This is a genomic window from Empedobacter sp. UBA7620 (assembly GCF_002484185.1).
In the GTDB taxonomy this organism is placed as follows: domain Bacteria; phylum Bacteroidota; class Bacteroidia; order Flavobacteriales; family Weeksellaceae; genus Empedobacter; species Empedobacter falsenii_C.
On record NZ_DLJI01000002.1, the window covers coordinates 93,983 to 147,835 of the forward strand.

General features: G+C 31.4%; 49 protein-coding genes and 2 pseudogenes. 23 read left to right on the forward strand and 28 right to left on the reverse strand.

Annotated features, from left to right (window positions below; all coding sequences use genetic code 11):
* Nucleotides 1-32: 32 nt before the first annotated feature.
* On the reverse strand, nt 33-923 hold the full coding sequence (locus B2217_RS00465) for a 3-hydroxybutyryl-CoA dehydrogenase (RefSeq protein ID WP_280045212.1): 891 nt from the start codon (nt 921-923) through the stop codon (nt 33-35).
* 227 nt (nt 924-1,150) lie between these two features.
* Nucleotides 1,151-2,155, reverse strand: coding sequence for a Gfo/Idh/MocA family protein (locus B2217_RS00470; protein ID WP_280045210.1), 1,005 nt, complete (start codon nt 2,153-2,155; stop codon nt 1,151-1,153).
* 71 nt (nt 2,156-2,226) lie between these two features.
* On the opposite strand from B2217_RS00470, the gene B2217_RS00475 reads away from it, so the two are divergent.
* On the forward strand, nt 2,227-2,874 hold the full coding sequence (locus tag B2217_RS00475) for a protein-L-isoaspartate(D-aspartate) O-methyltransferase (RefSeq protein ID WP_280045208.1): 648 nt from the start codon (nt 2,227-2,229) through the stop codon (nt 2,872-2,874).
* Between the two features lie 55 nt (nt 2,875-2,929).
* Here the strand turns inward: B2217_RS00475 and B2217_RS00480 are convergent, their stop codons facing one another.
* The 3 genes from B2217_RS00480 to B2217_RS00490 all read right to left on the reverse strand — a co-directional run bounded on the left by B2217_RS00480 (nt 2,930) and on the right by B2217_RS00490 (nt 5,370).
* Nucleotides 2,930-3,358 carry a PepSY-like domain-containing protein gene (locus tag B2217_RS00480; RefSeq protein WP_180905227.1) on the reverse strand — a complete coding sequence of 143 codons (429 nt, stop codon included), beginning with the start codon at nt 3,356-3,358 and terminating at the stop codon, nt 2,930-2,932.
* A 64-nt stretch (nt 3,359-3,422) separates the two neighbouring features.
* Nucleotides 3,423-4,697 carry a sensor histidine kinase gene (locus tag B2217_RS00485; RefSeq protein WP_280045207.1) on the reverse strand — a complete coding sequence of 425 codons (1,275 nt, stop codon included), beginning with the start codon at nt 4,695-4,697 and terminating at the stop codon, nt 3,423-3,425.
* A 1-nt stretch (nt 4,698) separates the two neighbouring features.
* Nucleotides 4,699-5,370, reverse strand: coding sequence for a response regulator transcription factor (locus B2217_RS00490; RefSeq protein ID WP_180905229.1), 672 nt, complete (start codon nt 5,368-5,370; stop codon nt 4,699-4,701).
* 93 nt (nt 5,371-5,463) lie between these two features.
* On the opposite strand from B2217_RS00490, the pseudogene B2217_RS00495 reads away from it, so the two are divergent.
* A pseudogene (locus B2217_RS00495) lies at nt 5,464-6,480 on the forward strand (threonine aldolase family protein).
* Between the two features lie 37 nt (nt 6,481-6,517).
* Here B2217_RS00495 and B2217_RS00500 read toward each other — a convergent pair.
* The 4 genes from B2217_RS00500 to B2217_RS00515 form a co-directional block, all read right to left on the reverse strand.
* Entirely contained in the window at nt 6,518-7,027 is a 510-nt protein-coding gene (locus B2217_RS00500; protein WP_180905231.1) for a hypothetical protein, read from the reverse strand.
* An 89-nt stretch (nt 7,028-7,116) separates the two neighbouring features.
* Complete coding sequence (locus B2217_RS00505; protein ID WP_180905232.1) at nt 7,117-8,292, reverse strand: trans-sulfuration enzyme family protein; 1,176 nt, start codon at nt 8,290-8,292, stop codon at nt 7,117-7,119.
* A 168-nt stretch (nt 8,293-8,460) separates the two neighbouring features.
* A complete protein-coding gene (locus B2217_RS00510; protein ID WP_291121947.1) occupies nt 8,461-9,348 on the reverse strand; it encodes a hypothetical protein in 888 nt (295 codons plus the stop codon).
* A gap of 11 nt (nt 9,349-9,359) precedes the next feature.
* Nucleotides 9,360-10,262 (reverse strand): hypothetical protein, encoded by a 903-nt coding sequence (locus B2217_RS00515; protein ID WP_180905234.1) that lies wholly within the window; start codon nt 10,260-10,262, stop codon nt 9,360-9,362.
* 141 nt (nt 10,263-10,403) lie between these two features.
* Here B2217_RS00515 and B2217_RS00520 point away from each other — a divergent pair, with 141 nt between their 5' ends.
* Complete coding sequence (locus tag B2217_RS00520) at nt 10,404-11,546, forward strand: DEAD/DEAH box helicase (protein WP_180905235.1); 1,143 nt, start codon at nt 10,404-10,406, stop codon at nt 11,544-11,546.
* Nucleotides 11,547-11,617: 71 nt separating this feature from the next.
* On the opposite strand, the gene aspA is transcribed toward B2217_RS00520, so the two are convergent.
* Nucleotides 11,618-13,015, reverse strand: a complete 1,398-nt coding sequence (gene aspA / locus B2217_RS00525) for an aspartate ammonia-lyase (RefSeq protein WP_280045201.1) — start codon at nt 13,013-13,015, stop codon at nt 11,618-11,620.
* 108 nt (nt 13,016-13,123) lie between these two features.
* On the opposite strand from aspA, the gene B2217_RS00530 reads away from it, so the two are divergent.
* The gene (locus B2217_RS00530; RefSeq protein ID WP_280045199.1) at nt 13,124-14,332 is read left to right on the forward strand and encodes an acyltransferase family protein; all 1,209 of its coding nucleotides are present in this window, start codon (nt 13,124-13,126) and stop codon (nt 14,330-14,332) included.
* A gap of 145 nt (nt 14,333-14,477) precedes the next feature.
* Here the strand turns inward: B2217_RS00530 and B2217_RS00535 are convergent, their stop codons facing one another.
* Complete coding sequence (locus tag B2217_RS00535; protein ID WP_038332559.1) at nt 14,478-15,137, reverse strand: helix-turn-helix domain-containing protein; 660 nt, start codon at nt 15,135-15,137, stop codon at nt 14,478-14,480.
* Between the two features lie 93 nt (nt 15,138-15,230).
* On the opposite strand from B2217_RS00535, the gene B2217_RS00540 reads away from it, so the two are divergent.
* The 7 genes from B2217_RS00540 (at nt 15,231) to B2217_RS00570 (ending at nt 25,811) form a co-directional block, all read left to right on the forward strand.
* Entirely contained in the window at nt 15,231-15,623 is a 393-nt protein-coding gene (locus tag B2217_RS00540) for a hypothetical protein (protein ID WP_038332747.1), read from the forward strand.
* Nucleotides 15,624-15,635: 12 nt separating this feature from the next.
* Nucleotides 15,636-16,340, forward strand: coding sequence for a PspA/IM30 family protein (locus B2217_RS00545; protein ID WP_180905237.1), 705 nt, complete (start codon nt 15,636-15,638; stop codon nt 16,338-16,340).
* Nucleotides 16,341-16,409: 69 nt separating this feature from the next.
* Entirely contained in the window at nt 16,410-16,604 is a 195-nt protein-coding gene (locus B2217_RS00550; RefSeq protein ID WP_038332555.1) for a DUF4177 domain-containing protein, read from the forward strand.
* 18 nt (nt 16,605-16,622) lie between these two features.
* Nucleotides 16,623-17,315 (forward strand): OB-fold-containig protein, encoded by a 693-nt coding sequence (locus B2217_RS00555; protein ID WP_114997780.1) that lies wholly within the window; start codon nt 16,623-16,625, stop codon nt 17,313-17,315.
* Between the two features lie 99 nt (nt 17,316-17,414).
* Nucleotides 17,415-19,499 (forward strand): flotillin family protein, encoded by a 2,085-nt coding sequence (locus tag B2217_RS00560; protein WP_280045194.1) that lies wholly within the window; start codon nt 17,415-17,417, stop codon nt 19,497-19,499.
* 281 nt (nt 19,500-19,780) lie between these two features.
* A complete protein-coding gene (locus B2217_RS00565) occupies nt 19,781-24,616 on the forward strand; it encodes a DNA repair ATPase (protein ID WP_291121951.1) in 4,836 nt (1,611 codons plus the stop codon).
* Between the two features lie 61 nt (nt 24,617-24,677).
* The gene (locus B2217_RS00570) at nt 24,678-25,811 is read left to right on the forward strand and encodes a hypothetical protein (protein ID WP_180905240.1); all 1,134 of its coding nucleotides are present in this window, start codon (nt 24,678-24,680) and stop codon (nt 25,809-25,811) included.
* 29 nt (nt 25,812-25,840) lie between these two features.
* Here B2217_RS00570 and prfH read toward each other — a convergent pair whose 3' ends face one another.
* From prfH to B2217_RS00595, 5 genes are all read right to left on the reverse strand, one after another.
* The gene (gene prfH / locus B2217_RS00575; RefSeq protein WP_180905241.1) at nt 25,841-26,476 is read right to left on the reverse strand and encodes a peptide chain release factor H; all 636 of its coding nucleotides are present in this window, start codon (nt 26,474-26,476) and stop codon (nt 25,841-25,843) included.
* Nucleotides 26,477-26,481: 5 nt separating this feature from the next.
* Nucleotides 26,482-27,873, reverse strand: coding sequence for an RtcB family protein (locus tag B2217_RS00580; protein ID WP_180905242.1), 1,392 nt, complete (start codon nt 27,871-27,873; stop codon nt 26,482-26,484).
* Between the two features lie 2 nt (nt 27,874-27,875).
* Nucleotides 27,876-28,637: a hypothetical protein gene (locus tag B2217_RS00585; RefSeq protein ID WP_180905243.1), complete on the reverse strand. Its 762-nt coding sequence runs from the start codon at nt 28,635-28,637 to the stop codon at nt 27,876-27,878.
* Between the two features lie 357 nt (nt 28,638-28,994).
* Nucleotides 28,995-31,475, reverse strand: coding sequence for a beta-mannosidase (locus tag B2217_RS00590; protein WP_291121953.1), 2,481 nt, complete (start codon nt 31,473-31,475; stop codon nt 28,995-28,997).
* A 246-nt stretch (nt 31,476-31,721) separates the two neighbouring features.
* On the reverse strand, nt 31,722-32,042 hold the full coding sequence (locus B2217_RS00595; protein ID WP_180905245.1) for a DUF4870 domain-containing protein: 321 nt from the start codon (nt 32,040-32,042) through the stop codon (nt 31,722-31,724).
* A gap of 237 nt (nt 32,043-32,279) precedes the next feature.
* Between B2217_RS00595 and B2217_RS00600 the strand changes: the two genes are divergently transcribed.
* The 5 genes from B2217_RS00600 (at nt 32,280) to B2217_RS00620 (ending at nt 37,413) form a co-directional block, all read left to right on the forward strand.
* Entirely contained in the window at nt 32,280-34,136 is a 1,857-nt protein-coding gene (locus B2217_RS00600) for a helix-turn-helix transcriptional regulator (RefSeq protein WP_221414069.1), read from the forward strand.
* A gap of 32 nt (nt 34,137-34,168) precedes the next feature.
* A complete protein-coding gene (locus tag B2217_RS00605; RefSeq protein ID WP_180905246.1) occupies nt 34,169-34,597 on the forward strand; it encodes a hypothetical protein in 429 nt (142 codons plus the stop codon).
* A 170-nt stretch (nt 34,598-34,767) separates the two neighbouring features.
* Nucleotides 34,768-36,564 carry a translation elongation factor 4 gene (lepA, locus tag B2217_RS00610; RefSeq protein ID WP_038332533.1) on the forward strand — a complete coding sequence of 599 codons (1,797 nt, stop codon included), beginning with the start codon at nt 34,768-34,770 and terminating at the stop codon, nt 36,562-36,564.
* A gap of 94 nt (nt 36,565-36,658) precedes the next feature.
* A complete protein-coding gene (locus tag B2217_RS00615) occupies nt 36,659-36,982 on the forward strand; it encodes a monooxygenase (protein WP_221408221.1) in 324 nt (107 codons plus the stop codon).
* Nucleotides 36,983-37,068: 86 nt separating this feature from the next.
* The gene (locus B2217_RS00620; RefSeq protein ID WP_180905247.1) at nt 37,069-37,413 is read left to right on the forward strand and encodes a DUF4260 domain-containing protein; all 345 of its coding nucleotides are present in this window, start codon (nt 37,069-37,071) and stop codon (nt 37,411-37,413) included.
* On the opposite strand, the gene B2217_RS00625 is transcribed toward B2217_RS00620, so the two are convergent.
* Nucleotides 37,408-38,400, reverse strand: coding sequence for a 2-hydroxyacid dehydrogenase (locus B2217_RS00625; RefSeq protein ID WP_180905248.1), 993 nt, complete (start codon nt 38,398-38,400; stop codon nt 37,408-37,410). The two genes, B2217_RS00620 and B2217_RS00625, sit on opposite strands and share 6 nt — an antisense overlap.
* Before the next feature lie 173 nt (nt 38,401-38,573).
* Between B2217_RS00625 and B2217_RS00630 the strand changes: the two genes are divergently transcribed.
* From B2217_RS00630 to B2217_RS00650, 5 genes are all read left to right on the forward strand, one after another.
* Entirely contained in the window at nt 38,574-40,112 is a 1,539-nt protein-coding gene (locus B2217_RS00630) for a serine hydrolase (RefSeq protein WP_180905249.1), read from the forward strand.
* Between the two features lie 63 nt (nt 40,113-40,175).
* Nucleotides 40,176-41,060 carry a DMT family transporter gene (locus tag B2217_RS00635; RefSeq protein ID WP_291121956.1) on the forward strand — a complete coding sequence of 295 codons (885 nt, stop codon included), beginning with the start codon at nt 40,176-40,178 and terminating at the stop codon, nt 41,058-41,060.
* A gap of 29 nt (nt 41,061-41,089) precedes the next feature.
* Nucleotides 41,090-41,722, forward strand: coding sequence for a CatA-like O-acetyltransferase (locus B2217_RS00640; RefSeq protein ID WP_291121958.1), 633 nt, complete (start codon nt 41,090-41,092; stop codon nt 41,720-41,722).
* 18 nt (nt 41,723-41,740) lie between these two features.
* Nucleotides 41,741-42,007 carry a GNAT family N-acetyltransferase gene (locus B2217_RS00645; protein WP_291121960.1) on the forward strand — a complete coding sequence of 89 codons (267 nt, stop codon included), beginning with the start codon at nt 41,741-41,743 and terminating at the stop codon, nt 42,005-42,007.
* A complete protein-coding gene (locus B2217_RS00650) occupies nt 42,004-42,162 on the forward strand; it encodes a hypothetical protein (RefSeq protein ID WP_291121962.1) in 159 nt (52 codons plus the stop codon). Before B2217_RS00645 ends, B2217_RS00650 begins: the two co-directional genes overlap by 4 nt.
* Before the next feature lie 37 nt (nt 42,163-42,199).
* Here B2217_RS00650 and B2217_RS00655 read toward each other — a convergent pair whose 3' ends face one another.
* From B2217_RS00655 to B2217_RS00665, 3 genes are all read right to left on the reverse strand, one after another.
* Nucleotides 42,200-42,757, reverse strand: a complete 558-nt coding sequence (locus B2217_RS00655; RefSeq protein WP_291121964.1) for a hypothetical protein — start codon at nt 42,755-42,757, stop codon at nt 42,200-42,202.
* A gap of 23 nt (nt 42,758-42,780) precedes the next feature.
* Nucleotides 42,781-43,428 (reverse strand): hypothetical protein, encoded by a 648-nt coding sequence (locus tag B2217_RS00660; RefSeq protein ID WP_291121966.1) that lies wholly within the window; start codon nt 43,426-43,428, stop codon nt 42,781-42,783.
* Nucleotides 43,429-43,522: 94 nt separating this feature from the next.
* Nucleotides 43,523-44,023, reverse strand: a complete 501-nt coding sequence (locus B2217_RS00665) for a regulatory protein RecX (protein ID WP_038332506.1) — start codon at nt 44,021-44,023, stop codon at nt 43,523-43,525.
* A gap of 145 nt (nt 44,024-44,168) precedes the next feature.
* Here B2217_RS00665 and B2217_RS00670 point away from each other — a divergent pair, with 145 nt between their 5' ends.
* Nucleotides 44,169-45,242, forward strand: a complete 1,074-nt coding sequence (locus tag B2217_RS00670) for an acyltransferase family protein (RefSeq protein WP_180905254.1) — start codon at nt 44,169-44,171, stop codon at nt 45,240-45,242.
* Between the two features lie 54 nt (nt 45,243-45,296).
* Here the strand turns inward: B2217_RS00670 and rpe are convergent, their stop codons facing one another.
* The 3 genes from rpe to B2217_RS00685 form a co-directional block, all read right to left on the reverse strand.
* On the reverse strand, nt 45,297-45,944 hold the full coding sequence (rpe, locus tag B2217_RS00675; RefSeq protein WP_180905255.1) for a ribulose-phosphate 3-epimerase: 648 nt from the start codon (nt 45,942-45,944) through the stop codon (nt 45,297-45,299).
* 84 nt (nt 45,945-46,028) lie between these two features.
* The gene (locus tag B2217_RS00680) at nt 46,029-46,616 is read right to left on the reverse strand and encodes a hypothetical protein (RefSeq protein ID WP_180905256.1); all 588 of its coding nucleotides are present in this window, start codon (nt 46,614-46,616) and stop codon (nt 46,029-46,031) included.
* 60 nt (nt 46,617-46,676) lie between these two features.
* Nucleotides 46,677-47,066 (reverse strand): hypothetical protein, encoded by a 390-nt coding sequence (locus tag B2217_RS00685; protein WP_180905257.1) that lies wholly within the window; start codon nt 47,064-47,066, stop codon nt 46,677-46,679.
* A gap of 98 nt (nt 47,067-47,164) precedes the next feature.
* Here B2217_RS00685 and mgtE point away from each other — a divergent pair, with 98 nt between their 5' ends.
* Nucleotides 47,165-48,484 carry a magnesium transporter gene (mgtE, locus tag B2217_RS00690; protein WP_180905258.1) on the forward strand — a complete coding sequence of 440 codons (1,320 nt, stop codon included), beginning with the start codon at nt 47,165-47,167 and terminating at the stop codon, nt 48,482-48,484.
* Between the two features lie 39 nt (nt 48,485-48,523).
* On the opposite strand, the gene B2217_RS00695 is transcribed toward mgtE, so the two are convergent.
* The 5 genes and pseudogenes from B2217_RS00695 to B2217_RS16945 all read right to left on the reverse strand — a co-directional run bounded on the left by B2217_RS00695 (nt 48,524) and on the right by B2217_RS16945 (nt 53,222).
* Complete coding sequence (locus tag B2217_RS00695) at nt 48,524-49,390, reverse strand: sigma-70 family RNA polymerase sigma factor (RefSeq protein WP_019975176.1); 867 nt, start codon at nt 49,388-49,390, stop codon at nt 48,524-48,526.
* Nucleotides 49,391-49,514: 124 nt separating this feature from the next.
* A complete protein-coding gene (gene hutG, locus B2217_RS00700; RefSeq protein WP_280045190.1) occupies nt 49,515-50,456 on the reverse strand; it encodes a formimidoylglutamase in 942 nt (313 codons plus the stop codon).
* 2 nt (nt 50,457-50,458) lie between these two features.
* Nucleotides 50,459-51,064 (reverse strand): trimeric intracellular cation channel family protein, encoded by a 606-nt coding sequence (locus tag B2217_RS00705; RefSeq protein WP_280045189.1) that lies wholly within the window; start codon nt 51,062-51,064, stop codon nt 50,459-50,461.
* 38 nt (nt 51,065-51,102) lie between these two features.
* On the reverse strand, nt 51,103-51,711 hold the full coding sequence (locus B2217_RS00710) for a trimeric intracellular cation channel family protein (protein ID WP_280045188.1): 609 nt from the start codon (nt 51,709-51,711) through the stop codon (nt 51,103-51,105).
* Between the two features lie 128 nt (nt 51,712-51,839).
* Nucleotides 51,840-53,222 (reverse strand): annotated as a pseudogene (locus tag B2217_RS16945) (NAD(P)-binding domain-containing protein).
* Between the last annotated feature and the right edge of the window lie 631 nt (nt 53,223-53,853).

Sequence of the window (53,853 nt, forward strand, 5' to 3'; positions counted from 1 at the left end):
CTTTTTGTTTTGACTATTTTGTGTAAAATAAATTACTTTGCAAACTGAGCAGCTAATTTTTCTGCTTTCTTCGATTCAGAATAATCATAGAATCCTTCTCCAGATTTCACTCCTTTTTTACCTGCTGTTACCATGTTTACTAACAATGGACAAGGCGCGTATTTAGGATTTTTGAAACCATCGTACAATACTTCTAAGATTGATAAACAAACATCTAAACCAATAAAATCAGCTAATTGTAATGGTCCCATTGGATGAGCCATACCTAATTTCATTACTTCGTCAATTTCTTTTACGCCCGCAACACCTTCGTATAAAGAATAAATTGCTTCATTAATCATTGGCATTAAAATACGATTGGCGATAAAACCAGGATAATCGTTCACTTCAACCGGAACTTTCCCTAATTTTTCTGACATTTCCATAATCGCTTTCGTTACTTCAACTGTTGTATCGTAACCACGAATAATTTCGACCAATTTCATCATCGGAACTGGATTCATAAAATGCATTCCAATCACTTGTTTTGGACGACTTGTAACAGACGCAATCTTTGTAATCGAAATAGATGACGTATTTGACGCTAAAATTGCATTTGCAGGCGCAGCTTCATCAATTTGTTTGAAGATTTTCAATTTCAAATCTAAATTTTCTGTTGCAGCTTCTACAACTAAATCAGCATTTTTCACCGCTTCTGCAGTATCTGTAAATGTTGTAATATTATTTAAAGTTGCTGTTTTATCAGCTTCTGTAATTTTTTCTTTGGCGATCATGCGCTCCAAATTTCCAGCGATTGTTTTCAATCCACGCTCCAAACTATCTTGAGAAACGTCAACCAAATTCACTGCAAATCCTGATTGTGCGAAAACGTGAGCAATTCCGTTACCCATCGTTCCAGCTCCAATAACTGTAATGTTTTTCATCTTTTTGTATGTTTGTTTTTATTATTTATGTTTTTTTCGAGATTCGAAGCTCGTTTTGCGAAGTTCGACTTTTTAGGATGAGAAGCTGAAATAAATTCAGCTTGACAAACTTTCGTCATTCTGAACTTGTTTCAGAATCACATCATATTTTTTCGAAATGCGAAGTTCGAGATTCGTTTTGCATTTTGCGTTTTGCGAAATTCGTACTTCTAAAATCTAACTTCAATTTATTCTTTCTCGATTGTTTGATTTTTGATGACTTGCTGCTCTTTTTCAAAATAAGCAATAATCTCCAATGCAACTTTCAATGCATTTCGTCCATCTTGTAACGAAACTTTGATTGGCGAATTATTCACAATAGAATCTGCAAAACTTTCTAATTCATCCAAAATTGCATTATTTGGTAAAACTTCTGGATGTTCGAAACAAATTTCTCTACGATCTCCTTTATCATTTTCCAAAATCATTGCAAATTCGCTTGGATTTTCTGGCGCTTTGTGCATTTTGATAATTTCAGTCTTTTTCGTCAAGAAATCAATTGAAATATACGCATTTCGTTGAAAAACACGCATTTTCCGCATATTTTTCATCGACATTCTACTTGTCGAAACATTAACCACACAACCATTATCAAACTCAATTCTAGCATTTGCAATATCAGGCGTATCACTAATAACCGAAACTCCAGATGAATGAATTGATTTAATTTCTGATTTTACAATCGATAAAATCACATCCAAATCATGAATCATCAAATCTAACACAACAGGAACATCTGTTCCGCGCGGATTAAATTCTGCCAAACGATGCGTTTCGATAAACAATGGTTCTTCGATAAAAGGTGCAGCCGCTGTAAATGCAGGATTGAAACGCTCTACGTGTCCAACTTGCGCTTTCAAACCTTTTTCATTTGTCAATTTCAACAAATGATCTGCCTCTTCTAAGGTATGCGTAACTGGTTTTTCGATGAAAAAATGTTTATTTTTTTCGATCACTTTCAATGCAACTTCATAATGTGATAACGTTGGTGTCACAATATCAACAACATCAACAGCATCAATTAATTCGTCCATCGAACTAAAATATTTATACCCAAATTCAGCTTCAACTTTTTTTCCATTTTCTTCAAAAGAATCAAAGAAGCCAATTAATTCGTATCTTTCCGATTGATTTAATAACTTTAAATGGATTTTTCCAAGGTGCCCAGCACCGATCACTCCTACTTTTAACATTTGGTAGATTTTGCCGTTAAAATTAATGAGAATAAGTTGTATTTAATGCATTTTTGTAAAAATTTTGGAATATGTCTGTAGACGATTTTAAACACAGAGGACGACGCAAAATGTTGGTTGATTTGTTGCGCTCGAAAGGAATTGAAGATGAAAACGTGCTGGAAGCTATTAATTTAGTGCCACGACATTTGTTTTTGGATAGCGCTTTTACGGAATTCGCTTATCGCGACGAAGCGTTTCCCATTGCTGCTGGACAAACAATTTCGCATCCGTTTACAGTTGCTTTTCAGACACAATTATTAGACATTCAGCCTAATGAAAAAGTCTTAGAAATCGGAACTGGTTCTGGTTATCAAACTGCGGTTTTAGTTGCTTTGGGTGTTGAAGTTTTTACGATTGAAAGACAAAAAGATTTGTTTGATTTCTCGAAAATCATGTTGAAAAAAATAAATTTCGAGCCACGTTATCAAACGTATGGAGATGGTTACAAAGGTTTACCTTCTTTTGCTCCTTTTGATAAAATTATTGTAACAGCAGGTGCACCAGAAATTCCAGAAGAATTAAAAAAACAATTGAATATTGGTGGAATAATGGTGATTCCGGTTGGTGAACAATCGCAACGAATGATTGTGATTATAAGATTATCAGAAGATCAATTTGAGCATTACGAATTTGGAGATTTCAAATTTGTGCCAATGTTAGAAAGTCGAGATAAATAGAATAAAAAACTCCAACTAAAATTTAGTTGGAGTTTTTGTCTGAATATATTTTTTATTAATCATCAATTTTCTTGAAATTTCCGTTTTTATCAAATTTTAATTCAAGTCCATTGTTCAATTTCACTTCAATTTCTTTTCGGTCTCTTTCAATTTTTGTGATTGTAGTATTCGGAAAACTTCTTTTCACATAATTCGAAATTTTAGCTGGAATAAATCCTGTTGGAATAGCATTTCGTTTTCCATCAACTTCTTTCCAAGCTCCGTCTCCGTCAAATTCTACCTTTGTTCCATTTGCCAAATACACTTTATACTCTTTCGAAAAATAATCGTCGTCCAACATCACAGAACCAACTTGCTTTGCTCCAAAATATTTATTGATAAATTGCTGTCCCGTTTTTGGAACTTGGTTATATTTTATCGCTTTATCTTGAGCAAAAGAAATCAACGTTGCACTTAACATGATAACACTTAAAAACTTTTTCATTTTGTTTGATTTTATAATTATAAGACAAAGTTGCAAAGTGAATTAGGAAAGATTTGGGAATAATTTATTTTTTCAGAATAAATTGATGAAAAGGAAACTCATAATTGTAATCTAACTTTAGATTTTGTTGATTTCTGATAATCGTGTCCACAATTGAAAGCCCTAATCCATTATTTCCATCACTTGTTCCTTGTTTATAAAAACGACTAAAAATAAGATTCGAATCCAATGTTGCGTTTTTTCCTGTATTCGAAATTATAAATTGGTTTGAATCACTTTCTATCTTAATAATTTTCTCTTCACTATTATGTTTGATCGCATTTCTAATCAAATTTGAAATTAAAATTCGAGCCAAATCGATATTAAAATCAAGAATAAAATCTGCTTTAAAATTCGTTTCTAATTTAATTTCTTCTGCTTCTAAAATTTCTTCATAATCTTCGATCAAATCTTTTGTCAAAGTTGTAAAATTAACTTCAACATTATTTTTGTATTGATTATTTTCGATTCGAGACAACATTAACAACGACTTATTAAGATTCACCATTCGCCAAAGAGTTTGTTTTGTTTCTACTAAACTCATCACTTCTTTTTCTTTTAAATCTGAATTTTCTATTAGCAAATCAAGCTTATTTAGTGCAATCGTCAAAGGCGTTTGCAATTCGTGCGAAGCATTTTCGATGAATAATTTTTGCGAGTTAAAAACCTCATCATTTCGATTAATCATTCGCTCAATTTCTTTTTGCAAATAAGAAAACTCTTTCACATTCGTTTCGACAAGTTTTGGTTTTTCGTTATTTCCCACTTCATATTTTCTTAATTGAGAAATAATTTGCCCAAAAGGTTTGAAGGCTTTTTTCAATCCAAAATGATTAATCAACAATATACTAATCAAGATAAAAAAATACAACGCAATCAAAGAAAGAGACAAATCATAAATCAATTCATCTTCTTCGACGGTTGAAGTTCTAATTTCTAATGAATACGGATGATTTTCTTTGTCATAAAAACCAGTTCTCAATACACGATAAGGCTCCATATCATCATCGTATCCCATGTAAACTAACTCATTTGAAAAATGATTTCTTTCATCATATTTACTTGGATCAACTTTGGTAATTTTGAATTGACTTAATCCAAATTCAGTTGTATTTAATAAATTCGGATCGCGATAAGCTTCTCGAATAATTTCAATTTTTTGATTCTTCAACCCGTCATCTACATTGTCATAAACTTCATCCAAAATCAAGGAATGAAAAAGAAATGCCCAAATCGCAATAATGATAAGCAGCCAAAATGTAAGGTAACGAAATGTATAATTTTTTAGTGATATTTTCATGTTAAATCAACTTATAACCAATCCCATAAACCGCCTGTAAATCGGCTTCAGAATTCGCTTCTTTCATTTTTTTTCTTAGATTCTTTATTTGCGAATAAATAAAATCTAAATTATCTGACAGCTCAATATGATCTCCCCAAACACTTTCTGCTAAAGTCGTTTTCTGAAAAACACGTTCGGGTCTCAACATAAAATAATACAGCAAATCATATTCCTTTCTATTCAATTTCAGTTCGATATTATTTACTTTAACCAAACGATCTTCGGGAAAAATTTGAATATTTTTATAACTCAAAATATCTTCTCCTTTTTGTAGATTTTTGCGCAAAGCAACTTTAATTCGAGCCAATAATTCAGCAAAATGAAATGGTTTCGCCAAATAATCATCCGCGCCAACCAATAATCCTTCTACTTTATCATCAACCGAATCTTTTGCCGACAAAATAATCACCGAAGTTTCTTTATGAAGATTCTTCAATTCCTTCAACAAAGGCATCCCATCACCATCTGGCAACATCATATCCAATAAAATGCAATCATAATCGAACGAAATTATTTTATCCAAAGCTTGCTGATAATTATCCGCAGTTTCGACAATCATCTTTTCCTTTTCTAAAAACTCAACAATCGTTTCTTGCAATTTTATTTCATCTTCTACGACTAAAATCTTCATAATTCAGTTTAAATAATTGGTAAAAATAGATAGTAAAATAGGAAAGAATTAGGAAAACTCCTACTTTTATTCTCAAAATTTAAGATTTCAATTTTGAAAAAATATAGCTTTAAAAATGATTATAGCGAAGGCGCTCACCCAGCAATTTTGCAACGATTAATCGATACAAATTTAGAACAAACAATTGGTTATGGCGAAGATGAATTTTGCAATGAAGCAAGAGAATTGATCAAAAAATATCTGAAAAAAGATGCTGCAATTCATTTTGTTTCTGGTGGAACACAAGCCAATTTAATTGTAATTTCTTCTATTCTAAAACCACACGAATCTGTAATTGCAGCCGAAAGCGGGCATATTGCTGTTCACGAAACGGGCGCGATAGAAGCAACAGGTCATAAAGTAAATACCATTGCGACGGATAATGGAAAAATAACTCCTGAGCAAATTTCGGTTGTTCTTGCCACGCACACGGACGAGCACATGGTAAAGCCAAAATTGGTTTATATTTCTAATTCTACGGAAGTTGGAAGTGTTTATTCGAAAAAGGAATTGCAAGAACTTTATCATTTTTGCCAAGAGAATAATTTATATCTTTTCGTCGATGGCGCGCGTTTAGCTTCTGCTTTAACTTCTTCTAAATGTGATTTAAGCTTAGAAGATATGGCGAATTTTACAGATGTTTTTTACATTGGGGGGACTAAAAATGGTGCACTTTTAGGTTAAGCAATTGTGATAAATAACTTGAAATTGGATGAAGATTTTCGTTATCATATCAAGCAAAAAGGCGGAATGTTAGCGAAAGGACGTTTAATTGGAATACAGTTTTCGGAAATGTTTCGAGATGATTTATTTTTCGAGATGGGAAAACACGCTAATCAAATGGCAGAAAAATTAGCAAATGCTATTTCAGCAAAAGGTCACTACTTTTTGACAGAACCATCTTCCAATCAAATTTTCCCTATTTTACCAAATTCAATTATCGAAAAACTACAACAAGATTTTGAGTTTTATATTTGGCAAAAAATTGATGATCAAAATTCTGCAATTAGATTGGTTACTTCTTGGATAACGCCAGAGGAACAGGTAGAAAATTTTATCAAATCAATATAAAAAATAAAGGATCCATAAATTATTGGATCCTTTTATTTTAATAATAATCTTTCACATTTTTCAAACGCTCTTTATCTCGTTTATATTGAGACTTTCTGATTTCTTTTTTACGTTTCATCAAATTTTTATCGTAAGAATAATTACGTTCTATTCGCTTGATATCTCTTTCATATTCGTCTTCTAAACGCTCTAATCGATTATCAATTCTATCTTTGTAATAATCGTCACGATGAGAATTTGACCATTTGTAACGTTGATTATCATTTAAGATTTTATCAATATCACGTTGTAAATTGTAAGAAATCTCTCTGTTTCTTCTACCTTTTTCGTAACCAGATAAATTGCGATCTCTTCCAACTCTTTCGAAATCTTTACTTGCTTGTTTTTTTAAGGCTATTATTTTATTTTTTTGACTTGATGATATCTCATAATAGTCTGATCGTTCAATTAAAACATCGACATTTCTATTATTCCCATCATTTGGTCTGTTTTGCGCGTAACTTGACATTGTAAACAACGCAAAACCAAAAATTAAAAACTTCTTCATATTCTAAACTTTCATTTAAACAATGCAAAGCCCGTGCTGAAATGAATAAATTTTTAATAATTATACATAATCAACAAGTAATCAGCTTATTAAATTTTAGTTTTTTCTAATGCTTGCAAAATATCTTCGATAATATCTGCTTTATCTTCCAAGCCTACTGATAAACGGATAGAACCTGGCATAATTCCTAAATCTGCACGTTCTGCATCTGATAATTTTGCGTGAGTTGTAGTCGCTGGATGCGTTGCAATCGATCTTGAATCTCCTAAATTTGACGTATATAAAATCATTTCTAATGCATCAATAAATTTGAAAGCACGCTCTTTTCCTCCTTTCACTTCAAATGTTACGATTCCACCACCGCCTTTCATTTGCTTTTTCGCCAACTCATATTGAGGATGCGATGGTAAAAATGGATATTTTACATCTGCAATTTCAGGATGATTTTCCAAAGCTTCTGCCAACGCCAACGCATTTTCGCAATGACGATCCATACGAAGTGGCAACGTTTCTAAACTTTTAGAAATTGTCCACGCATTAAAAGCAGACATCGCTGGACCTGTATGACGAATAAAAAACATCATTTCGTTGATTAATTCTTCATTCCCTACAACTACTCCACCCAAAACGCGACCTTGTCCGTCCATATATTTTGTTGCAGAATGAATAGATAAATCAAATCCAAATTGCAAAGGTTGTTGTAAATATGGTGTTGCGAAACAATTGTCTATTGCAAAAATAACATGAGGATGTTTTTCTTTCAATTTTGCCAAAGCTTCTAAATCAAATAATTCTAATCCCGGATTTGAAGGAGATTCTAAGAAAACAATTTTCGTATTTGGTTGAATTGCTTTTTCCCAATCTTCGATATTTGGCGTTTCTACATATGTATAGGTTACACCCCAACGCGGAAACAATTGCGTAATTAATTGATGCGTAGAACCAAAAATTGCACGACTTGACACAATATGATCTCCACTTTTGATATACGATGCAAATGACGCAAAAACAGCCGCCATTCCCGATGCAAAAGCCAAACCAGCATCAGCTTTTTCTAACGCACAAACGCGATTAATAAACTCTGTTGTATTTGGATTTGCATAACGCGAATAAACCATTCCTTGCTCTTCTTCCGCAAAAATTGCACGACCTTGTTCTGCACTATCAAAAATAAAACTTGATGTTAAATATAATGGAACCGAATGCTCGCGAGTAGCTGATCTTGGCGCTTGCTCACGAATTATCTTAGACTGATCTTTTTTCATAAGAATCAAAGTTAACGATAGTTTTATTAAGCTAAAAGAGAATATTAAAGTTTTATTCCGAAAGTTTTTCTAATTTAACAGAACATCATACTTATCTAAATGATAAAATCCACTTAAAACAGAAAGAATTTATTTCAGCTAGATTTTATCAAAAATAGTATATAGAAATTAATCCGTTCCTAAGAAAATAATAGACATTGAATTTGCTAAAACTCTATTATATGAGTTTATTTCCACATTTAAATTATATTGATACGTATCAACAGTAGAACCCGGAGTAACATTCTTAACTAAAGCAACAGTTTTAGAACCAGCCGTCATATATATAATATTCTTCATACTCATATAAGTAATAAAATTAGGACCTGTAGCAGGATCTATAAATTCTTTCTGCGTATAAAAATTGGCATTTGTTAAGCCTGAAGTAGGAAACGTACTCGTATATGATTTTGCTAAACCAATAGCTAGCACTCTTACTGTGGTATCGCCACTTTTACGCCAAGGTTTTAAAATTGTATTAATATTAAACATATAGAAACCTGTATAAGGCGCTGTAAACTCTCCAGTTGTTGAATTGTAAGCATTTAAATTATCTGATACTTTGTTATCAAAAATAAATCTCCTTATGTTATTTCCTAAATCTGAACTTACAAAAGAATTATCATTACCACTCGATTTCATGTTTGCTAAAGTTATTAACTTGTTTAGACTAACCTTAGTTATACTATTATCTAAATCAGATTGATTTACAATCTGATTCCATTTTCCGTCATAAAAATAATACAACTCATTTGCTCTTACATCATCAGATGTATCATTTGTTGTTCCATTATTTCCATTAGATAAATTATACACTAATAAAGATTGCGCAGGATTTTTTACAGTTGTAGTATCGTTAATACCTGTTAATGATACTCTGGGAATCAATACACCTTTATTTGAACTATAAATATCAAGTACAGAACTTTTGTCAGGGTCTAGCGTATTAATACCAATTTGAGCACTTAATACATTACTAAGAACTATTATTCCTAAAAAGGATAATACAAATTTCATTTTACAAATAATTATAGTGTTGGAAAATAAGTAATTGTCAAAGTGTTAGAATCATTTCTATTAATTCCATAAGGGGTTTCAATATCAGCTGAATAACTGTTTCCACTTGTACCAGGAGTTATATAACGTGATAATACCATTATTTTCTCATTCTTATTCATGTAAATAACTCCAGTTACATGAACACTCAATGGATCATCAACTGTAACAACTGGATTAAGAGGCTGATTCAAAAAAGCAAAAGTATTATTAAGATAAGTTGATGGTTCAACACCTGTAAATGGTTTACTAATTCCTAACCTTACAAAATTACTTGTCGGTTGCGCTTGATTACTTTTTAATAATGTATTTGCTTCTATTTGATAATAACCATTATAAGGCGCTGTGAAAGTAGAATTAGAAACATCATATGAATTTACTACTTTTTCGTAAACCTTATTTTTAAAATACATTTGACGAATATTATTAGTAGTAGTACCCAGAGCTGCACTTAAATAATCTGTATTATTATTAGATACTGATTTACTTATAAAACTTGCTATTAACAACAATTTAGGAACCCCTAATTTATCTACAGACTCTTCTAATTTGGATTGATTAATCAATAAATTCCAACTAGTTGTAGAGGCAGAATAATAATAAAAGTTGTTTGCATATACATCATCAGATGTTGTAGTTGTAGTATTGTTATTACCATCCGTAAGATTGTAAACTAATAATCCATTTGCAGGATTAGAAATAGTAGTAAGATCTGACTTTCCTGTTAATTTTACTCGAGGTATAAGAAGTCCTTTATTCGAATCTTTCATTTCGAGAATTGCACTAGGATCAGGAGTAGAGGTATTTATACCAACTTGCGCGTAGCCAAAAGCATTAGCTACAATTAACCCTAAGGTTAATGATATCTTTTTCATTTGTTGATTAATTGGTTTGGTATCATTTAATTATCAACATTCAAACCAAAATCTTGAAATCTATCATGAATAAAATCATATTAAAATTCTAACATTATGTATTGATATTTAATCTCTACCTTTGCAATCTTATATCAATTTATGTCATTCGAAAATTTAGGATTATCACCATATTTATCAAAAGCAATTACAAAACTTGGATTTTTAAAACCTTTTGAAATTCAGACCGAAACAATTCCATCTATTTTAAAAGGAAAAGATGTGATGGGAATTGCGAAAACTGGTTCTGGAAAAACCTTGTGTTTTGTTGCGCCTTTGCTACAAAAAATTCAGCATCAATCGTACGAAAAATCTCGTAACATAAAAGCGTTAATTTTAGTTCCGACGCGTGAATTAGCAGTTCAAATTGAACAAACTTTTGAAGGATTACAAACTGCTTTACGTCGTGAAGTACAAACACAAGCGGTGTATGGAGGAACTTCGATTAATCCGCAGATGAAAAATTTGTATGGTACAGAAATTTTGATTGCAACACCTGGTCGTTTATTGGATTTGATGGATCATAATGCTTTATCATTAGATCAATTGCAATATTTGGTGATTGACGAAGCAGACAAAATGTTTCAATTAGGATTTGGTGATGAAATGAACCGAATTTTGAAAAGTGTTCCGAAAAAGAAACAATCGATTCTTTTTTCTGCAACTTTGAATGATAAAATTGATGAAATAAAATCTACATTAAACATTGATCCAATTGTTGTTGAAATCAAAAAGCAAGAAATTGATTTGGAGCAAATCGAGCAAGTTGCTTACAAAGTTGATGCAGAAACAAAAGGTCCTTTTTTACGTTATTTAATCAAATCTGAAAACTTAGAGCAAGTGTTGGTTTTTGTTTCTTCGACACGAACTGCTGATAATTTGGTTGAAAAATTAAAAAAGAATAAAATCTCTGCAATGGCGATTCATAGTAAGAAATCCCAAGGCGCGAGAATGGATAATTTGGAAGATTTTAAACTAGGTGATGTTAACGTTTTGGTTGCAACAGATTTGATTGGACGCGGTATTCATATCGAAGGTTTACCAACTGTTATTAATTACGAATTACCTCGTTCGCCTTTAGATTATGTGCACAGAATTGGACGTACAGGTCGTGCAAATGCAAACGGAAAAGCAATTAGCTTGATTACAGAAGAAGATTTGCATCATTTCAAAATCATTCAGAAAAAAATGGGTAAAAAAGTTGATTTACTTCCAACTGATGAGGTGAATTTACACGGATACTAAAAAAATACGAAACTCGAATTACGAAGTTAGAAACTCAACAACTCTAACTTCGTATTTCTAATTTCTAACTTCTATATATGCGGTCCAAGCATATTTTTAGGATCAAGGATTTCGTCCAAACGTTCTTTCGACAACAAACCATGATCTAAAACCAATTGATAAACACTTCCACCAGTCTCTAAAGCTTCTTTCGCTATTTTTGTACTTGCTTTATAACCAATATAAGGATTTAGCGCAGTCACAATTCCAATACTATTTTGAACTTCATTTTTCAAATGTTCAACATTCGCTGTAATTCCATCTATACATTCAACACGTAGCGTATTCATCGCATTTGTTAAATATTGAATCGATTCCATAATCGAAAAACCAATAATTGGTTCCATCACATTCAACTGCAATTGTCCAGCTTCGGCAGCCATTGTTATTGATAAATCATTTCCGATTACTTTAAAACAAACTTGATTGACAACTTCAGGAATTACCGGATTTACTTTCCCTGGCATAATCGAAGATCCTGGTTGTTTTGGAGGTAAATTAATCTCAAACAAACCTGTTCTAGGACCTGAAGTCAACAGGCGTAAATCATTACAAATTTTAGACAACTTCACACAAAGACGTTTCAAAGCAGAAGAATAATCCACAAATGAACTTGTATCCGAAGTTGCTTCCACTAAATTATCAGCCAACGAAACATCTTCATTCATTATTTCAGCAATTTTAGTTGTACACAATTGTGCATAACCCGGAACAGCATTCAATCCAGTTCCAATCGCCGTTGCCCCCATATTTATCACTAATAATTCAGCAGCTATTCGATTCAAATTATCAACTTCTTTATTCAACGTATTCGAAAAACCTTCAAACTCTTGTCCAAGCGTCATTGGAACTGCATCTTGCAATTGCGTGCGTCCCATTTTTATAACATTACTAAATTGTTTTCCTTTTTTATCAAACGCTTCATACAACGAAGTTAATGCATCAATCAAAGGCTTATTCATATTAAATAATGCCAATTTCAAAGCAGATGGATACGCATCATTCGTAGATTGCGAAAGGTTTACATGATCATTTGGCGAACAAAATTGATACTCACCTTTTTGTTTTCCTAAATGTTCCAAAGCAATATTTGCAATTACTTCATTCGCATTCATATTTGTAGAAGTTCCCGCGCCACCTTGTATCATATCGATCGGAAATTGCTCTGTATATTTCCCAGCAATTAACTCATTTGAAGCGAAAGAAATCGCATCAAATAATTCTTTCGATAAAATTCCTAATTCATGATTAGCTTGTGCAGCTCCTAATTTTACCACACCAAGCGCCTTTACAAATTCAGGATAATGCGACAAATAGTTATTGGAAATTTTGAAATTATTAATGGCGCGTTGCGTTTGTACACCATAATAAGCCGTTTCAGGAATTTGCAATTCTCCTAATAAATCAGACTCCGTTCTCATTTTATTCATTGTTTGTTATTGACGATTAAAGGTAAGGAATAATCTAGTATCTTTTTGAAAAGCATTTTGTCAAAAAATTCAAAAAATCTATATCTTTAAAACATTAACACAAAAGAGATGAAAGCAGCTCGTTATTATTCATTAGACATTTTTCGTGGCGCAACTGTTGCGTTGATGATTTTAGTAAATAATCCAGGAACTTGGTCAGCTATGTTCGATCCTTTGAAGCATGCAGAATGGCATGGCTGCACACCAACAGATTTGGTTTTTCCTTTCTTTTTGTTTGCTGTAGGAAATGCAATGGCTTTTGTGATTCCAAAATTGCAACAACAACCTCAACAGATTTTTTGGCAAAAAGTAATAAAACGAACAATTTTAATTTTCGGAATTGGATTATTCATCAATTGGTGGCCATTTTTCAAATGGGATAATAATGAACTTATTTTCAAAGCATGGAAAGATTCAGAAGAAAGCGGAATCCGAATTATGGGCGTTTTACAACGAATTTCAATTGCTTATTTTTTTGCTTCGGTTATTACTTTTTATTTTAAACAAAAACAAGTTTTATTGATAAGTTGTGCGATTCTTCTACTTTATTGGGTTTTAACTTTCGGACTTGGAACTTCTGATCCTTATTCATTAGAAGGTTTTATCGGAACTAAAATCGATAATCAATTGCTTGGTTTAGCACATATTTACAAAGGAGAGGGTGTTCCGTTTGATCCCGAAGGAATTTTCAGTACAATTTCTACCATTCCACAAGTTTTATTTGGGTATTTGGTTGGTGATTATATTCAGAAACAAGGAAATATCAATTGGCTAAATCGTCCGTTACCAAAAACTGACAATCCGCAATATAAAATGTTAGCTGGTTTATTTGTTTTAGGAACAATTGCGTTGACAATTGGTTACGTTTGGCAATGGGACTTTCCGTACAATAAAAAGATTTGGAGCAGTTCTTATGTTTTCAACACAACTGGTTTAGCTATTTTGACAATTGGCGCAATGATTTGGTTCATCGAAATTTTAGGCATAAAAAATGGTTTTATGAAATTCTTTGATGTTTTCGGAAAAAATCCTTTATTCATCTTTGTTCTTAGCGGATTATTACCTCGATTATTAGGTTTAATCAGAATTGAAGCTGGTTTAAATGATAAAGGAGAAATCAAATTCATTTCACCATTGGGTTGGGTTTACGAAAATATTTGTGCAAAGATTCCTGGAATTCCAGAAATTGGTTCATTTGTTTATTCGCTAATTTTCTTAGCTTTCTTTTGGTGGCTAGCTTATTTATTAGATAAAAAGAAAATTTATATTAAAGTTTAAAAGTTTTACGTTTTAGGTTATAAGTTTTTAGAAGAGATGTCTCGATTCCTCGACATGACATCAAATTATTTTCTTTTCATATTAAATTAAACGAGTGAAACGATCTCGAAACATCTAATATTTAAAAACAATCTGCTTATAAAAATTAAACTTTCTTATAAACCGCATAAAACTGATAAAAATGTTGAATATTCTCAACATCAAAAATGATTTGTTTCCATTGGTTTAATTCCAAAATCAATTGATTTTCGTGTTGAATAAACTTTCCAACAAAAATTTCATCATCATTCAAATACAAACCAAATTTATCATTGACCAAATGTAAATTTTCCACTTCCAAATGCTCAAAAAATAAAATAGACGATTCTTCTTCTGTAAAATCAATAGGAGAAGCGATACTCGAAGAATATTCTAACGCAATAAATTGATGTGAATTATAAATTGGAAAATAGATTGAAGGATAATTTTCTAAGTTCGAAAACAACTCTTTTTTTGCTTGGATAACTTCTCGAGATAAAAAAGGAATCGCGCTCAAATTTTTAACATTTCGCAACATATCAGCTTCCTCGAAATAGTTATCAAAGTGTAATATTTCGTTAACTGTTAAGTTTTTTTCGATTAAATGACTTATCGGAATGCTAAAATATTTAGCAATTTGAGAAATTGTTTCAATTTTTGGTTCTGCACGTTTTTCTTCATAAGATGAAATATTTCCTCTACTAACTTCAAATAAGTCAGCAAAAGCCTGTTGAGTTAAGTTCTTAACCTGTCTTAATTTTTTTATATTTTCACCTATTTTTGTCATTATTTAAAATTTTAACATTTTTAATTGCTAATTATTTTAGCAAGTTGTTTAATTTTATGGAAACAAATTACAAAAAACACGAATAACAACAAAATGAATTATTTTTCGAAGATTGAAAATTTTATTCAAAACATCAATTACACCATCAGTTACAAAGACGAAAAAGAAGGTGTTTTTATGATTGAAAATTTATTGGATGGTGTTCAAAATCTGATTGTAGGAATTGCACCACCTGTCATCATTTTCGAGTTGTATTTATTTACAATTACAAATGATAATCTGGAAATGCTAAAAGCGTTGTTGATGAAAAATCGCGATATCATTCATGGTGCTTTTGCAATAACAGAAGACGGAAACAAAGTTATTTATCGTTACACACTTCAAATTGCGAATCTTGATCAAAACGAATTTGAAGCAACGTTAAACTCTTTGAGTTTATTGATGAGCGAATATTCTGCTCAATTAATCGAATTTTCTAAACAATAAAACAATATCACTATGAATATTTTCAAACGTATTTTTAGAATTGGACAAGCAGAAATACATTCGGTTGTCGAAAAAATGGAAGACCCAATTAAAATGACTGAACAAGGAATTCGCGAAATGCGCGACGATCTTAATCAATCATTAGAAGCTTATGCAAAAGTAAAAGCGATGGCAATTCGTTCGCAAAATAGCGTAGACAAAAAGAAAGAAGAAGCGGCAGATTACGAACGAAAAGCAATTCTTTTGTTAGAAAAAGCTGGGCGAAGTGAAATTACAGTTGAACAAGCCGAAAGTTTAGCGAAAGAAGCTTTGGGCTTAAAGAAGCAATTGTTAGAAGAAATTACTGAATTAGAAAATCAAGTAATTATTCATGAAAAATCTGCAAATGAAGTCCATAAAAATGTCGAAGTTCTAAAATTCAACATTAATAAATGGGAAAATGAATTGACAACGTTAAAAGCGCGTGTAAAAGTTGCTGATGCGACAAAACAGGTAAACAAACAAATGGCAAAAATTGATGCAAATAGCACAATTAGCATGTTAGAACGCATGAAAGCCAAAGTAGAAGAAGACGAAGCGCTTGCGCAAGCTTACGGAAGTTTGGCGGATAATTCGAAAACAGCTGATGATGAAATTAATGAAACCTTGAAAGGAGATTTGATTCAAAATGAATTAGAAGCTTTGAAGCTAAAAATTCTATCGAAAAATCAAGAATAAATCACTTTTTATAGTGAGTTTTATTTCTTTAAAATAATAGAACTTAATCATTTTTAATTTTGAAACTATATGCCAAAATTTGAATACAAAACAATCGAAATAAAAGCTGAACAAGGAATTTTCAAAGTCTCTATCGACCAAGAATATTTAGATAAATTATTGAATCAATACGGAGCAGAAGGCTGGGAATTAACCTCCTCTACTCCATTGTCAAATAATGGAATAACTTACAGAATTTATTTTACCTTTAAAAGACAACTTTAACACTAAAAATCAACGCTAATGAGCGAAATTTTAAACCTTCTTTTCAATCCATTGGCCAATGGAATTATGACCATTCTGATGGGATTTTCTCTCGTCTATTGGGTGTTTCAATTGTTGGCTGGTGACGGAATTGACCTTGGAACTGATTCAGATTTTCATATCGGAGACATCAATGATGTTGATGCGCACCACGAAATTGACGCCGATCACGATGCTGATGCTGACGTGCATCACGAGCCAGGTTTTTGGGCAAAATGTTTAGAATTTATCAATGTTGGTAAAGTTCCGTTAATGGTAATTATTACCTTGTTCAAATTTATCAGTTGGGTGATTACCATTATTTCTTCGATTGTTTTTGGATTAAGCAAGTTAGGATTGTATTCTGTTTTAGTTTTAATTCCAGTTTTCATCATCGCTTATTTTATGATGCATTGGATTACAAAACCACTCGTAAGAGTTTATGCAGAATTAGGCTATCACGGAGAAGACGAAACAGATTTTATTGGAAGAGTCGGAAAATCGAAGTCTAAAATCACTGGTGATAAAATAGGTTCTGCTGAATTTCAAATCGAGAAAGATATTATTACGCTTAACATCAAAAGTCAAAATGGCGAAGAAATTAATTTTGGTGACACCATTATTATTACTGACGAATCGCCGTCAAATCATTATTATTTCGTCATCAAACACATTACTTTAAACAATATTTAACCTAATTATGATACTATTATTTCAACTTACTTCGTTTATTATCGAAGATATTTTAACCTTAATTATTAACTAAATCAATCAAAATATAATAAAAATCTCATGACAAATTTTATTCTTTTAGCAGTTGGTGTCATCGTTTTCATCTTTATTGCTTTCATCGTCGTTTTAAGCGTTTTCTATAAAAAAGTTCCGCAAGGAAAAGCCATCGTTCGTACTGGTGTTGGAGGTTCGCAAGTAGCATTCAACAAAGGAATGTATGTAATTCCTGTTTTCCATAAAATGGAAATTATGGACATTTCGATCAAAAAAATTGACATTGCGCGTCAACAACATGATGGATTAATTTGTAAAGACAACATTCGTGCAGATATCAAAGTTGCATTTTTTGTTCGAGTTAATAAATCGGTGAATGATGTAATCAATGTTGCACAAAACTTAGGAACAGAACGTGCATCAGAACCAGAAACATTAAAAAGTATTTTTGAAGCAAAATTCTCAGAAGCCTTAAAAACAGTTGGTAAAAAATTCGATTTTATCGAATTATACGAAGCTCGACGTGAATTTAGAGATGAAATTTTAAATATCATCGGAACAGATTTGAATGGATATATTTTAGATGACTGTGCGATTGATTATTTAGAGCAAACTGAATTACAATTTTTAAGTCCAGACAATATTTTAGATTCTGAAGGAATCAAAAAAATCACTGAATTAACGGCTCAACAAAATATGAACGCCAATTTAATTCGTCGTGAAGAAGAAAAAGTTATCAAAAAACAAAACGTTGAAGCGCGCGAAGCTATCTTAGAATTAGAACGTCAATTAGCAGAAAAAGAAGAGCGTCAACGCCGAGAAATCGAAAATATAAAAGCACGCGAAGAAGCAGAAATTGCAAAAGTTCGTGAAGAAGAACGTCTAAAAGCTGAATCTGTTCGCATCACAACAGAAGAGCAATTGGCGGTACAAGAAGAAAATAAATTGCGTCAAATTATTATCGCAGAAAAAAATAAAGTTCGTACTGATGCCATCGAAACAGAGCGTGTAGAAAAAGATCGTGCATTAGAGCAAACAGAACGTGAACGAATTGTGACTTTAGCGCAGATTGATAAAGAAAGATCAATCGAAGTTGAGAAGAAAAATATCCAAGGCGTTATCAAAGAACGTGTTCTTTTAGAAAAAGGCGTGATCGAAGAGCAACAAGGCGTGAAAGACGTTGAAGTTTACCGTGAAGTTGAACGTCAGAAACAAGCCGGAATTATTGCTGCATCGCAAGAAGCGGAAGAGCGTTTAATCGAAACTGTAAAAGCTGCGGAAGCATCTAAAATTGCAGCAGAACAAGAAGCTGCTCGTCAAGTTATCGAAGCTGATGCTCAAAAACAAGTTGCAGAACGTAAAGCACAAGAGTTATTAATTGATGCGGAAGCGAAAAAAGAAGCATCTGCAAAAGAAGCGGAAGCGCGTAAAATTATTGCAGAAGCACAAGCGAAAGAAGAAGCTGCAATTGGTTTATCTGAAGCAGAAGTAATGGTTGCGAAAGCAGAAGCGGAAGAAAAACAAGGAACTGTAGAAGCGTCTGTTATCGAGAAAAAAGCGGAAGCGTTGCGTAAAGAAGGTTTAGCGCAAGCGGAAGTTGTACGTGAAAAAGCGTTGGCAGAAGCGAAAGGAATCGAGGAAAAAGCAGAAGCAATGAAGAAATTGGACGGTGTTGGAAAAGAGCACGAAGAGTTCAAACTTCAATTACAAAAAGAAAAAGACATCGAATTGGCTCAAATAAACATTCAAAAAGATATTGCTGGAGCGCAAGCTGAGGTGTTATCAACTGCATTAAAATCTGCAAAAATTGATATTGTTGGTGGAGAAACGATGTTCTTCGAAAATATTGTCAAACAAGTTTCGAATGCAAAAGGTTTCGATCATTTAATCGACAATTCTAAACATGCAACAGATATCAAAAATGCGTTGATTGACGAAGATGGTGGAAGCGATTTAGCTGGAAAAGTGAGAAGTCTTGCCGATAAATATGGTATTTCGTCAAACGACATCAAAAACTTAACAATTACTGCTGCATTAATTAAATTGCAGCAAGCTGCTTCGGCTTCTGGAAACAACGAAGACACAGGATTTATCAATTCTCTTTTCGGAATTGCGAATCAATTAGGTGTTTCAAATAAAAAAATAGGTTAATACAACCTATTGTACATTTTGAATTAAAATTCGTCAATTCGAGTGATTTTTAGAAATGAAATGAATAAAAATTGTATCGAGAATTAAGTCGAATTTTATCTTCCAAAACCTTATTCTCGATACAAAATTCTAAAAGAATTTCACTCGAATTGACGGTTTTATTGATAAAATCATCAAAATGTACAATGGTTTAATTTATTAAACAACAATAGAGTGATTGAAATTTTACCGTTTCAATCGCTCTTATCAACACGTTTAATCACCTTTTAGATTTTAATTTAATGCAAGAAGAAAAAAATATTAACGTTACCGAAACGCTTGATGCAGGCGCGTACGAAATCATCCGAAAAAGACTTCTTACACAAAAAGATTTTCTTTCGGAAAGATTAACGAAATTGAACGAAGCTCGTAAAGAGGTGTTCAATTCTACCAATTTTGCATTAAGCGCAAACCAAAGAATTACGACAGAAAACACTTGTATTTCACGTGGAATTATCGCGTTCGATAAATTATGTATTTTTGGGTACAACGTCCATTTCGGTTTACGCACAGACATTCAGTTGAGCGATGTTTTTAGTATTTATCTGTTTCAAGAAAATCAATTTATTCCTCAACCTCTCGACTTAATAAACGATCAGAATTTCTTTACAGATTTTCAGAATTTGTATAAATATTACCGCGATTCTATCTTTTCTAAATTTCGTAGAACAGATAATTATTTATACATGGTTTTCCAAACCAGCAAAAGCGCACAAGATTTAAAAGCGTTTAAATGGTTAATCAAAGACGGAAAATTAATTTATCAAGATGATCGCAGCATTCACGAAGTAAAAAAAGCGGATCAATTTGATTTCGAATGGCAAAAAACGTCAATTGATGATCGTCGATTAGGGAAATTTCCACATATTTCTATTTTAGATAAAATTTTTATCGAAGCGATTGGTGGCGATATTACATTCAAAATTGAAGATAATACAGATTCTGGAAAAGGAATTTTCACTGAAAAAGTTACGCATTTAGATCAACAATTAGACGATGCTGAATATTATTACGCCGATTTAGGAAATCTGATTGCGGTTAAAATCAAACCGTTTCAAGAAGATTTTAGAGCGTATATTTACAATGTTCGCACCAAGGAAGTCATCAATATTCCTGCGCTTTTGGACGCGGCTGTTTTGTTGCCAGACAATCAAGGTTTGATTTTTTCGAATGGCTATTATTTACAAAACGGAACCTATCATATTTTCGAAAATAAGTTAGATAATTTTCAATTTTTCCGTCGTATAAATTCTCCAAACGGAGAAGACTTTATGTATATTTTCAATCAAGATGAAACCAATACATACATTCTTTTATCGTACAATATCATTCAACAAAATGTCGAAACACCTATTGTTTGCAATGGTTTCACAATTTTTAAAGACGGTAGTTTAATCTATTTCCGTACCGAAGAAGAAGCAACGCGACATCATCAAGTTCAAATTTGGGAAACGCCTTATGTCGAGCGTTTGGTGGAAAATCAAGAAAAAACAAATCATCCATTATACAAAATTGGAAACAAAGACATTGTAAAAGCAATGGCTGAATCTCAAGAAGTTATCCAATTAATCAACAAAGAAGATTCGTACGAAGGTCTGTATGAGGACATTGTAAAAAAAGCGAATAATATTGTTGATGGATATTTTTGGATCAATGACAAAGATACCTTTGAGCTTGCGATTCCTTTGTTAGAAATCAAAACGGTTGCCAATACAGCGATTGATGAATTTGAAAAAGTCCAAGTTCAGAAAAAATTTGCGCAAGAAACGTTAGAAAAAACGGAAGAATCGATTGAAGAAATCGTTTTCAAAGTAAATAGTACAACGTACAATCAATTGGATTTATTGGTTGAACATTTGGCTGAAGCGCGTAAAATTCAAGGAAAAGTTATTGATTTACGTTCGATTCGCTATATCAATTTAGAGCGCGTTCAAGAATTAGAAAATCAATTGCAAGAAGTAAACGAAAATTTATCAACCAAAACAATTGAGTTTCTTTTATTGGATGAAGCGCTGATTCCGTACGAAGAAAAAGTTGCGGAACAGAAAAATTTAGTGGCTTCTATTGAGAAAGTTGTTGATGCGAAAATAATCGAAGAAGCGTGTCTTAAAATTGCTTCCGAATTAGAATTATTGATTGATATTCTGAATAGTTTAAAAATTGAAGATGCCACGCAAACGACAAAAATTATTGAGAAAATTTCTGTCATTTTTGCTTCGCTTAACGAAGTTCGTGCACAATTAACACGTCAAACTTCTGCGTTAAAAAGTAAAGAAGCTGTTGCCGAATTTTCTGCTCAAATTACGTTGTTAGAACAAAGTGTGGTCAACTTTTTAGAGTTATCAACAACTGCCGAAAAAACGGAAGAATACAATACAAAAATCATTGTTCAGCTCGAAGAATTAGAAAGTAAATTCTCTGATTTTGATGATTTCGCTTTAAAAATTGCAGATAAACGTGACGAAATTATCAAAGCGTTCAATTCAAAACGCGAACAATTGGTTGAACAAACCAACAAACGCACCAATTCTTTAGAGCAAATTGGTTTGCGTGTCTTGAAAAATATCGAAAATAAATCCAAAACTTTTTCAGAAAAAGAAGAAATTTTAGCGTTTTATTCTTCGGATTTAATGATTGACAAAATGCGTCAAATCATTCAAGAATTAAAGGATTTAAAAGATGTTTCGAAAGCCGAAAATCTTGAAAATCTCTTGAAAAAATCGCAAGAAGATACGCTTCGTGTTTTACGTGATAAAACTGAACTTTTTGTTGATGGACAAAATATTATTGCACTTGGACAAAATAAATTTACGGTCAATACGCAGCAATTAGCGCTAACTTTGCTGAATCGTAACAACGAATTATTTTATCATTTAACAGGAACAAGTTTCTATCAAAAAGTTAAAAACGAAGAAATTTATCGTTATCAAGATATTTGGAATCAAGAATTTGTTTCGGAAAATCAATTGGTTTATCGCGCTGAATATTTGGCTTATCAAGCTTTTTTAGCGAGAAATCAAAAAGATTTCGATGCTGAAAAATTCATCAATCAAATCATTGAACAAAATTATTCGGAAGGTTATATAAAAGGCGTTCACAATTTTGATGCGTTGCGAATTTTCACTGAATTAGTAAATATTAATTCGAAATTGGATGTCTTACAATTTGATGCTCAAACACGCACAACTGCTCAAGTTTTTTGGCATTCATTAGAAAAGAATTTACAAGAAAAATTGAACGCGATGATTAATTCAGCTCAATTAATTTTGAAAAATTTTCCGAATTCAAATCGTTTTGAAAATATTCTAAATGAAATCAAATCGCTTTTTGAAAATTGGGAAACTGAATGGGATAAATCGCAAACCTCATCAGAAAAAATTGCCAATTATTTATTTACAACTTTCACGAAATATCAAGCTTTTTCGATGAGTAGAGAAGCTGAAACTTTTCGAAATGAATTTGTAAATTATTTAGAAAAAAATAAAAATTCGGATGATTTCAATGCATTGATTGCAGATGAACAATTTTCTTCAACAGAGAAATTTTATTTGATCGAAAACTGGATTCATTCTTTTATAGATGAAAACGAAAATTATTCGTCATATAGAAATGTGGTGAATGAAGCGGCGACAATGCTTTTATTTTCGAAAGATCAATATCATATAAATGATGGAAATCCTATCATCAAAATTGAAGATTTGAAAGGAAATCATGCTGTAATTGTTGAAGGAATTTATACTCAAAATTATCATGAAATCATTTCGAAATTAGAGCATTTTTCAACTGTTGATGTTCCAAATTTTAAATCATTCCAAAAGCTAAAAGAAGAAATTTCTAAATCGTATGAAAAAGATTTAAAAATCGCAGAATTTGAACCAAAAGTTTTGACATCATTTGTTCGAAATAAATTAATCAACGAAGTTTATTTTCCTTTAATCGGAAATAATTTAGCCAAACAATTGGGAACAGCAGGCGAAAACAAGCGCACCGCACGTATGGGAATGTTGTTGTTAATTTCGCCTCCAGGTTATGGAAAAACGACGTTGATGGAATATTTAGCCAAAACAATGGGCTTGCATTTTGTGAAAGTGAATGGACCTACAATTGGACATAACATTACGTCAATCGATCCAATCGAAGCCAAAACTTCTGGAGAAAGAGAAGAATTGAAAAAGATCAATCTTTCGTTTGAAATGGCTGATAATGTAATGTTGTACTTGGACGACATTCAACATTTGAGTGCAGAATTTTTACAGAAATTTATTTCATTAGCTGATGGACAGCGAAAAATTGATGGAATTTTCGAAGGAGAAAGTAAAACCTACGATTTACGTGGAAAACGTTTTTGTATTGTAATGGCTGGAAATCCATATACGGAAAGCGGTTCTAAATTTCAGATTCCAGATATGTTAGCCAATCGTGCCGATGTATATAATTTGGGTGATGTAATTGGTGATACGGAAACTTTGTTCAATTTAAGTTTGATTGAAAATGCGACAGGCGATAATCCTTATTTGGATAAAATTGCTTCAAAAAGTTTAACCGATTTTTACAAGTTAGCAAATTTTGTAACCGAAAATCAAGAACAACTTCCAAATTTGGAAGGCAATTATTTGAAACAAGAAATTGACGATTTTATTGCTGTTTTGAAACATGTGATTAAGATTAGAAATATAGTCGTAAAAGTCAATCAAAATTATATTGCAAGCGCAGCAATGCAAGATGATTACAGAACTGAACCGCCTTTCAAGATGCAAGGTTCGTACAGAAATATGTCAAAATTAGTTTCGAAAATTGTTCCGATGATGAACGAAAAAGAAATTAATGAAACGATTTTGGCGCATTACGAAAGTGAATCTCAAACGTTGACAACAGATGCAGAATCGAATCTTTTGCGCTTAAAAGAAATTGCAGGTTTGATGACTTCCGAGGAAAAAGAACGTTGGGAAACGATAAAAGCAACGTTTGTCAAAAACAATAAACATGGCGGCTTGAATAAAGACGATAAAGTTTTTTCTCAACTGCTCGAATTCAATGAAAATTTGGAAGGAATTATCAAAGCAATCTTGAAAAAGTAATATTAAAACTGCTCAAAATGAGCAGTTTTTTTTACATTTAACCTCAACCAAAACATTTACTATGAAAAAAATAACCTTTCTTTTTGTACTATTTAGTTCAATTTTTTCCTATTCTCAAGACACGATTTTCATTAATCATAGAGGCGATACAATTTCAGGTAAAGACTTAAGTAAATTAGAAAAAAAGCGAACAACAAAAAAAATAGTTCAAAACAATCAACTAAAATCCGTTATCTATTCTAATTTTTTAATTAAAGAAAAACCTCAAGCTTCTTACACTGGGATTTTTCAAAATGGAAAACCTTATGATGGATATTTCATCAATAAGATTATTCTGAACGAAATTCCTTTAGTTGATTTTTACGAAAAAGGCGAACTAAAATATCAGTATTCTTTTGATTTTTTGAAGCAATTAGATAATTATCAATTTTATGAATATGATCAAAAAAGTGTCTACAAAAATGGCAAAATTGTAGACGGTTTTGAGTTTTTCGATAGCGAAGAAGGTTTTTTAATTCGAATTGGATATAAAAATGAAAAGGCAAATTACCTTGAAATGAATCTTTTCGCAATGCACGCTTTTAACCGATTATCATTTGATTATAATGGAAAAGAAATCGTGGTGAAAGATTTTGAGAAGCAAACTTCAATCAAATTAACAGAAAAAAATAATGGCATTTTTGCAGAAGTTTTTGATGAAAACGGAAAATTGATTGTCAATAATCAACAAAAAGAAGTACAAAAAAGTTCACCTAATTCTACTACAATTTTTAAAATAGAAAATAATCAACTGAAAGAAGAGAACATATCTCCAGAGAGTTTAAACCCTTTAATCGAAAAAGTTTATAAAGAAATCAACCCATTAATTGTGTTGATTTATTCTGCTGTTGCATGTAATCGAACGATGAAAATAGATGATTTGTTTAATCAATTTGCAGAAATTTTTAAATCAAATAATATTCAAAAATTATTTTCTCAAGAATCATTTATAGAAGGTCCAAATAAAGTGCTTTCAAGTTTGAGTTATAATAAAAATGGAAATCCTGATTGGGGAATTAAAATTTCTGAAACAGAAAAAAAGTATTTGGTTGAATTTTATAAAGAAGGAAAAGTGACTTTTACTAAAAAAGTAAATTCTATCGACGAAGTTCAAGAAACGATTAATTCTCTTTTAGTAAAACCTGAAGAAGAATAAACAAAGCCGCTCATTGAGTGGCTTTATTATTAATTAAATTTATCTCCTCTGAATATTTTCACAGGATTTCCTCTTGCAATAGACGTTTGATTGTTCCATTTTTCTTGAACCAAGTCCTTCAATTTATTGGTTTCAAATTCTTGTAATTTCAATAACAAACGTGTTGTTGCAATTTTTTTGTTCTGATGTTGCGAACGCGAATCCATCGAAACAACAGAAATTCCACTTGGTTGATGCGTTGCACGAACAGCCGAATTTACTTTGTTTACATTTTGTCCACCATTTCCAGAACTTCGCATTGTTTGGTAAACAATTTCATTTGGATTAATTGAATTTTCTTTCGGAATTTCTAATTCAAAACAACCAATAAACCAGTTTTTTCGTTGATGAAATTTTCGATACGGACTTTTACCAATCCATAAAATTGTTCCAATCCATAAAATTGTTCCAATCCAAGGTATCAAAAATGTGTTTAAATCATTCCCTTCAAGTTCTATAATCACAGATGAAAGTTGATTAAAATCTTTATCAATTTCTCTTTCGATTACGTCAAACTTAATATCGGATTTTGTGCACGCTTCCGAAAACTTTTTAAAAACATTAGTTACCACAAAATTGCATTCTGCAGGTCCTCTACCCGATGTAAGTTGAATAATTTTTTTCATCATCATTATTTATCCATTCGTACAATTTTCGGCGTAAAAGTTCCCAACACTTTCACTAATTCGGTTTGTAAATTCATCACCGTTTTGATGTTTTTATACGCAAATGGCGCTTCATCAACACTTCCTCCTATCAGCTCAATTTCTGCATCTTTCAATTGTGCATTCATAAAGCTTTTGGTAATCGTTGATTTACATTTTGCACGTGACATTTTTCGTCCCGCACCATGCGAAGCCGAATTAATACTCGATTCATTTCCCAATCCTTCGACAATATAACCGTTCGCGGTCATCGAACCTGGGATAATTCCTAAAACTCCTTCTCCAGCTGGCGTTGCACCTTTGCGATGAACAATTCGTTCCGTTCCATCAACCATTTCCTTCCACGCAAAATTGTGATGATTTTCGATGTTAAAAACGATACGTTTTCCTATAGCTTTCGCAATTCTTCGGTGAATATCGTCGTGACAAGCCTTTGCATAATCTCCTGCCAAATTCATCGCAGCCCAATACTCTTGTCCATCGTGCGTACCCAAATCCAACCAAGCCAAATGCTGAACTTGTTTCGGAAGCGGACATTGTTTCGCCGCCAAATATGTGTAATATTTTGCAATATTTGCACCCAAACCACGCGAACCACTATGCGATAAAACAGCCAAATATTCACCTGGAATCAAGTTCCATTCTGGTTTTACCTCGTCTAATTTTACAATCCCAAACTCAACAAAATGATTCCCTCCGCCCGAAGTTCCCAATTGTTGATAAGCTTTTGTTTTCAAACTTTTCAAGATTGGAATTTCATCAAAAATAGAACGTTCAAAAATTTCGTGATCAGCTTTTAATTTATGCGTTTCATACATTCCGAATTTGGTATGATCTTGCAAAATCTGAATCAATTGATGCGATTTTCCTTTCAAAAAACTGGCTGGTAAATCGTAAACCGAAAGACTCATTCTACAACCAATATCCACACCAACTCCATACGGAATCACCGCATTATCCGTCGCCAAAACGCCACCAATCGGCAATCCATAACCTGAATGTGCATCTGGCATCAAAGCGCCTTTTACCGAAATCGGCAATTTCAACGCGTCATACAATTGAAATTTTGCTTGTTCATCAATTTCATTTTCACCAAAAATCGAAAAAGGCGAACGCGTCGTTTTCAATTCTTGTAATCTAACCTCAACTGGTTTTATCAATCCTTCCGCAACTTTTCCCCAAATTCCGTGACCAATGTACTTTTCTGGTTCGAGTAAAACTTCTTTTGCTTCGTTGAGAATCGTTTGTTTCTTTTCTTTTTTTCTGTATCGATGAATTTGCCCAATTGCAATATTGATCGAATTATTTTTTGGAAAGCCTAATTTTATGAAGTCCTTTCCAGAGATTTTATTTCCCATGATTAATGTCTTTTAGATAGCTGATGTTCTTGTTCTATCAGCATTTCAGCGATTTCTGTCGCCGAATTTTTGTTGTTAAAAAATTTCCTTTTGGTAAAAGGGTTTTTAAATTTTGATTTTCGTTCATACGAATAACCCCCTCCAACTATTTTTTTCAAGAGGATTCCTTGATTTTTATACTTATCAAAAAAGTGATCGATTTGTGCTTCTTCGCGCTTCAAATCAATATCAAGTGGTTTGTAATGCGTAATCATGTTTGGTTTGATGATTAATCGAAAACGCCACGGTTGTAGAAATTCATAAATTCCTTTGAAACGTTTTGTTTTTGGATCATACACCTGAATACACGCAAAATATCGACGTTCTTCATCATTCAAAATTGAATGCGAACCTGAATATTCGTAAGGTTGTAATTGTTTCAATTCTTGAATTCTCGGAACATAAATTCGTTTTCCGTTTCGTTTTCGTTTTTTTACAAACTTTCGTGTTTCTGCATATTGAGAGGTATTAATTTTCTTCAGAATTTGAGTAAAAAACTTAATGTCATTTTCCTTTTTAATATCTTCTCTCAATACAAAATAACGTTCGAAACCTTTTTGATACGGCTCTTTTAAAGGAACAAGCGGAATAGCTTTTTGCTCTTTAAAGATTTCTTTTCGACGTTTATATTTATCTCTTACATTTTTTTCTTTTGCTGTTTTTACACTTCTTTTCCTTGCTCTTTTTGTTCGCAAACGAGTAGAAAAGAAAATTGAATCTTCCATAACATGGATTATTTGATTGCAAATAATTGTTTTGAAATAATTAGCGCTAATTATTTCTTCTTCGGAAGTTTTTAGAAGTTATTCTGAATCTAGAATAGAATAATAAAAGAAAAAGCCCGAAGAATCCTCCGGGCTTTTGATATAATAAGTAAATTATTTACGATTTATAAGCACGAAGAATGCTCATTGCAAAATCTGTTGCAATAGCTGAAAACTGATATGTCGTTTCTTTGAACATTTTATTTCTTCGTTATTAAATTGTTATACGTTATGATTTTTATCAGTGCAAATTTAAGTCAATAAAATTCACATTTCCAAATCGTTTGTGAAATTTCACTAAAAATAGGGATAAAAATATTATTGATTTTCAGCATTCATAGTGTCATACAACGAATAAATTTTTAGATTTTGAATTGATTTTTCTCCTGTTATAATACGAGTTTCATTTGGTATTAAATCAAAAAAATTATCATCAAATTGATTGTTTTCGTCCAATAAATAAACATCTTTTGCCAAAACATTTGTCGAAATTTCGAATTGATTATGATTAATCTTTTTAATTTTAATTGTTGGTTTTGTTAAAGCTAAATCTTTCGGTTTTTCGAAGAAATAATTTCTCGAATATTTTTCTCCATTTGATTCAAATTCAATTCGAATAAAAGCTTTAATTGAAGAAGTTCCTTTTAAAATTTCATTAGTTAATTCCGATATTTTAGTAGAAGAATTAGACGAAATCGTTACATCTTTATCATTAGTCCAATGTTGGTTTCCATTAAAATCAATTACAGAAAACTTTGCTTTTCCTTTCAAATCTTTCAATAAATCATTTACGATATAAATTTTGTACACTTTTTCTTCTTTCTCAACTGAAATCAATACTTTTTCGAAACTTCTTTTCACTTGATAATGTAATGCTTTCCAATTTCCTAATTTATCCAAAGACGCCCACGAAGTCACAGGCCAAACGTCATTCAATTGCCAATATAAACTTCCCATATTGTACGGTTTTGCGCGTCGATGTGCCTCAATCGCAATCTGAATTCCGCGCGCTTGCAACAATTGCGAAACGTAGTTATACTGCACAAAATCGGTCGGAACAATATAATCGCGTTGCATATATTCGTTGATTGTTTCCCAACCTTTTGGATGTTTTTGATGCGCTAAAATTGTTGTAGAATTCCTACTCAATGTGTCTTGTCCAGAAAACATAGATATTACGGTTTCTAATGTTGGCATTCCTTGAAAACCATATTCAGAAGCGAATCGTGGAACTTTTTTCTCATACATTTCAAATGGTTCCATTCCCCACCAAACGCCCCAATAATGTGAATCTCCTTGTGTTAAACTTTCTTTTTTTCCCCAACCAATCGAAGGTGAAGACGGCCAATAACGGTTCTCTGATTTTGGTAAAATAGAATCCAAAACATTCGGAATAATATGATGAAAAGTCGTTTGATAATCGTTCCAAATACTCAACGAATCTTGTTTCGACCAGCCCATTTGTTTCTGATATCCCCAATTGTGCCACGCCTCATCAATTTCATTATTTCCACACCAAAGCGCGATAGAAGTATGATTTTTTAGTCGATTCACTTGATCAATTGTTTCTTGTTTTACATTGTTAAGAAAATCTTGATCACCAGGATAAAAAGCACAAGCGTACATAAAATCTTGCCAAACCAATAAACCTTTTTCGTCGCATAATTCATAAAAATAATCATCCTCATAAATTCCTCCGCCCCAAATACGAATCATATTCATATTAGCTTCAACCGAACTATTTATCAGCTTTTCGTAATCATTTTTTGAAACTCGTGAAACAAAATTATCTTGCGGAATATAATTTGCACCTTTCATATAGGTCGGAATTCCATTTATTTTAAAATAAAAACTCGATTCAGCTTTATCTTTTTCTTGAACCAATTCTATCGTACGTAAACCAAATTTCAAATGCTTAGAAACCTGTTCATTTCCTTGTTTAATTTTAAACTGATAATCGTACAAATACTGTTCGCCCATTCCATTTGGCCACCATAATTTTGGATTTTGAATTATTTCATCAATCGAAAAATGATTAATTCCTTTGATTAATTTTTGAGTAATTTTTTTCTGATTAAAAATAATTTCTATAGCTGTGCTTTGCTCTGATTGAATGATGAATTTAAAATTCACTTTCGCTTGTTTTTTTTCTAATTTGACAATTTCATGAGACAACTCATTTAGCTTAAAATTACTCCAAGAAATAAGTTCAATTGGTTTATAAACTCCAGCTGTCACCAATCTTGGTCCCCAATCCCAACCATACTGATATTGCGCTTTTCGAGTAAAAACACGCTCGCCTTCTGGTAATTTATATGGAAGTAAATTTGCTAAACGTTTTCCTTCATTTGACGACGATTTGAATTGTATTTCGAGTAGATTATTTTTATCTTTCAAAAAATCTTTGACCGAAACTTCCCAAATTCGAAACATATTATTCGCATCCAGGATCAAATTTCCGTTCAGAAAAACTTTTGCATAGGTATCCAATCCATTAAATTTTAACTGAATATTTTGTGCTTTTCGTTCAGCATCAGTCAAATCAAAAGAAGTTTTGTAGTTCCAATCTTCGTTTTCTACCCATTGCACTTTTACATCATTAACGTCTTTGTAAGGATTTGGAATGATATTATTTAACATCAAATCAGTATGAACAGAGCCAGGAACCTCAGCTTTCAACCATTTTGAATCTCCTTTTTGTTGAAAAGTCCAATTTTCTGAATTCAAATTTCGAGTCGTTTGAGCAGAAAGTTGAATAAATGTAAAAAAAGTAATAACAAAAAATAGTAATCTCCTCATTTTATGCTGATTTTCATAAAGATAAAAATAGCTTAATAATTCATAAAAAAACAAAAGAGATTGTTTTTAATAATCTCTTTTGTTGAATACATAATATAAACTTCGTTAATTATGGGAATAACGAATATGCTAAACTTAGGTTGATCCGGTTATATTTTAATTTTTCAAAGAATAGGGATTCAGAAAAAGATTCTTAAAATCCCTAAACTATTTATAAAAAATAACCTTTTAAAATAATTTGATGTTCTACCCAATAAATGCAAATTTATCTTCGAATATAGAACCTATGATTGGTAAAGGTTTTTTAACACCATTTGCAGCATTGATAATCCCGATTATCATTAAAATTAAAGAAGCAAATCCTAAAATTCCGATAAAAGGAATATTAACTGCATACATAATAATGTTCAAAAGTATTCCCCAAATAAATGAGAAAATTACTAATCCTAAAGCTTGTTTCAAATGAAATTTTAATAAATCATCTGCTTTATCTTTTCCTATAACGAAAGCTATAATCCAGCCAATAATAGTAATGTACGATACGATTGATAATGTTTTGTTATCCATAGTTATAATTTTGTTGGTTATGTTTTGATTTATTTTCTGATACAAATTTGTTCGAAATCAAAATCAAAAAAAAGTTTAGACTTACTACTTTATTACTACAGTCATAAATATCAATGACTACAGATTAACTACAGATTTAAACAACAGTCTAATTGTCAATATTATACATTTTTATAATTCAGGAAATTTTATAGAAGAATTCTTTTATTTCAAACAAAATTTCCCGATTTTTGAAATATGAAAACTCTACCCACCTACCTATATACTATTTTTTTCGTCTTTTATTCTACGATTTTATTTGCTCAGAATAAATACACTGATAGTTTAAAATCAGAATTAAAAAAATCGACTATTTCTGTAAAATCTAAATTTGATTTACTAAATAAATTAGCAGAATTCAGTAGAACTTCCGATCAATATAAGCAAGCTGACTACTATATAAATGAGCAAATAAAACTAAGTAAAAAAGAAAATAATCAGCTCGAATTAGTGAAAGCTTATGTGCAAAGAGGTGTTTCGTACGAAAATCGACAATTGTTTGAGAATGTGCAGAAATCATTGGATACAATTCAAAATATCACCAAAGATTCAAATGAATTTCTCCCAAAAGCTTATCTAAAATATCTATTAGCCTATCATTATATAAATCTTGGAGAATTTGAGAAAAGTCAAAAAATGGTTTTACAATTTATTGCTCAACTCGAAAAAACGCCTGATGAATATATTCTAAAATCTAAAGCAAATTATCTCCTATATGCGGTTCATGCGACTTGGAATGATGCGAAAAATTCTATTCTATATGCTGAAAAATCGTTGAAATTTGCCGAATTATCATCCGACAAAAATCTTCTTGTCCCTGCTTATGCAAATCTTGGTGTGGCACAATCGTTAAAATATATGGAATCTAAAAATTCTAAGGATTTAGATGAGTTAATAAAAACTAGTAAAAAGGCGGTGCAGATTAGTGAACAATATCAAAATCAAGTTACAAACTACAACTATGCTATTGCTTTACTAAATTTAGCTGATTATCAACGTAATTATACCAAATTAACGGTTAATGATAAAAATGAAATCAAGCAAAATAGTTTCAAAATTATAGAATTATGTAAAACGATTCCGAATTCACAAGAAATTTCTGCTGGCGCATTGGGATTATTGAGTGGTTTGGCAAAAGATGAAAATCAGATAGAACTTGCCGAAAAATATTTGCTAGAAGCTAATATTATTTTGCACACACAAAAAATCAAGAATTTTTATGCGCTTGTTGCAAATTCAACTGAATTAGCCAATTTGTATCAACAAAAAGGAGAATTTCAAAAAGCGTTTGAATTTCAGAAAAAAGCAACTGATTATTCAACAGATTTATACAATCAAGATCAAGCAGAAACTTCAAAAAAATTGGAAGCTCAATTTCAATCAGAACGAAAAGAAGAAGAATTAACCAATTTGGAAGCAAAAAACAAAAGTCTGCAAAAAGAAAGAATTTTATACATCTGTCTTGCTTTTATAGGAATTATTGGTGCGTTTTTTATGTTTCGTTCTTATCATTTCAAACTGCGTTATTCAGTTGGTCGAGAAAATCAACTTAATTCAGAAAAACAAGAAGCACATCTAAAATTACAATTGCAAGAAGAAGAACAAGCCCGAATTTTGGCGGAACAAGAGTTATTAACATTACAACAGCAGAAATTGCAAGACGAAGTTTTGGCTAGTCAACTACATTTGGAACATAAAAATCAAGTTTTAAAAAATCTGAAAGATAAGATTGGGAATGAATCTTCTATCAATTTAAAACAAGTTATGCGAGAAGAAAATTTATTAGATAATGATTTTGAAAGTGCTAAATTTAGAATTCAAGAATTACATCCAAACTTTTTCAAAACGCTAAACGAACATTCTAAGCAAAAACTAACACCTCTAGATTTGAAATATTGTTCGTATATCTATCTTGGTTTAGACACCAAACAAATTGCAACTATTCTTAATATTGAACCAAAAAGTGTACGAATGACAAAGTATCGTTTGAAGCAAAAATTTGGTCTAGTAAAAGAAGATGAATTGTATACTTTTTTCCATCAGATAATTGCTTAAAACAATTATTGTTTTATTACTTTTATAAAAAAATGAAAAAAAATTTATTATTTATTCTACTTACAACAATTTCAACTTTTTGTTTTGGTCAAGAATCTGTTAAATATCCAATATTTCCAGGTTGTAATAAATATAAAACAAATGAAGAATTGAGCAAATGCTTTTCTGAAAAATTATGGTATGAATTGAATGACCAAACCCAAGATTCTAGTGAGGATTTTTTCAAAGAAAATAAATCTGTACATGAGTTAACTTTATATTTTACAGTTAAAAAAGATGGAAAAGTAACAAATTATAGCTTTTCAAAAGATAGTGACGCATTGATTTCAACAACTTATCTTAAACGAATTTCGAAAGTTTTTAAATACTACGAACAAAAAGGTAAAAAAATAATTCCAGCTTCTGAGAATAATAAATATAAAGATTTTACAATCACGTTTAAGGTTAAATATAAAGGTTAAAACTTATTTACAGAGAGTTTTTCAAAGAAAAATGATGATATTACTTATTTTTAACTCAGCATTTCTCACTTCAACTCTCGTTAATTTATTAAAATATAATTCATAATATTTTTCAAAATACTTGCAGTCTGCACGGAAAAGATTATTTTTGCCTATTCGACAAATAGAATATGAAAAATATCCGTAATTTCTGTATTATCGCCCATATTGACCATGGTAAAAGTACCTTGGCCGATCGTTTATTGCAAGTAACAAACACGATTTCTGATCGCGAGTTACAAAATCAAACTTTAGACGATATGGATTTGGAACGCGAACGCGGAATCACAATTAAATCACACGCCATCCAAATGGAATATGAAAAAGATGGTGAAAAATATATTTTAAATTTAATTGACACTCCTGGTCACGTGGATTTTTCTTACGAGGTTTCTCGTTCGATTGCCGCTTGTGAAGGAGCTTTGTTAATTGTAGATGCTGCGCAAAGTATACAAGCACAAACTATTTCTAACCTTTATTTGGCTTTAGAAAATGATTTGGAAATCATTCCAGTTTTGAACAAAATCGATTTACCTTCTGCAAATCCGGAAGAAGTAACAGACGATATTGTTGATTTGATTGGTTGTGATCCCGAAGACGTTTTGCGTGTAAGTGGAAAAACAGGTGAAGGTGTGTTAGAATTGTTACACACAATTATCGAAAAAGTTCCTGCGCCAGTTGGTGATCCAGATGCACCGTTACAAGCCTTGATTTTTGACTCTGTTTATAATCCTTTCCGAGGAATTGAAGCTTTTTATAAAGTGGTAAATGGAGAAATCAAAAAAGGAGATCAAGTAAAATTCATGGCAACCAACAAAAAATATGGTGCCGATGAAATTGGAACCTTAAAACTGAATCAAGTTGAAAAGAAAGTCATTAAAACTGGTGATGTAGGTTATATTATTTCTGGAATTAAGGAAGCTTCTGAGGTAAAAGTTGGAGATACAATTACATTAGTAGAGAATCCTGCAAGCGAAGCTATTGATGGTTTTGAGGAAGTAAAACCAATGGTTTTCGCAGGTATTTATCCAGTTGACACAGAAGATTACGAAGATTTGCGTGCTTCTATTGAAAAGTTACGTTTGAATGATGCTTCATTAACTTTTGAGGCTGAATCTTCTGCTGCTTTAGGTTTCGGTTTCCGTTGTGGATTCTTAGGAATGTTACACTTAGAAATTATTCAGGAGCGTTTAGAGCGTGAGTTCAACATGACAGTAATTACGACTGTTCCTAACGTTTCGTATGAAGCTTATTTGGAGAAAGATCCAGAAAAAATGATTCCGGTTCATAATCCATCTGAATTACCAGATCCATCAGGATTAAATCGTGTTGAAGAACCATATATTCGTGCAGCAATCATTACAAAATCTGAATTCGTAGGTCCTGTAATGAGTTTATGTATTGAAAAACGTGGTGAATTACAATCTCAAAATTATTTAACTCAACATAGAGTAGAAATGATTTTCAATATGCCTTTGGCTGAAGTTGTTTTTGATTTTTATGATCGATTAAAATCTATTTCAAAAGGATATGCATCGTTTGATTATGCCCCTTCTGGAATGAAAGCTTCGAAATTGGTAAAAGTTGATATCATGATTAATGGTGAAGTTGTGGATGCTTTATCTGCCTTAATTCACGTTGATAATGCTTACAATATTGGAAAAAAAATGTGTGAGAAATTACGCGAATTAATTCCTCGTCAACAGTTTGATATTCCAATTCAGGCAGCGATTGGTGCAAAAATTATTGCGCGTGAAACAATTAAAGCGTTGCGTAAAGACGTTACGGCGAAATGTTACGGTGGTGATATTTCTCGTAAACGTAAATTATTAGAAAAGCAAAAAGCTGGTAAGAAGAAAATGCGTCAAATTGGACGTGTAGAAGTTCCACAATCTGCTTTCTTAGCTGTTTTGAAATTGAATGATTAAAATTTTTATATAATTATATAAGAGCTACTTTTTTAAGTAGCTCTTTTTTTTGAACTCACTGTAACAAATATCACAGATATTTTAAAACAATTTAATGAACTTTGATAAAAAAGTAATAATGATTTTAATTCAAATAAATTTTGATTTTCCTATTCAAATGATGGGAGAAAATTTAACAAAAAATGCTCGTTCATTAGCAGAAAGTATAAATACTGAAAAAGGATTCATCTCAAAAATATGGATCGAAAATTCAGACACTGCAAGAAGTGGAGGTATTTATATATTTGACACTTTAGAAAATGCTCAAAATTATGCTGAAATGCATAGCGAACGAGTAAAACAAATAGGAGCAACAAATATCAATGTTGAATACTTTTCTATAAATGAAACTCTTTCCTCACTAAATAATGGGATATAAATAATTATCAAAGCCACTCACAATAGAGTGGCTTTTTTTGTAACAATTGGTAAAATATTTGTACTAGTAAACTAAATACCAATCGCATGAAAAACTTACTAAAGCTAGAACAACTTGCTGTATTAATTTTTATGATCGTTTTATATGGTCTACTAAAATTATCATGGATGTGGTTTGCAATTCTTTTTCTTGCTCCCGATATTTTTATGTTAGGTTATCTTTTTGGAAATAAGATTGGCGCAATATCCTATAATTTTATTCATAATTATTTTACGACAATTGCATTAATTCTTATTGGTTATTTTTTACATATTGAATGGTGTTTGATGATTGGATTTATATTTTCCGCTCATATTGCGTTCGATCGTTATCTAGGATTTGGTCTCAAAAAATATGATGGTTTCAAGTCCACTCATTTAGGAGATTTATAACATCACAACCTCATCTGTCGAACCTTTTTCCTTAATTTCTGAAATACTTCGCATCGTAATTTCTGAAATTTGTTCCAACGCTTCTTGTGTAAAAAAAGCTTGATGTGCAGTGACCAAAACATTTGGAAAACTCATCAATCGTTGAATCATATCATCCTGAATAATTTCTGCTGATAAATCTTTGAAAAACAATTTTTCTTCTTGCTCATAAACATCAATTCCCAAATAACCAATTTTATGATTTTTCAAGGCTTCAATCGCTTCATGTGTATTGATTAATCCTCCTCTACTCGTATTAATAATCGTTACACCATCTTTCATCATCGCAATCGTTTCTTGATTAATCATGTAATGATTTTCTGGCGTCAACGGACAATGCAACGAAATAATATCTGAGCTTTTAAACAACTTATCCAGCTCAACATATTCCACGCCATTATTCATCAATTCTTGATCTGGATACAAATCATACGCAATAATCTTACATCCAAAACCTTTCGCAATATTGATAAAAGCTTTTCCTATTTTCCCTGTTCCTACAATTCCAATTGTCTTCTGAAAAAGATTGAAACCAAGCAAACCGTTCAATGCAAAATTTTGTTCACGAACACGATTATAAGCTTTATGCGTTTTTCGGTTCAATGTTAACAACATCGCCATTGTATGCTCTGCCACTGCCTCAGGAGAATATGCAGGAACGCGACAAACTTTAATTCCAAATTCTTTCGCAGCTTCCAAATCGACATTGTTAAAACCAGCACATCTCAAAGCTATAATTTTAACGCCTTTTTTTGCTAAAATTTCAATGACTTGGCGATTCACTTTATCATTCACAAACACACAAACTGCCTGCTCATCTTCAATCGCGTTTACGATATGCGGACCTAAATGTGTTTCATAAAAATTAAGTTCAAAACCGTAATTTTTATTTTCAGCCTCAAAAAAAGTTTTGTCATAAGGCTTAGACGAAAAGAAAGCTATTTTCATTAAATTATTTTTAACTAATTTACGTTTTTAATTAATTGTAAATTAGTTTATACTTAATTATTATAAATTTTTAAATCATTCAAAATTAATTCATCTACTATATTTGATATTTTACTAAAAGCTATAAGCTGATGAATAAAAATTTCTAACTTCGTGAAAATTCAAATTCACACATGAAAAATATACTTTTATCAACGATTACATTAGCTTCTTTTACAGCTTTTGGACAAAATATTTCGAATCAAGCCATTGATCAAGTCACAGAAAATGCCATGAAAACTTTTGATGTTCCTGGGATATCTGTTGCGGTTATCAAAGACGGCACAATTCTGCATTCGAAAGGTTATGGAGTAAAATCGCTTAAAGCGGGAGAAAAAGTTCAGTCCAATACAAATTTTGGAATTGCTTCTAACTCAAAAGCTTTTACAGCAGCAGCTTTGGCGATTTTGGTTGATGAAGGAAAAATAAAGTGGGATGATAAAGTGATTACTCACATTCCTGAATTCAAGATGTACAACGATTATGTAACCAAAGAGTTTACAATTCGTGATTTATTAACGCATCGCAGTGGATTAGGTTTGGGAGCAGGTGATTTGATGGTTTGGCCTGATGGACATAATTTCACGCCAAAAGATATTATTTCAAATATTCAATTTTTAAAACCTGTTTCTGATTTTCGTGTCAAATATGATTACGATAATTTATTATACATCATCGCAGGAGTTGTAATTGAAAGAACTTCGGGACAATCTTGGACAGATTTTGTAACAAAAAGATTGTTGGAACCAATTGGAATGACGAATACTGCGGCGAATTGGCACTTGGTAAAAGATAAGAAAAATGCAATTGATCCGCACGTTCCGATTGATGGAAAATTACAAGTGATTGATCGTTATACGAACACCATTTTTGATGCAGCTGCAGGAATCTATTCGAATGTTGATGATATTGCAAAATGGTTGCAATTCAATTTGGATAAAGGAAAGGTTAATGGGAAACAAATTATTTCTGAAAAGCAAATGAATGAAATGATTACGCCACAAACTTTACAACCAAATCGCACAACTCCGCCTTATAATTCATTATTCAAAGCTTATGGTTTGGGATGGCAGTTGCAGGATATGAACGGAAAATTAGAAGTTTCGCATACTGGAGGATTGGAAGGAATTGTAACACAAACGATGTTTTATCCTCAAGAAAAATTAGGAATTGTGATTTTGACTAACCAACAATCAGGTGCAGCTTTCCGTGCAATTTCAAATACGATCAAAGATTTTTACTTAAAAAATCCTTCTACAGATTGGGTAAAAACCTACGATGAGTTGATGAAGAAAAATGTGGAAGAAGCCGATGTCATTACCGATGAAGTTTGGAAAACAGTTGAAGCAAATCAAAAAAATAAAGCCATCAAATTTGATACAAAAAGCGTAATCGGAACGTATAAAGACAATTGGTTTGGTGATGTTGTGATTTATGAAAAGAAAGGAAAAATAATTTTCGAATCGAAACGTTCACCTCAATTAACTGGTGAAATGTCATTTTACAAAGACAATACGTTTGCGGTAAAATGGTACAATCGTTATTTCCATGCAGACGCTTTTGTTTATGCAGAAATGAAAAATGGAAAAATGACAGGTTTCAAAATGAAAGCGATTTCTCCTTTAACAGATTTCAGTTACGATTTCCAAGATTTAGATTTTACGAGAAAATAAATTTTAATAAATACTAATCAAATGCGAAGTTCGAAATTCGAACTTCGTTTTTTTCTATTAAAAATGAAATTCAAAGGTTACGCATATGGGCTAATTTCGTCTATATCTTATGGATTAATTCCATTATTTATCCTACCTATAAAACAGGCAAATTTTTCGATGGATACTACATTATTCTATCGATTCTTTTTTTCTGCATTGATTGTCGGAACATATTTATTCATCAAAAAACAATCATTCAAAATAGATGTGAAACAGATTCCATTTTTAATCATTTTAGGATTATTGTACGGAATCTCAGCGGATGCTTTATTTTTAGGTTATGATTATTTAACTCCTGGAATTGCCTCCACATTATTATTCGTTTATCCGTTGATTGTTGCCATCATAATGGCTGTTTTCTTCAAAGAAAGAATTACAATTTCAACCATTATAGCCATTGTTTTTGTATTGGCTGGCGTCATTTTACTAAGTTTCAAAGAAGGAAAATTCGAGCTAAATCCAATCGGATTAGGAATTGTATTTATCAGTGCTTTGGGTTACGGATTATATATTGTGACAGTCAACAAATCGAAAGTACGAGATATAAAAGGCTTTACATTAAGCTTTTATTCTTTTCTATTTACAACGATTTATTACGCAATAAAAATGATTATTCACAAAGACTCGTTCATTTTACCATCATTAGAATTAACCTTCAACTTTTTTACATTTGCCTTTGTAACGACAGTTATTTCGAGCATCGCTTTGATTTATGCGATTAAAAATATTGGTTCTACAGCCACTTCTATTCTTGGCGCATCAGAACCTGTGGTTGCCGTTGCTGTAAGTGTTATGATATTTGGTGAAGATTTTTCGTTGAGTTTAGCTTTAGGAATTTTTATGATTATTCTAGGCGTGACTCTGAATGTAATTAGTGATGCATATCAACAAAAAAGATTGAAGTAATTGTAAATCCTATTTTTAACTTTGCAGCAATGAAACAGAAATTTAATCCTGAAGGTTGGAATCGTATAGAGCATTTTAATATGTTCTCGAAAATGGATAATCCGTATGTCGGAGTTGTTGCGGAGGTTGAATCTTCTAAAGCGTACAAATTTGCCAAGGCAAATAAGTTGTCTTTTTTCGCCATTTATTTACATTGTTCGATGTTGGCAGAAAATAAGATGAATGAATTTAAATATCGTATCGAAGATGATGAAATTTTTGTGTACGATCATTTAGATTGCGGAACAACAATTGGAAGAAAAGACGGAACTTTTGGTTTTGCGTTGATGAATTTTACCGAAGATTTTGATGCATTTAACGCGCAACTTCAAGAACAAATACAAAGTGTAGAAAACTCGGTTGGTTTGCACATCAAAAATGAAGAAATTACCATTGGTTTGGTTCGTCATTCTACGTTTCCATGGTCGAGATTTACAGGTCTAACGCAACCAAGTAATTTTGGAACGGGAGAATCTATTCCGCGAATTATTTTTGGAAAAGCGTATACCCAAAACGATAAAATGTACATGCCTGTTTCGGTTGAAGCAAATCATGGTTTTGTAGATGGTTTTCATTTAGCGAATTATCTACAAGAATTTGAAAACGAATTAGGTAAATATTAGTTTATTCTCTTAAAAAATATGATTAAAATTGTTGAAAGCAGAAATGATGATTATCTAGCCTTACAAGAATTGTTTCTTCAATCTAGACGAAAAACTTTTTTGTGGACTGATACTTCCCGATATAAATTATCTGACTTTGATGAAAGTACTAAAAATGAGTACATTTTAGTTGCATTCGTAGATGAGATATTGGTTGGATTTGTTTCTGTTTGGCTTATTGACAATTTTATTCATCATTTATATGTAGACGAACAATATCATAATCAATCGGCTCAGAATTATTGAATAAAGTAATCGAAAAAGTTGGATATCCAATTAGATTGAAGTGTGATGAAAAAAACACAAAAGCTCTCCGTTTTTATAAACAAAAAGGCTTTATTGAAAAAGAAAAAAAAGCATTCGAAAATGGTTTTTACTTATTATTAGAACTTGATGTATAAACGAGTTTCGAGTTTCGAAATTCGTTTTTTTTATGGTTTATTCTGATTCTGTTCGTAGTTCATTTATTGGTTCAGGTAGAATTATCTTAATATTAGGGAAATATTTTTCATCTTCTTTTAAAATAAAATCTTTATCATACTCGTAATAATGTGATAATCTTCGCAAAATAAATTGATTAGATTCTAAATCTCTTTGAAATCTAATTTTATAACCTTTTACTTCATCTTCAAAAATATCAGTTACCTCAAAAGGTACTTTAATTGCTTTATTTATATCTACAAATCCTTCAACAATTTTATCATCTTGATTAACTATTAATTTATAAATTCTACCATTTATTTTAGTCTGTAAATATTTGTAATCACTATTCAAATTAATTTCTTTTGCTTCAAAAATATAAATATACAAGTTATCCTCTGTAAAAATAATTCCTATATTTTCGGCATTCAAATGATTAGATTTCGCTATTATAATTGCTTGTTCTAATGCTTGATAAAAATTTTTATCTTTGATTTCTTTTGGAATCGAGTTAATCTTGTTTGTTTGACAACCAAAGAAAAATAAAAGAATTAAAACTGAATAAATATATTTCATACAAGTGTTTTGATTAAAGATAATCAATTCACTGCAACTTTTTTATTTAGTTTTTTCGACCAAGAAAAAATATAAATCGTTCCGATAATTGAAGGTACAATCCAAAAATAAATATTATCTCCAAATCCAGCGCCTGCAACCAAAAACGCTGTTACTGAAGCGATATAAGCGCCAATCATTTTTCCAACATGATTCATTGTCCATTTTTTATAATTCTCTGGATTCTTGTAAAAAATAAAATCTCGATAAGACATAAATCCGCCTAATAAACCAAAAATTAAATACAACAATCCAATTGCATTGCTTGTGAAAAGTGGAAGTAATCCAAAAACAATCATCACAATAGATGTGATAAACATTGTTCCAGAAATGATTTTATCTAAATTATTCGAATAATTTTTGCGCTTATAATTCAGTATTCTATTTCCGATCAAAATCATATAAATCGTGAAAATACCAATCATTAAAAGGAATGAATTGTGGTGATTCGGAAAAGCACAAATAATCAACGAAAGAATAGAACTAACTAACATACCAATCGAAAATATATTTCCTACTTTTTTGTGTGTCGAATTTCCTTTTTTTATGATCATAACAGCAGTTCCGGCAACCAAACCAATTCCTCCGAAAAATGCGTGAATGTAAATAATGATTTTGACTAAATTTTCCATAATGTGTTTATTTATTATGGAATAAAATTAAGTGAAGTCGTTTTTAATTTTAAAAATTATTGACCGAATTGTCGAATTTCGTGGATGAATTGTATTACTCTTTTGTTTTCACTGTTTCGATAGCATCATTCATCAAATCGAACTCGTAACCTTTGTAGGCTAAATATGCTTTTACTTTGTTTATTTTCTTGAAAGATTCTCGCTCAGAAGCTAATAAATTGAACTTTTTCTGTGTTAAATGCAATAAATTATTCCAATATTTATCCAAATCAATTTCTTCCTTAAATGCTTTTTCAATTAATTTTTGATCAATTTGACGCATTTTTAATTCTTGACGAAGACGATTTCTTCCCCACATTTTTTGATTGACTTTTCCTCGAACAAAGCTATGTACAAATCGTTCTTCATTCAGAAATCCGTAATGAATTAACTTAAAAAGAATCTCATCTTTCGCTTCTGGAATCAAATCAAAATCACGTAGTTTTTTCTCTACTTCCCAATGACAACGATCTTGATAAAGACAATATTTTGCCATTTTATCTTTGATTTCATCAATCGTATAAATCTTTTTTTGGTTGTCTTTAGAGAAATTCATGTAACAAAGTTAAGATTTTAATGAGAGAATTAGAAAATGTAAGATGATCAACATCTTTTATCGCTAACCATAACAAAATATTTATATGAAACAATAAGTGGTTTAATAATTTATATATTTGCTGATAACTATTATATCTAAACTATTGAAAACTTCAAGAATATCAATCCTTGATGGATTACGCGTATTTGCAATTCTTATTGTAATTATATCTCATTATTTACATAAATACGATTTACATGGAAATCAATTTCTAGAATTTGTACAAAATTATGGTTATTTTGGAGTTCCATTTTTCTTTGTAATATCAGGATTTGTTATTTTATACTCTCTTGAAACAACAAATAGTTACAAAGATTTTTTGAAAAAAAGATATATTAGATTAGCTCCAGGAATGTTAATTTGTTCTATTATTACATTCAGTTTTTTTAAATTTATATACACTGGAGATGGTTATACTAATTCCAAATCTTTCGCAAATTTATTGATTGCAAATACCTTTATAGACCCACACGTATTTAATTTACCATCTGGAACTCTTAAATATTACTATATAGATGGATCTTATTGGAGTCTCTGGGTTGAAGTTTGTTTTTATTTATTAATAGGTTTTTTATATTTCAAAAATCGAGAAAATTATATCCAAAACTTTGTACTTATTTGTGCCATTGGCTTTCCTATCTATTTTACTTTAAGTAGTAGTTTTGCTCATAAATTTTTAGAACCATATCTAAGTACGCCAACCTTAGATTACTTAAAATTAATAAGTAGATGTTTGGTATTATTTAGAGAAAGTTTTTGGTTTATGATAGGTATGTTTTTATATAAATTATATCATGATAAAACTGATAAAAAATACATTCTATATATTATTATTTGTGGTGTTATATTAGTTTTACAAGAGAAGTTAGACATTGGTTTTTCATTTTTAACAATTTTTACTCTTGCTATTTATTTAACCTTTATATACCAACCAAAATGTCTTAATTTCTTAACAAATCCAATTATCACAAAAATCGGAGTTAGTTCCTATTCAATATACCTTATTCACAGCTATTTAGGTTCTGGTATTATCGAAATGTACAATCATCACATAGGTAGAGAATCGTATGTTATTTACTTTGTTATGATTATTTCAGTAATACTATTTGGACTTTTTAGTTATAAATATTTAGAAAGACCAATTTCAAATTTTATCAAAAAGATCTTATTTAAATAAAAAAACTGAATCATTTCTGATTCAGTTTTTTTATTATTTATTAACCTATTTTTATTAAGCTTTTTGTAATTCCGCTATATATTCTGTTGGATTCTCAGCATTGAAAACTGCCGAACCTGCAACTAAAGCGTCTGCACCAGCTTCTACCAATTTTGATGCATTTTGTACACCAACTCCTCCATCAATTTCGATGATCACATTTGCATTAGCTTCTGTAATCATTTTTTTCAATTTTGATACTTTGTTGTATGTATTCTCAATGAATTTTTGACCTCCAAAACCTGGATTAACACTCATAATTAACACTAAGTCTAGATCGTTAATCACATCTTCTAAAACAGATACTGATGTATGCGGATTAAGCGCCACTCCTGCTTTCATTCCTTCTGCTTTTATGGCCTGAATTGTACGATGTAAATGTGTACACGCTTCGTAATGAACAGTCAAAATATCTGCGCCAACTTGTTTGAAAATTGAAATATAACGATCTGGATCAACAATCATTAAATGTACATCCAAAACTTTGTCTGTTAACGAATTTATTTTCTCAATAATTGGCATTCCGTAAGAGATATTTGGAACAAAAACGCCGTCCATTACATCTAAATGAAACCATTCGGCTTGAGAATTATTAACCATTTCGATGTCTTTTGCTAAATTCCCGAAATCGGCTGCTAAAATTGATGGTGCTACTATTGGCATAATCTTATTTGTTGTTTGTTTGTATTTTGTGGTGCAAAGGTAATGAAATAAAAAAATCGTTGAAAACTCAACGATTTATATTTTTTAGAAATTATAACCAACTCGAAAGCCTAAATCTAAGGCAACTCCTGTATTTGTACTCTTTACTTCTGATGTTGTATAATTATCAAAATCATAGTTTGTATATGTTTCTTGATAAAGAGAAAGTCCTAATCCTGTATAAAACTCGTAAAAAAAGTTTTGAGCAAAAGAACGTTTAAATCCATAATTGAATGTAATAGAACCTTGCGGATTAACACCTAAATTATCACTATTAGACGTTGTTAACCAATCTGGCGTATAAGTTCCTTTTAAAGCAATATAATTCCCAGAATTATTTTTGGTGTTTTTTCCTTTACCAATTCTTCGGTCAAAATTATAATAATAACGTCCTTCTAAAGCTATATTTGTTGTCAAAATATACTCAAAATCACTCCCATAAAAATCGCTATAGCTGTATCTGAAACCTCCTAAATAATCTAAAGATCCAACAGCCGTAAAATTTTCGGATAAAGCTTTTTCATATTGAATTCCGATTCCAATAAAACTAACGTTTGCATTAAACAAATCTGTTGCTTTTTCTTGAGCAAATAGTGAAGATGATAATAAGAGAGTAAATAACAGTTTTTTCATTTTCAGTGTTAATTAATTCAATACGAATATAACAGAAAAAATGATTCAGCAAAATTATTTTTAATCCAAGAAAACTCTATTGTCAATAAAGTTATAAGGTTCTTCGTCTTTCAATTCTTCGTTGATGATAAAATGAATCGAATCTTTTGACATAAAAATATAAGTATAAATATCTGCCATCTCATCAGAATCTCTAAACTCGTAATATTCATCACCAATCGTACACCAAACGCCTTCGTCTTCAGAAAAAGTTACACGATCATCACTATAAATCGTTTTAAAGTTAACCGTCATTGTGCCGTCAGCTTTTCTATTGACCATCCAACTATTTGTTTCTCCTTTAAAAAATTTCCCATGATCAGTTCCAGACCAAATTCCAACAAATCGTTCATCTACATCCATAGATTTTATATATTCTTTCATTTGGTTTTGATCAGCTTTGTTCATCATGATTTTCTATATTAAAATTAGCTTAAAAGTAGCCAATCTATACTTCTTCTCATCTCAAAAAGACTTAATTTGCAGCTTGGGATAAAAACAACAAATTTATGGAAAATAATATGCTTAATCAACATCCAGCAGATATTGCCGAACAATTAACTGCACTGAACGTAAAGGAAAGAAATATCGCTTTTTATTCGCTTTCGAATGATGATAAAGTTGAAGTATTCTCCTATTTTGAACCCGATATTCAGTACGAAATTGTAAAAAGTTTGACGGACGAAGATTTAGCCGAGGTTTTGAACAATCTTGATCCTGATGACCGAACAGAACTTTTTGAAAATTTCCCAGATCAATTAATCAAACATTCCATTAATCTTTTAAATCCTGAAGAACGTGCTACAGCACTGAATTTGATTGGATACAAAGAAGATTCGATTGCACGTTTAATGACACCAAATTATATTCAGGTAAAAGAACATTATACAGTAAAACAAGTTTTGGCTCACATCAAAAAGTATGGAAAAAAAGCGGAAACGTTGACGTATATTTTTATTGTTGATGGAAAAAATAGATTGATTGATGATTTAAAAATTGGCGAAATTCTTTTGGCTGATGAAGATACGAAAGTAGAAGATTTGATCGATCATAATTTTGTTTCAATCAAGACGACGACTCCTTTAGAAGATGCGTTAGAAGTTTTTGATAAATACGATCGTTCTGCTATGCCAATTGTGACAGAAAATGATGTTTTGGTCGGAATTGTAACCTTCGACGACATCTTGGATCGAATGAAAATGCGTGATACAGAAGATATTCAGAAATTCGGAGGAATGGAAGAATTGGATGTTTCGTATACTAAAACACCTATTGCGGAATTAATCAAAAAGCGCGCAGGTTGGCTGGTTATCTTATTTATTGGCGAAATGTTTACGGCTTCTGCAATGAGTTATTATGACCAGGAAATCGAAAAAGCGGTTGTGTTGGCTTTATTTGTTCCATTGATTATTTCGAGTGGCGGAAATTCTGGTTCTCAAGCGGCTTCACTGATTATTCGTGCGATGGCTTTGGGCGAATTAAAGCTAAAAGATTGGTGGTATGTAATGAAAAAAGAATTTGCTTCGGGATTAATCTTAGGTGCAATTCTAGGATTTGTGGGTTTTATCCGAATCTTAATTTGGCAAAAAACTGGAATTTATAGTTATGGAGAGTATTGGTTGTATATAGCTTTAACAGTCGCTTTATCTTTAATTGTTATTGTTTTATGGGGAACACTTTCAGGATCTTTAGTTCCATTTATTTTGAGAAAAATTGGATTTGATCCCGCAACAGCATCCTCGCCTTTCGTTGCTACTTTGGTTGACGTTTCAGGATTGATTATCTACTTTACAATTGCTGCAATTTTACTAAGCGGGAAATTATTATAATGAAAAACTCCAACTAAATTTAGGTGGAGTTTTTTATTTTTATCGTCCGATATATGTTTTCAAAATCTTAGATCTTGAAGTATGTTTTAAACGGCGAATTGCTTTTTCTTTAATTTGACGAACACGTTCTCTTGTTAAATCAAACGTTTCTCCAATTTCTTCTAACGTCATTGGGTGTTGTCCGTTTAATCCGAAGTATAAACGAATTAAATCAGCTTCACGAGGCGTTAATGTTTGTAATGCACGTTCAATCTCTACACGTAAAGATTCTATCATCAACTGTACATCTGGAGATGGAGATTCACCAATGTTTAATACATCGTATAAGTTAGAATCTTCTCCTTCTACTAATGGTGCATCCATTGAGACGTGGCGACCAGAGTTTTTCATCGACTCTTTTACATCCCCTTCAGACATATCCAAAACTTCAGAAATTTCTTCTGCAGATGGGGCACGCTCATGTTCTTGTTCTAATAAAGCATAGGCTTTATTAATTTTATTGATCGATCCAATTTTATTTAATGGTAAACGTACAATACGAGATTGTTCTGCTAATGCTTGTAAGATAGATTGACGAATCCACCAAACTGCATACGAGATAAATTTGAAACCACGCGTTTCGTCAAAACGTTGCGCTGCTTTAATCAAACCTAAATTTCCTTCATTAATTAAATCTGGTAAACTTAAACCTTGATTTTGATATTGTTTCGCAACAGATACCACGAAACGTAAGTTTGCTTTTGTTAATTTTTCTAAGGCAACACGATCTCCTGCTTTGATACGTTGTGCTAACTCTACTTCCTCCTCCGCTGTAATCAAATCTACTTTACCAATCTCTTGTAAGTATTTATCCAACGACGCAGTTTCACGATTTGTTACCTGCTTTGTAATTTTAAGCTGTCTCATTTAACTAAAACCCTCCTATTATTAATGATTATTATCGATTTCTTTTGGCATTTTATCAACACCACTATATATGTATACGCAGATAACTGAAAAAGGTTACATAATATTGTAAAATATTTCAGAATTAATATCTTAAAACTTCGTAAATCATTTGTGCAGAGAGTTTCGCTGTCGAGTTATCAACATCAAAAAGCGAATTATATTCAACCAAATCAAAGATTTTCACTTTGTTTGAGTTTATCAAAACCTTCAAAATATATTTAACCTGAAAAGGAGTCAAACCATTAATTGTCGTTGCACTTACACCTGGCGCATAAGCTGCATCAAAAACATCCATATCCAACGAAACATAAAGCGCATCAAATTGTTGAACAATCGTTTTCAAATCGTCTAACACTTTATTCAAATTGAAATGAACTTCATCTGCTAAAATATAATTAGCGCCTAAATTTTCTGCACGTTGAAATAAAGCTTTCGTATTTCCTAATTCTTGAATACCGATTGGAATATAATTGAAAGCTATTTCATTTTCTTCGCAGTACTTAGCCATTTCGTAAAAAGGCGTTCCAGAAGTTGATTGTGGATTTGGCGTTCTCAAATCAAAATGTGCATCAAGATTGATAATTCCAATATTTTTGTATGATTTCGCTAAAGCCAAAAAATCTCCTAAAGCTGTTTCATGTCCACCTCCAATTACAATCGGAAAATGATTTTGTTGAATGATTTTATCAACTTGATTGATTTGTTCATCTCTCGCAGATTCTAGATTCTTATCATCACAGTGAAAATTTCCAGCATCGAAAATAAAATCAGTTTCAGAAAAATGTAAAGGCAAATTCGCTAAACTTTTACGAATCAAATCTGGCGAATTTTTCGCTCCAATTCGCCCTTTATTTCGTTCAACACCTTCTTCCGAACAAAATCCTAAAAGTACTTTTGGTTGAATGGATGATAATTCAAATTTATCGTAATCAGAAATTACTTGATGAATTCTTAGTCCTAATTCTCCATCTTCAGAATCAATTCTTCCTGTCCAAATTTCTTGATTAAATGGTGTTTTTTGCATGATTAATAAAATTTAGGTAACGACAATTTATATTTTACAGTTACAATACGAATCGCAGCGATAATAGCTCCCGAAACAATGAAATTGATATTACGATCTAATCCAAAATTATCAAAAATTAAATACATCACACCTCCTGCGATACATGCCATTGCATAAATTTCTTTCACAAAAACTGTAGGCGTTTTATTCATCAAAACATCGCGCAACATACCACCCATTACAGCGGTCATCATTCCCATCATCACAGAAATAAAATTGTTTGCACCCAAAGAATGTGCTTTCTCTAAACCTACTATTGTAAATAAAGCAATTCCTAATGTGTCGAAAAGCATTAATGTTACTCTTAACCGTGAAAAATATTTGAAAAATAATCCTGCCAATAAAATTCCAGCAAAAACTGCGTAAATGACATTCATATCATTTATCCAAACTAACGGATAACTGTTAAGGAATAAATCGCGTAAAGTTCCGCCACCAACAGCCGTTATAAAAGCAAAGCAAGCAATTCCGAACCAATCGTGTTTTTGTCTTTCATCTCCAGCTAAAGCACCAGAAATTGCGAACACAACTGTTCCGAATAATTCAAAAAAGTATTGAATTTCCATCTATAAAAAATTAGTTCGCTAAGATACGAATCTATAAATTAATGACTTTTAAACTTTGGTAATGATAAATTGTATTTAATTGCAACCAAACGAATTGCGACAATTACAGCTCCCGAAACAAAGAAATTAATATTACGATCAAGTCCCAATTTCCATAAAATCATGTAAATAACTGCACCACAAAGACATGCGAACGCATAAATTTCTTTCTTGAAAATAATAGGAACTTCATTCAACATCATATCTCGAATAATGGATCCAAAAACCGCAGTAAACATTCCCATTACAGGTGCAATTACGGGATGAATTCCAAGATTTAGAGCTTTTTCTAAACCAACAATCGTAAACAAAGCAATCCCTAACGTATCAAAAAGCATAAATGTTTTACGAAGTTTAAGTAAAGGTGTATAGAAAATTGCGGCTAAAACAACACCAATCCCTACCGCATAAATAAGATTCACATCCTTTATCCACATAATCTCAACAGAAAGTAATATATCACGTATTGTACCGCCTCCAATTGAAGTTAGGAAAGCAATAAAGGTTACACCAAACCAATCATTTCCCGATTTTTCATCTGCTGCTAAAGCGCCCGAAATTCCAAAAAAAAGTGTACCAAATAATTCGAAAAAATATTGAATCTCCATTTCTATTGTATTAAATCATATTGTGTTGTGCTCTGTCAAAAATAAACACTTTTCTTTTTTTAACGATGTTTAAATATACAATCGAAAATAAAAAAAGACTAACACATTTGTTAGTCTTTTTGTTAATATTAATAATAATTTGTTTTTTCTAATTGCTTTTCATCAATCGGATCTTCATCCAAATAGCGTTCTAAACTATCATCTAACTCTTTCATCCAAGGTGTGTGATGTTTTTCTGCTTTCGTTTCGTCCATAACAGAGGTATAGGTTTTATCTCGATAAGTTAAAATATTTTCTTCTTTATCTTTTAACCAAGATTTGAACATATTAGCTACTTTATCCAAATCGAACATAGGATAATCAGTCATATGAATCAAATCCTTCAAATAATCCGTTTGAAAATCAACATGGTCGTCAGCAGAAATTGATTGTTTTTCATAATCAATCCATTTCTGAATATCGTTTTGAATATCCTGTTTTGAAGGTAAATCAATTCGTCCCAAAATATAATCACGTGCAAACCATGCTTGTGCATCAAACATATTAAATGTGTAATATTGATCCTGCATTCCCAAAAATAACAATTGAGCATTAACATCTGATATTACACCTTTATACATTCCTTCTGGATACAAACAGTTTTTTGTTTTTAGACGCAAATTATCTGGTAAAAACGGAAATTTGTGTTGATAACCTGTACACATAATCACTGCATCAAACTCTTTTGATGTTCCGTCTTTGAAAAATGCTTTCTTATCCTCAAAATGAGTGACCAAAGGCAATTCTTCTATTCCTTTTGGCCATTTACAATCGATTGGATTTGTACGATAAGAAATTGTGACCGATTTAGTTCCGTGTTTATAGCATTGTACCGCAATATCTTCTGCCGAATAACTACTACCAATCAATAAAATTTCTTTGCCTCTAAATGGATCCGCTCCACGGAAATCATGCGCATGCATTACATTTCCTGTATAATTCTCAATCCCTTTAAAATAAGGCATATTTGGTGTAGAAAAATGTCATGTTCCGACAATTAAATAATCGAAATACTCTTCGAAAGTTTCATTTTTCTTTAAATCATCAAAAACAACGCGAAATTGTTTTTGATTCTCTACATAATCTACCCACCTTGCAACGGTATTAAACTGAATGTACTTTCGCGCATTACTTTGTTTAATTCTCCCTTCTATATAATCGAATAATACTTCTCTTGGTGGATAAGAAGATATTGTTTGACCAAAGTGTTCAGAAAATGTATAATCTGCAAATTCTAAACATTCTTTTGGTCCATTCGACCATAAATATTTATACATACTGCCATGCAATGGCTCTCCGTATTTACCTACTCCTGTACGCCATGTGTAGTTCCACATTCCTCCCCAGTTGTCTTGCTTCTCAAAACATTTAATTTCTGGAATTTTGTTACCTTTTTTTTCTTCTGACTCAAATGCTCTTAACATTGCCAAACCACTTGGTCCAGCCCCGATAATGCCTACTTTTAAACTCATGAATTGTTTTTAATTAAACTTATATGAACTACTCAACTATCATTCGATAGTAATTGATTTTTATGTCTGAAACGACCTGATATAGAAACAAACTTCTATAAAAACTGTGTAAAACAGAATAGAATGTGTAATAAATGGATTACAACATATAAGAGATAGAAAACCTCTTGCTGAATAAATAAAATTTTATTCAAAATTAAATTATTCTTCAATGTACTAAAATTATAGCAGATGGACAAATATTAATGAAACATAATAATAAGCTTAATTATTATGGCGTTCCCTTCGGTCGGGCTATCCTTTCCAATCTTTTGTAGAAGAAAATAGAGGTTATATAGAAAAGACATTTGCTACAAAAGGATTTCCACTGCTACCCCTAACGCGGATTGAGTTCTAAGTTTTGAGTTATAAGTTATAAGACGTAAGATTTAAGACTTACAGAATAAAGATCTAAACAAAAGTATCCCTTAAAGGGATTATAGAGGTGTTTTCGAGTTATGAGTAGTAAGTTCTGAGTTAGTTCTTGTTTTATAAAACATAGTTTTGAGTTAGCGTAAAGCTTACAGCCTTCAGGCTAAGCGTAACGTGTAACCACAAAAAAGCCTCAAGAAAATAATCTTGAGGCTTTTAA

Excerpts from the sequence above, each read along its gene's own strand:
- B2217_RS00465 (WP_280045212.1), bottom strand. The coding sequence starts at position 923 with ATGAAAAACATTACAGTTATTGGAGCTGGAACGATGGGTAACGGAATT.
- B2217_RS00470 (WP_280045210.1), bottom strand. The coding sequence starts at position 2,155 with ATGTTAAAAGTAGGAGTGATCGGTGCTGGGCACCTTGGAAAAATCCAT.
- B2217_RS00475 (WP_280045208.1), top strand. The coding sequence starts at position 2,227 with ATGTCTGTAGACGATTTTAAACACAGAGGACGACGCAAAATGTTGGTT.
- B2217_RS00480 (WP_180905227.1), bottom strand. The coding sequence starts at position 3,358 with ATGAAAAAGTTTTTAAGTGTTATCATGTTAAGTGCAACGTTGATTTCT.
- B2217_RS00485 (WP_280045207.1), bottom strand. The coding sequence starts at position 4,697 with ATGAAAATATCACTAAAAAATTATACATTTCGTTACCTTACATTTTGG.
- B2217_RS00490 (WP_180905229.1), bottom strand. The coding sequence starts at position 5,370 with ATGAAGATTTTAGTCGTAGAAGATGAAATAAAATTGCAAGAAACGATT.
- B2217_RS00500 (WP_180905231.1), bottom strand. The coding sequence starts at position 7,027 with ATGAAGAAGTTTTTAATTTTTGGTTTTGCGTTGTTTACAATGTCAAGT.
- B2217_RS00505 (WP_180905232.1), bottom strand. The coding sequence starts at position 8,292 with ATGAAAAAAGATCAGTCTAAGATAATTCGTGAGCAAGCGCCAAGATCA.
- B2217_RS00510 (WP_291121947.1), bottom strand. The coding sequence starts at position 9,348 with ATGAAATTTGTATTATCCTTTTTAGGAATAATAGTTCTTAGTAATGTA.
- B2217_RS00515 (WP_180905234.1), bottom strand. The coding sequence starts at position 10,262 with ATGAAAAAGATATCATTAACCTTAGGGTTAATTGTAGCTAATGCTTTT.
- B2217_RS00520 (WP_180905235.1), top strand. The coding sequence starts at position 10,404 with ATGTCATTCGAAAATTTAGGATTATCACCATATTTATCAAAAGCAATT.
- aspA (WP_280045201.1), bottom strand. The coding sequence starts at position 13,015 with ATGAATAAAATGAGAACGGAGTCTGATTTATTAGGAGAATTGCAAATT.
- B2217_RS00530 (WP_280045199.1), top strand. The coding sequence starts at position 13,124 with ATGAAAGCAGCTCGTTATTATTCATTAGACATTTTTCGTGGCGCAACT.
- B2217_RS00535 (WP_038332559.1), bottom strand. The coding sequence starts at position 15,137 with ATGACAAAAATAGGTGAAAATATAAAAAAATTAAGACAGGTTAAGAAC.
- B2217_RS00540 (WP_038332747.1), top strand. The coding sequence starts at position 15,231 with ATGAATTATTTTTCGAAGATTGAAAATTTTATTCAAAACATCAATTAC.
- B2217_RS00545 (WP_180905237.1), top strand. The coding sequence starts at position 15,636 with ATGAATATTTTCAAACGTATTTTTAGAATTGGACAAGCAGAAATACAT.
- B2217_RS00550 (WP_038332555.1), top strand. The coding sequence starts at position 16,410 with ATGCCAAAATTTGAATACAAAACAATCGAAATAAAAGCTGAACAAGGA.
- B2217_RS00555 (WP_114997780.1), top strand. The coding sequence starts at position 16,623 with ATGAGCGAAATTTTAAACCTTCTTTTCAATCCATTGGCCAATGGAATT.
- B2217_RS00560 (WP_280045194.1), top strand. The coding sequence starts at position 17,415 with ATGACAAATTTTATTCTTTTAGCAGTTGGTGTCATCGTTTTCATCTTT.
- B2217_RS00565 (WP_291121951.1), top strand. The coding sequence starts at position 19,781 with ATGCAAGAAGAAAAAAATATTAACGTTACCGAAACGCTTGATGCAGGC.
- B2217_RS00570 (WP_180905240.1), top strand. The coding sequence starts at position 24,678 with ATGAAAAAAATAACCTTTCTTTTTGTACTATTTAGTTCAATTTTTTCC.
- prfH (WP_180905241.1), bottom strand. The coding sequence starts at position 26,476 with ATGAAAAAAATTATTCAACTTACATCGGGTAGAGGACCTGCAGAATGC.
- B2217_RS00580 (WP_180905242.1), bottom strand. The coding sequence starts at position 27,873 with ATGGGAAATAAAATCTCTGGAAAGGACTTCATAAAATTAGGCTTTCCA.
- B2217_RS00585 (WP_180905243.1), bottom strand. The coding sequence starts at position 28,637 with ATGGAAGATTCAATTTTCTTTTCTACTCGTTTGCGAACAAAAAGAGCA.
- B2217_RS00590 (WP_291121953.1), bottom strand. The coding sequence starts at position 31,475 with ATGAGGAGATTACTATTTTTTGTTATTACTTTTTTTACATTTATTCAA.
- B2217_RS00595 (WP_180905245.1), bottom strand. The coding sequence starts at position 32,042 with ATGGATAACAAAACATTATCAATCGTATCGTACATTACTATTATTGGC.
- B2217_RS00600 (WP_221414069.1), top strand. The coding sequence starts at position 32,280 with ATGAAAACTCTACCCACCTACCTATATACTATTTTTTTCGTCTTTTAT.
- B2217_RS00605 (WP_180905246.1), top strand. The coding sequence starts at position 34,169 with ATGAAAAAAAATTTATTATTTATTCTACTTACAACAATTTCAACTTTT.
- lepA (WP_038332533.1), top strand. The coding sequence starts at position 34,768 with ATGAAAAATATCCGTAATTTCTGTATTATCGCCCATATTGACCATGGT.
- B2217_RS00615 (WP_221408221.1), top strand. The coding sequence starts at position 36,659 with ATGAACTTTGATAAAAAAGTAATAATGATTTTAATTCAAATAAATTTT.
- B2217_RS00620 (WP_180905247.1), top strand. The coding sequence starts at position 37,069 with ATGAAAAACTTACTAAAGCTAGAACAACTTGCTGTATTAATTTTTATG.
- B2217_RS00625 (WP_180905248.1), bottom strand. The coding sequence starts at position 38,400 with ATGAAAATAGCTTTCTTTTCGTCTAAGCCTTATGACAAAACTTTTTTT.
- B2217_RS00630 (WP_180905249.1), top strand. The coding sequence starts at position 38,574 with ATGAAAAATATACTTTTATCAACGATTACATTAGCTTCTTTTACAGCT.
- B2217_RS00635 (WP_291121956.1), top strand. The coding sequence starts at position 40,176 with ATGAAATTCAAAGGTTACGCATATGGGCTAATTTCGTCTATATCTTAT.
- B2217_RS00640 (WP_291121958.1), top strand. The coding sequence starts at position 41,090 with ATGAAACAGAAATTTAATCCTGAAGGTTGGAATCGTATAGAGCATTTT.
- B2217_RS00645 (WP_291121960.1), top strand. The coding sequence starts at position 41,741 with ATGATTAAAATTGTTGAAAGCAGAAATGATGATTATCTAGCCTTACAA.
- B2217_RS00655 (WP_291121964.1), bottom strand. The coding sequence starts at position 42,757 with ATGAAATATATTTATTCAGTTTTAATTCTTTTATTTTTCTTTGGTTGT.
- B2217_RS00660 (WP_291121966.1), bottom strand. The coding sequence starts at position 43,428 with ATGGAAAATTTAGTCAAAATCATTATTTACATTCACGCATTTTTCGGA.
- B2217_RS00665 (WP_038332506.1), bottom strand. The coding sequence starts at position 44,023 with ATGAATTTCTCTAAAGACAACCAAAAAAAGATTTATACGATTGATGAA.
- rpe (WP_180905255.1), bottom strand. The coding sequence starts at position 45,944 with ATGCCAATAGTAGCACCATCAATTTTAGCAGCCGATTTCGGGAATTTA.
- B2217_RS00680 (WP_180905256.1), bottom strand. The coding sequence starts at position 46,616 with ATGAAAAAACTGTTATTTACTCTCTTATTATCATCTTCACTATTTGCT.
- B2217_RS00685 (WP_180905257.1), bottom strand. The coding sequence starts at position 47,066 with ATGATGAACAAAGCTGATCAAAACCAAATGAAAGAATATATAAAATCT.
- mgtE (WP_180905258.1), top strand. The coding sequence starts at position 47,165 with ATGGAAAATAATATGCTTAATCAACATCCAGCAGATATTGCCGAACAA.
- B2217_RS00695 (WP_019975176.1), bottom strand. The coding sequence starts at position 49,390 with ATGAGACAGCTTAAAATTACAAAGCAGGTAACAAATCGTGAAACTGCG.
- hutG (WP_280045190.1), bottom strand. The coding sequence starts at position 50,456 with ATGCAAAAAACACCATTTAATCAAGAAATTTGGACAGGAAGAATTGAT.
- B2217_RS00705 (WP_280045189.1), bottom strand. The coding sequence starts at position 51,064 with ATGGAAATTCAATACTTTTTTGAATTATTCGGAACAGTTGTGTTCGCA.
- B2217_RS00710 (WP_280045188.1), bottom strand. The coding sequence starts at position 51,711 with ATGGAGATTCAATATTTTTTCGAATTATTTGGTACACTTTTTTTTGGA.